The following is a 57,671-nucleotide window of genomic DNA, read 5'->3' as shown; positions in this document are numbered from 1 at the left end:
AATCACCCGGTGATGAACCTCGTGACCGGACGTGTCGAGATCACGGCGCAGAACCATGGGTTCGGCCTCGTGTTCCCTTCGCTCGGCCCGCTTGTGCCCGAGCTTTCGGGCGGTGCGTCCGACCATGTAGGCGATCTGCGCTTCTGGTCGCGCCGCCGTATCGCGCCCGTCGTCGAGAACGAGCGCTTCGGGCGCATCCGCCTGACGCACGTCAACCTCAACGACGGTACCTGCGAAGGCATCGCGATGCTCGATCATCCCTGCTTCAGCGTCCAATACCATCCCGAGGCGTCGCCCGGGCCGACCGATGCGCACTACCTGTTCACGGCCTTCATGCGCCTTATGGACGGCGACGAGGCCTATCTCGGTATCGACAGCGCCGCCGATCGCCTCGGCGAATGGTCGTTTACTCAGGATACGGAGGCTTTCCATGCCTAAACGCACCGACATCTCCAAAATCCTCGTCATCGGATCGGGTCCGATCGTCATAGGCCAGGCCTGCGAATTCGATTATTCGGGAACGCAGGCATGCAAGGTGCTCAAGGACGAGGGCTACGAGGTCGTCCTCGTGAATTCGAATCCCGCCACCATCATGACCGATCCTGCGCTCGTGGACCGCACCTATGTCGAGCCCATCACGCCGGATTTCATCGAGAGGATCATCGAGGCGGAGCGCCCCGACGCGCTCCTGGCCACGATAGGGGGCCAGACGGCGTTGAACGCCGCGGTGTCGCTCGCGAGATCCGGCGTGCTCGAGCGCTTCGGCGTCGAACTCATCGGCTGCGACCTTCCCGCCATCGAAACCGGCGAGGATCGCAAGCTCTTCGCCGAGGCCATGGCCGATATCGGCGTCGAAATCGCTCGAAGCGGCTATGCCTATGCGCTCGACGATGCGCTCGCCCTTGCCGAATCGATCGGATATCCCGTGGTGCTCCGTCCCTCGTTCACGCTCGGCGGCGCGGGCGGCGGCATCGCCCACGATGCGAACGAGCTGCGCGACATCGTCTCGCAGGGCCTCGAGCTTTCGCCCACAGGCGAGGTGCTCGTCGAAGAGAGCATCGAGGGGTGGAAGGAATACGAGATGGAGGTCATGCGCGATACGGCCGGCAACGGCATTATCGTGTGCTCTATCGAGAACCTCGATCCTATGGGCGTGCACACGGGCGACTCGATCACCGTCGCTCCCGCCCAGACGCTGTCCGACATCGAGTACCAGCGCATGCGCGCCGCATCGCTTGCCATCCTCGAGCGCGTCGGCGTCGAGACCGGCGGCTCGAACGTGCAGTTCGCCGTCAATCCGACGGACGGACGCCTCATCGTGATCGAGATGAACCCGCGTGTGTCCCGTTCAAGCGCGCTCGCATCGAAGGCGACGGGCTTTCCTATCGCGAAGGCAGCGGCGCGGCTGGCGGTCGGATACACGCTCGACGAGATCATGAACGACATCACGAAGGCGACGCCCGCCTGCTTCGAGCCGTCGATCGACTACTGCGTCGTGAAGGCGCCCCGTTTCGCCTTCGAGAAGTTCAAGGGTACCGACACCACGCTTTCCACCCGCATGAAGGCGGTCGGCGAGATCATGGCGATCGGGCGCAGCTTCGAGGAGGCGTTCGGCAAGGCCATGCGCTCGCTTGAGAACGGCCGTGCGGGCATGGGCGTCGATGGTGCGGATGCCTTCGACGAGAGCCGCTTCGCCGAATTCGTCGGCCGTCCGACCGAAGACCGCATCTTCTACGTCGCCGAGGCGCTTCGTCGCGGATGGACGGTGGCGGACGTGCACGACGCCTGCGGGATCGACCCCTGGTTTCTCTCGCGCATCCGTGACGTGATGAAGGCCGCACGCGTCGTCGACGGGCGTCGTCTCGAGGAGTTCGATGCCCGCACGATGCGCGCCGTCAAGCGCCTGGGGCTTTCCGATGCGCAGATCGCGCAGCTGACCGGGTCGGAGGAACGGATCGTGCGGGCGTTTCGCAAAGGCTTGGGCGTCACGCCGACGTTCAAGACCGTGGATACCTGCGCGGCCGAGTTCGAAGGACGCACCGAATACCACTACAAGACCTACGAAGAGCCCTATCTGAGCCCTGGCGCCTGCGTCGCGCGTCAGGACGATCCCGAGATCGCGCCGTGCGACCGCCCGCGTGCGATGATTCTCGGCGCCGGTCCGAACCGCATCGGCCAGGGCATCGAGTTCGACTACTGCTGCGTGCATGCGGCCTATGCGCTGCACGACGCGGGTTTCGAGACCGTCATGGTCAACTGCAACCCCGAAACGGTCTCGACCGACTACGACACGTCCGACCGCCTGTATTTCGAGCCTCTCACCTACGAGGATGTCATGGATATCGTAGACGTCGAGCAACCCGCGGGCGTCGTCGTGACGCTCGGAGGCCAGACCCCGCTCAAGCTCGCGCGCATGCTTGCCGAGTCGGGCGTGCGCATCATGGGCACGCAGCCCGAGGCGATCGACCTGGCCGAGGATCGCGAACGTTTCGCGGCCGTGCTCGAGCGCATCGGCGCGGCCTACCCGGACGCCGGCATGGCGTCGAGCCTCGACGAGGCTCGCACGGTGGCGCGGCGCATCGGGTTTCCATTGCTCGTACGTCCGAGCTACGTGCTCGGCGGTCGAGGCATGGTCATCTCCTACGATGCCGCGTCCTTATCCGACTACATGGACCAAGCCGTGCGCATTTCGCCAGAGCATCCGGTCTATCTGGACAGATTCCTTGAAGATGCCTGCGAATGCGACGTCGACGCGCTGTGCGACGGACAGGAGGTCTACATCGGCGGCGTCCTCGAGCATATCGAGGAAGCAGGCATCCATTCGGGAGATTCCGCATCGTGCATTCCGCCGTTCTCCTTCTCGGATCGCGTGGTGGGCCAACTGCGCGACCTCACGCGCACGCTTGCGCTCGAGCTGGGCGTGCGCGGCCTCATCAACGTGCAGTACGCCGTGAAGGGCGATACGATCCATGTCATCGAGGCCAATCCGCGCGCAAGCCGCACGGTGCCGTTCGTATCGAAGGCGACGGGCGTGCCTCTTGCGAAGTGCGCCGCGCTCGTCATGGCGGGGTGGAAGATCGCCGATCTGGGGCTTCCGCCCGACGATCGACGCCTGAAGCACTTCTGCGTCAAGGAGGCCGTCATGCCGTGGGGACGCTTCCCCGGTGCCGACATCGTGCTCGGACCTGAGATGAAATCCACCGGCGAGGTCATGGGCATCGCCGACACGTACCCTGAGGCATTCGCGAAAACGCAGATCGCCATCGCGTACGGCCTTCCGCGTTCCGGAACCGCGTTCATTTCCGTATGCGACCGCGACAAACGGCATATCCTGCCGATCGCGCGGGCCATCCAGCGACTCGGCTTCAGGATAGCGGCGACCGAAGGGACGGCCCGAGCGTTGCGGGGCGGCAACGTCGCCTGCGAGACGGTGCGCAAGATCTCCGAGGCGCATCCGAACATCGGCGACGCCTTGGCGGCAGGCGAGGTGTCCTTCATGGTGAACACGCCCTTCGGCCGCACGACGCGCTCCGACGGCTATGCGCTGCGCACCGAGGCGGTCAAGCACGGGGTCACATGCGTCACGGCCCTCTCCGGCGCGAGCGCGTTCGTCGCGGCGCTCGAGGCCGCGGCCGACGCTCCCGACGGGTTTTCCATCCGTGCGCTGCAAGACCTGGAGGTCTATGATGTCACGGTGAGGCGCTGAGCGAAGAAGGGAGCGGATCTGTGGATTACGAAGGAAGACGCGTGCTCGTCGCCGTGAGCGCGGGCATCGCCGCCTATAAGGCGTGCGAAGCCGTCTCGGCGCTCGTGGGACGCGGCTGCTCGGTGCGCGTCATCATGACGCCTGAAGCGACGAAGTTCGTGGGGCCGCTCACGTTCGAAGCCCTGACCGGCAAGAAGGTCTATTCCGATACGTTCGATTACAGCGACGACGCATCGATCAAGCATATCGTCTTCGCACAAGAGGCCGAGGCGGCGATCGTGGTACCTGCGACAGCCGACGTCATCGCGAAGATGGCATGCGGCATCGCCGACGACATGGTCTCATCCACGCTGCTCGCGACGACGTGTCCGATCATCGTCTGTCCCGCCATGCACGCGGATATGTACCGCAATCCGTCGGTCGAGAAGAATCTGGGCACGCTTGCCGCACGCGGCGTGCGGCTTGTCGGTCCGGGAGAGGGGCGTCTCGCATCGGGCGATATCGGCCGCGGACCGCTCGCTCCTGTCGACGACATGGTCGCTGCGGTCCTGGCGGTTCTGGACGCGCCTCGGCGCTAGCCGTCCGTCGCCCTATCGCTTCGCGGGAAACGGGCAGACGTCCGCCACGAAGCATTCCGCGCATCGAGGATTCCGCGCCTGGCAGAACTCGCGGCCGAAGTGGACCCACTGATGGTTGATGAAGAGCCAGTCGGGTTTCGGATAGATGCGCAGGAGCTTCAATTCGACCTTCTCGGGCGTGTCGTCGTTGCGGGTGGCGAATCCGAGCCGATGCGCGATGCGGAAGACGTGCGTGTCCACGGCGATGCCTTGGGCATCGCGAAACGCCTGCGCCATGACGACGTTCGCGGTCTTGCGGCCGACGCCCGGAAGGCGTGTCAGCTCATCCATCGTGCGCGGCACGACGCCGCCGAAGTCGCAGACCACGGTCTGCGCGCACCCGATGACCTTCTTGGCCTTGGTGCGGAAGAACCCGAGCGGATGGATGATCTCTTCGACGCGGGCGAGCGGGGCGTTCGCCAATGCGTAGGCATCGGGGAATTCGGCGAACAGGATCGGCGTCACCTTGTTGACGGCGGCGTCGGTGCATTGCGCCGAGAGGACGACGGCGATGGTAAGCGTGAACGGATCTATGTGGTCGAGCGAGCATGCGCCCTCGCCGTAGCGCTCGAACATGCGCCGTTCGATCTCGGCGGCGCGCGCCCGCTTATCCGTCAGGTTCTCTCGTGCCATGCGTTCCCCCTCAGGCGTCGGATCGGATATGCCGACGCGGTTCTTTCTACGTATTCTCGAAGAAGGACGGGCGCTGTCAACGTCCGCGCCGCCGATTCTTCCGTAAAATCTCAGCGGCGCATCCTCAGGCGCGCCATCATTCAGACCGAAAGCGAACGTATGCTGATCCATTCCCTTGCGAAAGCCCTCTTCGACGCCGACGCGCTCGCCGCCGTCGCGGCAAAGCTCGATGCGGGGCAGGACGCCGCCCTCGGCGTCGCTGCATCCGCGCGTCCTTTCATCGTGGCCGCGCGCTATGCGATGAAGCCGCAGAGCATGCTCGTCATCGTGCCGGGCGAAGAAGGCGCATCCGCATTCGCCTCGAGCCTTTCCGCCTACATCGGGGATGCCGCGGTCGCGCGCTTCCCATTGCGTGAGGATTATCCGTTCGCGCCCAAGAAGGCGAATGCCAAGACGGTCGCCCTGCGCACGCGGGCGGCATGGGCCCTTGCATCGGGCGAGCCCGTCGTCGTGGTGGCGAGCGCCGCGTCCATGGTGCGCCGCCTTCCGCCGAGCGACGCGGGCGTCTTCGCGCCGATCGAGCTTGCGCCGGGCCGCGAGCCCGTCGATCCTTCGACCGGGGAGGCGCTCGATTTCGCTGCCTTCGCCGATGCGCTCGTCGCCCGCGGGTTCGAGAATGCCGGAGAGCTCGACGGGCCGGGCACGTTCTGCGTGCGCGGCGGCACCGTGGACGTCTTCCCGGGCACCGGGGTGTTTCCCGTGCGCGTCGATTTCTTCGGAGACGAGATGGACGGGATACGCCGCGTCGTGCCGGGCACCGGCCAATCCATCTCGTCGCTCGCGTCGTTTTCCATCTTCCCCGTGCGCGAATACCGCCTGTCCTCGCGCGCCGTCAAACGGGCGTCGGATGCCGTCGCCTCTCGGGCCGCCACCGATCCCGTGTGGCGAGACCTCTACGACAAGCTGGGAGAAGGCGTCGATTTCGAAGGGGCCGACGCGTTGCTTCCTCATCTGTACGCGCGCACCGACACGCTCGGCGCCTACGTGCGTCCCGATGCGCTCGTGGTCCTCAGCGAGCCGCGCAGCCTGATCGATGACGCGGCCCATGCCGCAGACGATGCCGCCCGGCGCGCCCAAGGAAGCCATATCCCTGCGACCGGGCTGTACGCCGAGGCGTCCGACCTCGATTTCGGCGCCGCGCCTCGCTTCACCCTGGCGTCCATCATGCGCGTCGGCGGCATGCTCGACGAGGAGCTCCCGGTCAAGCGCACCGATGTCGCCGGCGACGGCGACAAGCTGATCGCCAAGCTGCGCTCGCTCATCGACCAGCGATACACCGTGGCCTTCTGCGTGCCGCAGTATCGGGCCCGCCAGGACATGAAGCTTCTGTTCGTCGATGCGGGGCTGCCCATCGTCGAGGCGCTCGATGCGGCAGGAGGGGATCGGCACCCTCTGAAACGCGGCGTGGTGAACGTCGTGGACGTGGACGTGCCGCTCGGCATGGTCATTCCCAAGTCCAAGCTCGCCATCGTGTCGATCCACGACCTCCAAGGCCGCGCATCCGCCGTCGCGCGGCGCCGTCGCGTGGATGCGACCGAGATCACGTTTCCGTTCAAGCCGGGCGATTACGTCGTCCACGCCGCCCATGGCGTCGCGTTCTTCCGCGGTCTGGTGCGTCAGGACGTCGGCGGCACGATGCGCGACTACCTGCAGCTCGAATACGCGGAGAACGACAAGCTCTTCGTTCCCGTCGAACAGCTCGACCGCATCACGCGCTATGTGGGCCCCGAGGGCAGCAGCCCGCGTCTGACGCGCCTGAACACGTCGGACTGGTCGCGTGCGATGTCCAAGGCGCGCGCATCCACCAAGCAGCTCGCGTTCGACCTGGTGGACGTCTATACGCGCCGCTCGTCCGTGCCGGGCTTCCGCTATTCCCCCGACAATCCCTGGCAGAAGGAGATGGAAGACGCGTTTCCCTACGCCGAGACGCCCGATCAGCTTTCCGCCATCGCAGAGGTCAAGGCCGACATGCAGTCTTCGCGGCCTATGGATCGTCTGGTCTGCGGCGACGTGGGATTCGGCAAGACCGAGGTCGCTCTGCGCGCGGCGTTCAAAGCCGTCCAGGACGACAAGCAGGTCATGGTGCTCTGTCCGACCACCATCCTCGCGCAGCAGCACTACGCCACGTTCAAGGACCGCTTCGAGCCGTTCCACGTGAGCGTCGAGGTGCTCTCGCGCTTCAGAACGCCTGCCGAGCAGAAGGAAACGCTTGCCGGATTCGCCGACGGGACCGTCGACGTGCTCGTGGGCACGCATCGCCTGCTGTCGCGCGACGTGAATCCACGTGATCTGGGACTCGTCATCATCGACGAAGAGCAGCGCTTCGGTGTGGGACATAAGGAGCAGCTCAAGAACCTGCGCGAGCATATCGATGTGCTGACGCTTTCCGCCACGCCCATTCCGCGCACGCTGCAGATGAGCCTGTCGGGCGTGCGCGATACGAGCCTGATCCTCACGCCGCCTGACGAGCGCCGGCCGGTCGAGGTGCACGTGGGGGAGTGGGACCCCGACATCGTGTCCGACGCCATCAGGCGCGAGATGCAGCGCGGGGGCCAGGTGTACTACGTGTCGAACCGCGTGAGGACGATCGAGGACGCGCTCGATCACGTGCGGGACGCGGCTCCCGAGGCGCGCATCGGCGCGGCCCACGGCAAGATGGGCAAGGAAGAGCTCGAAGCCGTCATGGAGGATTTCGCGGCGGGGGCCATAGACGTGCTCGTTGCGACGACGATCATCGAAAGCGGCATCGACAACCCGCATACCAACACGCTTGTCATCGAAGATTCGCAGCGTTTGGGACTAGCGCAGATGTACCAGCTCAAAGGACGTGTCGGGCGCAGCTCGCTGCAGGCCTACGCCTATTTCATGTTCCCGAGCGAGGTTCCGTTGACCGAAGAGGCCACCGCGCGCCTGCAAGCCATCGACGAGCATCGCGAGCTCGGGAGCGGCATGCAGGTCGCCATGCGCGACCTCGAGATCCGGGGAGCCGGCAGCCTTCTGGGCGCGGAGCAGAGCGGGTCGGTGAGCGCCGTCGGCTTCGATCTGTTCGCCCAGATGCTCGCGACCGCGTTCAACGACGCCCGAGAGGGCAGGCCGTTGGACGATAGGGCGCCGCAAGCGCTTTCCGATATCACGCTCAACGTGCCCGGCAGCGCGTTCATCTCGGAAGACTATGTGCCCGACACCGACGAGCGCGTGCTTTTGTACCGACGCGCGGCGTTCGCCGACACGCCGGGCGCCGTGGACGACCTTGCGGCCGCCATCGTGGAGGCTCACGGCGAGATGCCTGAGGAGTGCCTCGCCCTGATCACGCGCGCCCGCATCCGCGCCTGGTGCGGCGAGCACGGCGTGCGCCTCGTGAACGTGGTAGCAGGCAGACTCAACGTGGAACCCATCGCGCTTTCGCCCGAAACGATGAAGGATCTCAGGCGCCACGGCGGCCGTTTCGTCACGGCGGCCAAGCGTCTGGTCGTGCCCGTCAAGTATTTCAATGCCGAGGGAGACGCCCAGCTCCTTGCAGCGATCGCCGCGTTCCTCGAGCAGACGACGTAAGGAGGAGAATCATGGATATCGGCATCCTTTCCAGCTGCAGCGTCTTCAAGGGCGTGGACCTCGCATCCATCGACGCGGTCCTGCATTCCGCCGCCGCCCGCGAGAAGACGTATGCGAAGGGCTCGTACGTCTATCGTCAGGGCGACATCGTCAAATCCATGGGCATCGTGCTCGAAGGGCGCGTGCGCATCGAAAGCACCGACGTATGGGGCAATACGAACCTGATCGGAAGCGGCAAGCCCGGATCGGTGTTTGCCGAGACCTACGCCGCCGTGCGCGACACGCCGCTCATGGTCGATGTCGTCGCGGACGATGATTGCCGCATCGTGTTCTTGGACGTCGCGCGCATTCTGGCGGGGGACGGCGTCGATGATGCGACGGGGATGCAGGTGACGCGCAATCTCGTGCTCACCTTCGCTCAGAAGAACCTCGGGCTTTCGCGGCGCATCATGCATTCGACTCCCAAGACCATCCGCGCGCGCCTCGTCTCGTATCTTTCGTACGAAGCCACGAAGCACGGATCGAACGAATTCGACATTCCGTACGACCGCCAACGTTTGGCCGACTACCTCTCGGTCGACCGCAGCGCCCTTTCAAGCGAGATCGGAAAGATGCAGCGCGAGGGGCTTCTCGATGCGCGACGCAGCCATTTCATCCTGAAATCGCCGCTCGAATAGGTTCAGGCGCCGTTCGATCGCGGAATCATGCCGTTCGCGGCGATTCGACCGAAAACCTGCCGTTCGCCCGCGCCTTGCGACACACGGGTCCGCGCATCACGGGACCCCCACAACCTATAGGTACATTTCCACCATATCCACTATGGATGGAATGATGACCGGCATGTGCTTTTCTCTGCCGCTCGCGTCGCATCTCGCGGACGCAGACGTCGGCGACAGGTATATTGCAGGTGATGCGGTTGCATTTCGCACCGAAAGGGGGAGCGTCGAAAACCGTCGGCGCGAAGCGGTGTATCGCCGCGCGGATGGTCCCGCTCATCCGCCCATGCGTTGTCACGCGTCCTCTTTCGTTGCTACCATTCCGAATTGCGCGCCTCGCCGGCGCGCCGGGGACCGATCGTCGCCTCGCGGCGGCACGACATTCGAAAGAAGGCATTCGTGGAACTGATCTCGGCGCTTATCCTCATGCCCTGCTTCGCCGCGTTGGTCATGCTCTTCATCAGGCAGGACAAGGCGCGTGCGGTCCTGTCGGCGTCGTTCGCCGCGATCATCGCCGCGCTTTCCGTCGCGTTCGCGGCCGTCTACCTGCCTCAGGGGTCCGTGTCGGTCGAGCTTCCCGCGTCGTACGCGTCCGCGCTCGGCGGCATAGGGTTCGTGCTCGATCTTGTGGTCGGAGCGTTCATCCTGGCCTATGCGGTGCGCTACAAGCGAACGCTTGCGGCCGCGCTCGTGCTCGTGCAGATCGTCGGTGCCATCGCCATCGAGGCGGCGCTTTCCGACGGCGTCGAGTTCTCGACGGCGATGCATATCGACGCGCTCGCCGTCGTCATGGTGCTCATCATCGGTGTGATCGGCTCGGGCATCTGCGTGTATTCCCTAGGCTACATGAAGGATTTCCAAGACATCCATGCCGATCAGAAGGACCGCCGCCCGTGGTTCTTCGCGGTCATTTTCGCGTTCCTCTCGGCCATGTACAACGTCGTGCTCGTCGATAACCTGTCGTGGATGTACACCGCCTGGGAGATCACCACGCTGTGCTCGTTCCTCCTGATCGGCTTCACGAAGACCGAAGAAGCGATAGATAATGCGTTTCGCCAGATCGTCATGAACATGCTCGGAGGCATCGCATTCCAGGCCGCCATCGCGTATCTGTGCATCGAAGGGCTTCCGCTCACCATGAGCGCCTTTCTCGCGCAGGGCGCGCAAGGATCGGCCCTCTTCGCCCTGCCCGTGGCGCTGCTCGCGTTCGCCGGCATGACGAAAGCCGCGCAGATGCCCTTCCATACCTGGTTGCTCGGCGCCATGGTCGCGCCCACGCCCACGAGCGCGCTTCTGCATTCCTCCACGATGGTCAAGGCCGGCGTCTTCCTGCTCATCAAGCTCGCGCCTCTCTTCCTCGTCTATCCGACCGCATCGGCCATGGTCATCGCCGTGGGCGGCTTCACGTTCCTGATGTCGTCGCTGCTCGCCATCTCGCAATCCAATGCCAAGCGCGTGCTCGCGTACTCGACCATCGGCAACCTCGGCCTGATCGCGGCCTGCGCCGGCGTCGGCACGCCCGAGGCGGTCTGGGCGGCCATCTTCCTGATCATCTTCCACGCCGCGGCGAAGAGCCTGCTGTTCCTCTGCGTCGGCTCTGCCGAGCACCAGATCGGCTCCCGCGACATCGAATCCATGGACGGCCTGTTCGACCGCATGCCGCGCCTTGCGCGCTACATGATGCTCGGCTGCATGGGCATGTTCATCGCCCCGTTCGGCATGCTCATCTCCAAATGGGCTTCGCTCGTGTCGTTCGCCTCGACCGGCCAGGTCCTTCTGCTCGGCATGCTTGCGTTCGGCTCTGCCGCCACGTTCATGTTCTGGGCCAAGTTCATCGGGAAGCTTTCCGGCGTCGCCGCGCATGCGGAAAACCAGGAGATGAAGATCCATCGGAGCGAATGGGCGACCATCGGCCTCATGGCCGTGCTCACCGTCGGGTGCGCCGTGTTCATGCCGCTGCTGTCCGCCGGCTTCGTCGAGCCGTATCTCGCTTCCACCTATGCGATGGCAGGCGACGTGATCGGCGCCGACAACATGCTCATCACGAGCGTCTCGTCGGCCTTCATCGTCGCCGTGATGTTCGGCGCGCTCGGACATGCCCGCAAGCGTATCGTTCCAATATATCTGGGCGGCGTCACGATCGACAAGTCGGCGCGCACGTTCCGCGATTCCATGTCCAAGCCTCGTCAGGCGACCGCGCGCAATTGGTATCTCGAAGACATCTTCGGCGAGCGCATCCTCGACAAGCCGGCCACCGTCATCTCCGCAATCGCGGTCGTGGTCGGGCTTGCGGCTTCGGCGGCGTTTTCCGTGGCTTCCTTCGAGACGGCCATCGCGCTTCCGATGTACGCCTCGGTCGGCACGGTCGGCGACGACCTGCTGCGAACCTTGATCGGCACTGTCGCCTTCGCCGTTCTCGGTCCTGTCGTCGGCTGCCTTCTCGCGGGAGCCGACCGCATCGTCACCGCGCGCATGCAGGGCCGCGTCGGCCCGCCGCTGCTGCAGCCTTATTACGACGTGCGCAAGCTGCTCGTGAAAGACGACGTCGCGGTCAATTCCGTGGAAGACGTCTATGTCACCTGCGCGCTCATTTTCGCATTGCTTTCCGGGGGCACGTTCTTCGGCGGCGGGAACTTCCTGATGTGCGCGTTTCTGATCACGCTGTCGGCGCTCTTCTTCATCCTGGCCGCGTATTCCACGCGCTCTCCCTATGCGGAAATCGGCGCCGATCGCGAAACGGTGCAGGTCATGGCTTATGAGCCGGTCATCCTTTTCATGGCGGTCTGCATGTTCCTCGCGATCGGCACCTTCGATGTCGCGGGCGTCGCGCTCTACAGCCGTCCGCTGATCGTCGTCTGCATTCCCGTATTCCTCGCGCTGATGTTCGTGCTCACCATCAAGCTGCGCAAATCGCCCTTCGACCTGTCCTATTCGCATCATGGGCACCAGGAGATCGTCAAGGGCATCACCACCGAGATGAGCGGACGCACGCTCGCGAAGGTCGAGGTCATGCACTGGTGCGAAAGCGTGCTCTTCCTCGGATGGGTCGGCATGTTCTTCGTGTGGGGCAATCCCGTCTCCTATGTCCTCGCCGTCGCGGTCGCGCTTGCCGCCTGGCTGCTCGAGATCTTCATAGACAACAATTTCGCACGCGTGAAATGGCAGGCCATGCTCAAATGGGCGTGGATCGTCGGCGGCGTGCTCGGCATCGGCAACATCGCCGCGCTGTGCGCCTTCATCGTCTTCTAGGGAGTCTGATATGAGCTACGTATCCAAATCGCCCTGGGTCATCCACTACGACGCGAGCAGCTGCAACGGCTGCGACATCGAAGTGCTCGCGTCCTTGACGCCGCTCTACGACGCCGAACGCTTCGGCGTCATCAACACCGGCAACCCCAAGCATGCCGACATCTTCCTGGTGACCGGCTCGGTCAACGAGCGCAACATCAAGGTCATCCAAGAGATCTACGACCAGATGGTCGACCCAAAGGTGGTCGTCGCGGTGGGCATCTGCGCCTGCTCGGGCGGTATCTTCCATGATTGCTACAACGTGATCGGCGGCGTCGATCAGGCCATTCCGGTCGACGTCTACGTCCCCGGCTGCGCGGCGAGCCCCGAGAACATCATCGACGGCGTCGTGCGCGGCGTGGCGGTGCTCGAGCAGAAGGCCGCCGAGCTCGCCTCGGCGAGGAAAGGAGCCTAGAAGATGGCATTCGATTCGACGTTCGTCGATATTCCCGTCGATCGGCTGCATGCGGTCGCGCAGGAGAAGCATGACGAAGGGTTCCGCTTCGTGCAGATGCTCTGCCGCATGGCCGATCCCGGCATCGACGTCATCTACACCTTCATGAAGGACGGCGCGGTCGAGAACTACGCCCTGCGCTCGGTCGATTCCGAGACGCAGGCGGTTCCTTCCATATCAGACCTGTTCATGGCCGCGTTCGCGAACGAAAACGAGGCGCACGACCTTTTCGGGTTGAACGTCGAAGGCATCGTGATCGATTTCGCCGGCGCATTCTACGACGTCGCCGTCGACAAGCCTATGACCGTGCTGTCGCCTGCGCAGAAGGCGGCGCGCGACAAAGCCGCGAAACTCGCCGCCGCGAAAGCGGCGCGGGCCGCGAAGGCCAAGGAGGAGCCGAAGACGCAGGCGGCATCGGACGCTTCGAAGGGCGTACCTGCGGCGCCTGCGCCCAAGAAGACCGTTGAAGAGCAGCGCGCAGCCATGGAGGCCCGCGTCGTCGGCATGGATCCCGAGAAGGCCGCCAAGGTGCGCGCGGCATTCGAGGCGCGCGTCGCGCGCGAGTCCGCGAAGGACGGTGAGTAACGATGGGAAAGGCGACGGTCATCCCGTTCGGTCCGCAGCATCCGGTGCTGCCCGAACCCCTCCATCTCGACCTTGTCGTCGAGGACGAACATGTCATCGAGGCGATTCCGCAGATCGGGTTCATCCATCGCGGGCTTGAGAAGCTCGTGGATTCCCACGACATCCATAAGTTCGTCTACGTGGCCGAACGCATCTGCGGCATCTGCAGCTTCGGCCATTCGCTCGGCTACGTGGAGACGGTCGAGAAGGCGATGGGGCTTGAGATCCCCAAGCGGGCAGAATACCTGCGCGTTATCATGCACGAGCTGTCTCGCATGCATTCCCACCTGCTCTGGATGGGCCTTGCCGCCGACGCGTTCGGCTTCGAGAGCCTCTTCATGCATACGTGGCGTCTGCGCGAGCGCGTGCTCGACATCTTCCAAGAGACCACCGGCGGCCGCGTGATCCTGTCCTACGTCAATGTCGGCGGTGTGAACAGCGACATCGACGGCACGGTTCTCTCGACCATCATCACGCGCCTCGAAGGCATCAAGGACGAATATCGCGAGGTTCTGAACACCTTCCTCAAAGATTCGTCGGTCAAGAGCCGTCTCGTGGGCATCGGGCATCTGTCGCGCGACGATGCGGCGGCCACCTCGATGGTCGGTCCGTTCGGTCGCGCTTCCAACATCGCCTACGATGCGCGCATGCTCGGAAGCGGGGCGTACGGCGACCTTGAGGACTTCCAGCCCATCCTGGACGATCAGGGCGACTGCTACGCGCGCGTCAAGGTGCGCGGCCTCGAGGTCCTGCAATCCATCGACATCATCGAAGAGCTCATCGCGAAGATTCCCCATGACGGCATCGGCGAGCGCACGAAGCTTCGCCCGGCCGACGGGGTCGAAGCGGTCAACCTGCTCGAGCAGCCGCGCGGCGAGTGCTTCTATTATGCGCGCGGCAACGGCTCCAAGAACCTTGACCGCATGCGCATGCGGACTCCCACCACGCAGAACCTCGCCGGCATGGTGAAGGCGCTCGAGGGCTCCGATTTGGCCGATGTCCCGAACATCATCCTCACGATCGACCCCTGCATCAGCTGCTCGGAAAGGTAGGGACGCATTATGCCGAACTTCAAGCTGGGGAAGATGACGATCCGGTCGCTGTTCAAGAAGCCCGAGACCATCATGTACCCCCTCGAATCCCCCGAACCTTACGCCGCGATGCGCGGGCACGTGGACGTCGAACCGCAGAAATGCGTGCTGTGCTCGATCTGCCAGCGCGTCTGCCCGACGGATTCGATCGTCGTGGACAAGAAGGGCGCATCGTGGACCATCAACTGGTTCAGCTGCGTCATCTGCGGAGAATGCGTGCGCGCCTGTCCGCACGACGCGCTTGACATGCATACCGCCCGCCTCGAGGCCGCGCAGCAGAAATTCCTGCATCCTGTGGCGGTCGAGGTCGAATCTCCCGAGGAGAAGGCCGAACGCGAACGCAAGAAGAAGGAGCGCGCCGCCGCCGCCCTCGCCGCGAAGGCCGCACGTGAGGCCGAGAAGGCCAAGGAGGCCGAAGGAGAGGGCGGAAAATAGGCCCGTCGTCGTCCGAGGTTTCGTTCGAGGAGCCGGCCGCGTGCCGGCTCCTCGCGTATGTAACCAGACGGTGTTAATCCGCGCATCGCACGGCTTCCCTTCATTTACCTGATAGAATCACAGGTTGCATGCGCCGCATGCCTTCTCGCCCGATACCTGTGAGGGAGCCTGATGCCTGCTCAGGAACAAAAGATTTCGAATCGCGTTCTTACGGTTCCGAACGTCATATCATGCATCCGTCTCTGCTTGATTCCGGTTTTCGTAGCCGTGCTCTTCTGCGGGCATGGCGTTGTCGCCACCTTCATCTACGCCTTCGCCGCTTCGAGCGATTTCCTTGACGGATACATCGCCCGCAGGACGAATGCGGTGTCCAGGCTCGGCAAGCTTCTCGATCCCTTCGTCGATCGCATGCTGCTCGTGACGGGCGTCATCTGCCTGCTTATCCTCGGACGGCTTCCTGTGTGGATCATCGTGCTCGTCGTGGTCCGCGATCTCGTTCTGGTTGCCGGCGACGCGCATCTCGTCTATCACTACGGCCGACATGTCGACGTCATCATGCTCGGCAAGGTCGCGACCACGCTTCTCTATATCGGCTTCGCAGGCCTGATGCTGAACATTCCGCAGGTCGCAGGCATCCATCTTGTGGATGCCTCCTGGCTTCCGGGATTGAACGGCCAGGTATCCTCGTGGGGTATCTGGTTCGTGTATGCGGGCCTTGCCGTATCGCTCATCTCGTCCGTGTACTACATCTGCGCCGGGGTCGGGATCATCCGCCATGCGGAGAAGGCCTCCGTCGGAACAGGGTCCGAGCGCATCGCCAATGCCGTGTTCGGCCCCAAGCCCGACGCGCAGGATCGCCCCGAAGGACCTTCGGCCGGGGGTTCGCTATGATCGCGCGTTCGTTCGGCAGCGGCCCATCGATGCGCCGTTGCGTGCTTAGCATCGTCGCCGCCCTCGTTCTTGCGATCGGCATCGCATCACCTGCCTGGGCCGATGTGCGCCCGTCGACCGACCTCGTCCTCGGCTCCACCGAAGCGAGCCGGGGGCTTTCCATCGACAATTCCCCCGACATCGATGCCGAGGCGGCCCTTGCCGTCACCTACGACGGGCGCGAGCTCTTCGCGCGCAACGCCGATTCCGAATACAAGATCGCATCCATCACCAAGATCATGACCGCGATCGTCGCGCTCGATAACGCATCGCTCACCGACACGATCACCGTGAGCGACAAGGCGGGCACGACGATCGGTTCGTCCGCCCAGCTGCGGCCCGGCGACACGATGTCGCTCAAGACGGCGCTTCAAGGCCTGCTCGTCCCCTCGGGAAACGACGCGGCCGTCGCCATCGCCGAAACCGTGGGCGCGCGTCTCGTGACCGATGCCCAGCCCGATCCTGAAGGGGCCTTCGTCGATGCGATGAACGCCAGGGCGGCGGAGATCGGCTGCACCGACACCCTGTTCACGAATCCTCATGGGCTCGATTCCGACGGCTACGAGAGCGATGCGCATTCGACCGCGCACGACGTCGCGAAGATGACCGCGTATGCCATGCAGAACGACACGTTCCGCTCGATCGTCGGCGGGGGAGACGTCACCGTCACCGTCACGCAGAAAGACGGGACCCAGCGCGCGATCACGCTCATCTCGACCGACGAGCTCCTCGGCGTCTACGACGGGATGGTCGGCGTGAAGACCGGCACGGGCGACGTCGCCCTCAACTGCTTCGCCGGCGCCTGCGAGCGCACGGAAGACAGCATCTACACCGTCGTGCTCGGCAGTTCGACCGAAGAAGGCCGATTCGACGCCACCGCATCGCTGCTCGACTGGGCCTTCGATAATATCCAGGACGTCGATCTGATCAATTCGCCGTATGCGCTCGATCGTTCGGGCGCAAACGTCCCCGTCGTCGCAGAGGTCGCCTGCACCGCCTGGCCCGATAAGACCGTACGCGCCACCGTCGCCGATCCCGATGCGCTCACGCGCATCTTCGCGGCGTCGGGCACCATCACCCAAGACGTGTCGTACGACGAGCCGTCGGGAGCCGTGAAGTCGGGCGACAAGGTCGGCGCGATAGACTTCTTCCAAGGCTCCGAGCGCATCGCATCCGTCGACCTCATCGCCGCCGAGGACGTCGCCGCCCCGAACATCTTCGAGGGCTTCGGCATCTGGTTCGCGCGACTGGTCGCAGACCTGCAGGGACAGCCGTCCGTCGCTGCGTCGGCATGCTATAACGTTCCGACCCCTATCATGGATAGATAACCCTTTCAGGCTGTAAGGAAAGGAAGTCTCATGGCCTCAACCTGCCCCGTATGCATGGCGCCTCTGCCCGAAGGGGCGAATGCGTGTCCGACCTGCGGATTCAAGCTTCTCGGCAAGACGCAGGCCTTCAAGCCCATCGCTTCCGATGCCCAGGCGTCGGCCTCTTCTCCCATCTTCGACGAAGCCAGGCTGCGCATCGTGCGCGGCCCTCAGGTCGGCAACGTCTTCCGTCTCGCGGCCGACGTCATCACCATCGGCCGCAGCCCGCAATGCGACATCTTCCTCAACGATATGACGGTATCCCGCTCCCATGCCGAGATCAGGCGTGTGAACGGCGTGTTCCATATCGTCGACCTCGATTCCTTCAACGGACTCTGGGTCAATAACCGAAACGTTCGCGAGACGCGCCTGTACGACGGCGACGTCATCCAGATCGGCACGTTCAGCCTGGCGTTCTCCCCGATGGATCCGACGCGCTAGCTCAAAGTGCTTGCAAGGGGGAACCGAATCATGGAACTGCTTTCCGGCAACGAAGCGATAGCCCGCGGCGCATGGGAGGCCGGCGCGCACATCGGCGTCGCGTATCCGGGCACGCCCTCTACGGAAACGATGGAGGTTTTCGCGCGGATGCCCGGCGTCTACGCCGAATGGGCCACGAACGAGAAGGTCGCCGTCGAGGTCGGCGTCGGCGCATCCGCCGCGGGCGCGCGCGTCTTGGTCACGATGAAGCACGTCGGCGTCAACGTCGCGGCCGATCCTCTGTTCACGGCGGCCTACACGGGCGTCGGCGGCGGCCTCGTCGTCCTGGCGGCCGACGATCCCGGCATGCATTCGTCCCAAGACGAGCAGGATTCGCGCTACTACGCTATGGCTGCGCACATTCCTCTGCTCGAGCCGGCGGATAGCGCCGAGGCGCGCGCCTTCACGCGCGATGCGTACGATCTGTCCGAACGGTTCGACGTGCCCTTCTTCATTCGTTCGACGGTGCGCATCTCCCATGCGAAGTGTCCGACCGACGTCGGTCCCCGCACAGACGTCGAGAAGAAACCGTATGCGAAGGACGAGTCGAAGTGGGTCATGATGCCCGCGTTCGCGCGGCCGCGCCGCGTGAATCTGATCGAACGGGACGAAGCGCTGCGGGCCTGGGCGGACGAATGCCCGTACAACGTCGTGGAGAAACGTGATGCTCGAATCGGCATCGTCTGTTCCGGCGCCACCTATCAGCACGTGCGCGAAGCATTGCCCGACGCGTCCGTTCTGAAGCTCGGGCTTTCCTGGCCGCTTCCTGAAAAGCTCCTGCATGAGTTCGCCGCCTCGGTCGACGACGTCTACGTCATCGAAGAGGCATCCGCCTATCTCTCCGATGCGGTCAAGGCCGCAGGCATCGTGCCGTCTGCGCCGAAGCGCCCGCTTCCGCGTGCCGGCGAGCTCACGCCGGGCGATATCCGCGTCGCATTCGGCGCCGAGGTGCCGGCGCACATCGATGCGCCCGAGGGGATACCCGGACGTCCTCCGGCGCTGTGCCCCGGCTGCCCCCATCGTCCGGTCTTCCGCGAGCTGCACCGCATGCGTGCCATCGTCACGGGCGACATCGGCTGCTACACGCTCGGGGCCCTCGCGCCGCTTTCCGCAATGGATACGAGCCTGTGCATGGGAGCATCGGTTTCCATGTCGCACGGGTTCGAGCTTGCGATGGAAGGCACGAAGCATCGTCCGGTCGTCGCCGTCATCGGCGATTCGACGTTCGCCCATTCGGGACTGACATCGCTTATCTCCACCGTGTACAACCAGGGGGCAGGCACCGTCTGCATCCTCGACAACCGTACGACCGCCATGACGGGGCGCCAGGGCAATCCGGTCAACGGCGTGACGCTTCAGAACCGTCCGAGCCGAGAGCTCGACCTCATGAAGCTCATGGAAGCCATCGGCATCGAAGACCTTCAGCTCGTCGATCCCCAGGATGTCAAAGCCGTCCACGAGGCGCTCGTCCGTGCGACAAAGGCCGCCGATGCGCTCTCGGTCATCGTTTTCAAATCGCCCTGCGTGCTGCTCGAGCGCGCGCAACGTGAGAAGTATGCCGTCAAGCCCGACTGCCGGGGATGCAAGATGTGCGTTCAGATCGGCTGCCCCTCCATCTCCTTCGACCTTTCGTCCAACGTGGCCTCGATAGATCCCGCGCTCTGCGTCGGATGCTCGCAATGCGCCCAAGTCTGCCCGTTTTCCGTGATCGTGAAAGAGAGCGAGGCCCGATGAGCGATTCAGCGAAAACCATCCTGCTCTGCGGCGTCGGCGGACAGGGCACCATTCTCGCCGCCGATCTGCTGGCGCGCGCCGCCATTGCGTCGGGAGACGACGTGAAGCTCTCGGAAATCCACGGCATGGCCCAGCGCGGCGGCGCCGTGACGACCGTCGTGCGCGTCGGACGCGCGGTCGGGACCATGGTCGCCGACATCGGCGATGCCGATTTCCTCATCTCGTTCGAGACCACCGAAGCCCTGCGCAACATCGCGTATCTCAAGCAGGACGGAATCGCCATCGTGAGCGACGAGACCATCAAGCCCCTGACGGCGCTCACGGGACGCGTCCCCATGCCGCGCGGCGCCCGCAAGACGCTTTCGGGTTTCGGCGCTCTCGTCACGCCTGCCGAACTCCTCGCCCGCCAGGCCGGCAGCGTCAAGAGCGTCAACGTCGTGCTTCTCGGCGTGCTTTCCACCTTCCTCGACTACGATGAGGCTGTCTGGCTCGATGTCATACGCGGCCGCGTGCCCGAGCGGTTCGTCGACATGAATCTCAAGGCGTTCTCGCTCGGAAGGTCGTTCGCGCGCGACCGCGCCGGGCAGATGGGCTGACATGCCCGTATCGCGCGGCGACACGCATCCCTCGGGCATCGTCGGGAGCGATGCTCTGGGAGGCGCCTTGACGATCGACGGCGCAAGCCGTCGGGAAAAAGGGCGGTTCGCGCCGTCCCCTTCGGGGCGCATGCACATCGGCAACCTCTACAGCTTCCTCGTCGCATGGCTCGTCGCGAAATCGACCGGCGCCTCGCTCGTGCTGCGCATCGAGGATCTCGATGAGGCGCGCTGCAAGCAGTCATGGGCCGATGCGATTATGCGCGATTTCGAATGGCTCGGGCTCACCTGGGATGAAGGTCCTATCTATCAGCATGATCGCCTGGATGCGTATCGCGAGGCGTTCGAGAGGCTGCGCCGTGCAGGACGCACCTACCCCTGCTTCTGCACCCGCGCCGCGTGGCATGCGGCAAGCGCTCCTCATGCAGGCGAGGGATTCGTCTATCCGGGCACCTGCCGGCTTCTCTCCGACGATGCGCGGGTTAAACGGGCATCCGAGGCGCATCGTCCGTTCGCCCAGCGTTTCTACGTCGGGGAGGGTGCGTTCTCATACGACGACGCATTCCAGGGCCTTCAGACCTTCGATATGCAGCGCGATGTGGGAGACGCCGTCGTGATGCGCTCAGACCAGGCGTTCGCGTATCAGCTCGCCGTGGTCGTCGACGACGCAGGCGAGGGAATTACCCAGGTCGTACGTGGAAGCGACCTCATAAGGTCCGTGCCTGTGCAGGCGGCGCTCCAGGATGCGCTCGCCTATGCGCGACCGACGTACTTCCATGCGCCGCTTCTCGTCGATGCGACGGGACGCCGTCTTTCCAAGCGCTCAGGCGACGTAGGCATGGACGCCTTGAAGGAGCGCTTCAAGTCTCCCGAGCGCCTCTGGGGAGCCATTGCCGCTGCAACAGGCCTGTTGGACGGGCGATCGCTTGATTCGCCCGCGCCCGTTTTCGCCGTTTCGCTCGAAGAGCTCGCCTGCGTCTGGAATGAAAAATCCTGCTGCCGCCCGTCGGTGGCGATAGGCTCGGGGCTTCTCGGCCTCTGACGTTTCATTCGGGTTCTCGCGCGAAGCAGATTCTTGTCCATAATAAGTTAACCTTATATTACAATTTCACGCTGGATTATAAGGAAGCAGGGAATACCGAGGAGAATCCAGCATGATCGATTGCGTCTCTCGACGGGCGGCCGCGATATTCATGGCCCTTGCGCTCGCGGCGACCATGTGCGCCGCGCCATTAGGCGGACTCGCGCGTGCGGACGACGATCCGCATGGAATGCCGGCCGCGAAGGGAAGCGCTTCCGGCGCGCCGCACGCATGGTTCGATGCATTCTCATCCGAGCTCGCGGCAAGCGCCTCCGAGCCGTCTTCGACGGATTCCGTGCGCGTCATCCTCGAGTTCGCGCCATCGCAAGACGGTCTTGACGCTCAGGCCGTGCGCGATGCGGGGCTCGAAGAAGTCTCTAAGGCGCTCGGGCGAACGGTCGAGGCCGAAGAGACCTACGACGCGGTGTTCATCGGATGCGCCGTCACGCTGACCTACGAAGAGGCCTTCGAGCTCGCATACGTCCCGTCGCTCGCGAACGCCTTCGTCGAGCATGAATACGCGGCTCCCGAGCCTGCTCCCGCAGAGGATGCCGTTTCCATGCAGAGCCTGCGCTCGGCCGCCGATCCCGAAGGGAACCTGACGTCGAACGGCCAGGGAAAAGGCCTTGTCGTCGCCGTCATCGACTCGGGCGCCCAGATCGATCACGAGGCGCTGCGCTTGACCGACGATTCCACGGGCCGCTTGACCGAAGCCGATATCGACCGCCTGAAATCCGAGAAGGGCCTCGGCGGAGCATACGGCAACGCGAAGGTTCCGTATGTGTACGACTATGCGGGACGCGATGCCGACGTCTTCAATCCGGGCAATAACCATGGGATGCACGTCGCAGGCATCGTTGCGGCGAACTCGGGGAAGGTCCAGGGCGTCGCCCCCGAGGCGCAGCTCGTCATCATGAAGATATTCGGCGACAACGACTCCGGCGGATCGGCGGGATACGTCAAGGCCATCGACGATGCGCTCAAGCTCGACGTCGATGCGATCAATATGAGCATCGGGCTTCCGGCAGCCGGGCAGAGCGGCAACGAACGCGGGCTCGACCGGGCTCTCGAAGCGGCGCAGGCCCAAGGCGTATCGGTCGCCGTTTCGGCGGGAAACGAATCGCGCATGGGATTGGGCGCGGTCGACGTGCCGAGCACCGATCCCGACTACGGCGTCGTGGCCTCGCCCTCCATCGCAGGCAGGGCCATCGCGGTCGCGTCGTCGGATAACGACTCCATGGTCATACGCAATGCATTGCGCCTCACGTCCGGCGACGGCGAAGCCAAGGGCGTCTACGCCTGCATGCCCAAGGGGAAGCCGGTCGCCTTCGACACCGACTACGGAATCCTCGACTGCAATTTCGGATCGACCGCCGATTTCAAGGGAAAGACGTTCGGGCCGAATCAGTATGCCTTGGTCAAGCGCGGAGGAACCGAGAACGGGGTTCGTCTGACGTTCCAGGCCAAGGCAGAGAACGCCCTTGCTGCCGGAGCGGCGGGCGTCATCGTCTACGACGCTGAGAGCACGGAGCTGTTCGCGCCTGGAGTAGAGACCACGGCGATCAGCATCATCGCGGTGCCGCAGAACGTCGGACTCGCCCTTGCGGCCGATCCTGCGGCGACATGGCGCGTCAGCGAAGGATATGTGAGCGCATCGCTCGATACGGCGGGAAAGCCGAGTTCGTTCTCGGCATGGGGCGTAAGCCCGGAGTTCGACCTCAAGCCCGAGATCATGGCGACGGGCGGACACGTGTTCTCGCTCGACAACAACGGCGGCTACACGGACCTCCAGGGAACGAGCATGGCGTCTCCGCAGGTCGCAGGGTCGGTCGCGCTGCTGCGGGCGCATCTGTCGCACATGGGGGTCGATAAGGCGAATCTCTCGCTCACGGCCAAAAACGTGCTCATGTCGACGGCGGTTCCGACGAAAAACGCCGAGGATGTCTATTACAGCCCGCGCAAGCAAGGAGCGGGGCAGATGGATCTTTCCGCCGCCCTTGCGGCCAAGGCGTATCTTGTCGATCCACGCACGGGCGAATCCAAGATCATGCTCGGCAATCTATCGAAGGGCGAGGCGACCTTCGACATCGAGGGCCGCTCTCTCGACGGGCAGGCCCGCGAATACGACCTTGCGGTCTATGTCGGCACCGACAACGTGGACGAGGGGCGCTTCACCTTCGAACCCAACCGCCTTTCCAGCGCGGCGGCAGGCACGCTTTCGATCGGCGAGGGAGGCACGGGCAAGGCCTCTGTCTCATTCGACGTGACCGCATCGGAGGCCGATCTGTCCGCGCAGATGCCCAACGGGTACTTCCTCGAGGGGTATGTCATAGCGACGAGCAGGGAAGATTCCTCAAAGCTCGTGATTCCATTCGTAGGGTTCCGAGGCAGCTGGGAGAAGGTGCCTCTGTTCGAGGACTTCGTCGACACCTTCACGGGCTCGAAGCATCCGCTCTACGACCGCCTGGAGACCGCTCCTTCCGATCCCACGAATAAGGATGTCGATCTGTTCACCCATTTCAAGACCGGCGTCAACGTCGAGCAGCAGGGCGGCTTCGGGCGCGTCAAGCGCGTCGTCGTCGGCGAGCTCACACCCGAAGGGGCGACGCATCGAAGCTTCTCGAGCACGATCGCGTTCTCTCCGAACGGAGACCGCCAGGGCGACTACCTCGAGTTATCTGCGGTGCTTCTTCGCAACTATCGCGACTTGGAGGTCGGCGTGTATGCCGATGCCGCTCTGACCGAGAAGGTGTATACGGGCAATCCGTACGAAAGGGAAGGCCGGAAGAACTTCGGAGGCATGCAAGGCTATGCCTCCATCGGCAAATACCTTAAGAGCAATCTTCTGTACTGGACCGGTGTAGACGATGCGCGCATGAACGTCGAAGACGGGACCTACTACGTCGCCCTCAAAGCGCGTCCGCTCGCAGGCGATGAATACCAGACGCTCGTGAAGCCCGTCATCGTGGACACGAAGCCCCCGATTCTGACCAAGGCGTCGGGAGGTGCGCCCGACGAGGCTCTCGTCGATGCGACGGACGACGGAAGCGGCATCAGAGATCTTGTCGCCACGGTCAAGGGCTCGGGGGCGAAGGTTCCCGTGAGCCTGCGGAATGGGTCGTACGTTCTCGATGTTCCCGCCGGCGTCGAGCCGTCCGACATCGACGTGACCGCAACCGATTGCGCCTACAATGCCACGACGCGAACCGTCTCGGAGCTTGTCGGCGCCGACGATCTCTGCTCGATCACCTACGAGATCAACGATACGACGGGCAAGGATCCGGCCATCCAGGTGGACGTGACCCTCACGAACGCGGCGGGGGAGGCGGAGCTCGATCCTGCGCATCTCGTTCCCGGACGCTACACGCTGAGCGCGAAGCTCCATGGGTATTGGAAGGACGATGTCGAACTCGATCCGACCGAAATCGAGGTCGAAGTCGGGCCCGGCAAGAAGACCGAGCATGTTGTCTTCAACCTCAGGAAGTCCACGACGGTCACCTACGTGATCGTCGATTACGCCCTGAACGAAGCGGCGCATGCGAAGGCGGGCATCGGTCCGTACGACAAGATCACCGACAAGAACGTCCACCTTATCGACGAGCTCGGCGCTCCTGAGAACCCCATCCTGAACGTCGGCAACCTCAAGGGACTCGAAGACCTTCCCGCGCTTACGTCGCTTCACCTGAAAGACGGCATGCTCTACAGCACCTCGCTTCTGCCGAAGCTCTCGCATCTCGAGAAGCTTGGACTCGTCAACAAGAAGCTGGATTCGGCATCGTTCGCGAAGAGCCTTCGGAACCTCAAAGAGCTCGACCTGACCGATAACGACATCGCCCGGATATCCGCCGACGATTTCGCGAGCAAGGCGGACGGGAAGGCGTCCGTCGCCGATCTTGTGCTCGACGGCAACCGCATCGAAGACGTAAGCGTCCTTGCTTCATCGGGCATAGGCCGCATCAGCGCCTTGCATCAGCGGATCGCGAAGACGACCGACCAGGCGAGCATCGCAATTCCCTTGACCAGCCTTGACGGCTCCCAAGCACGCATCGTTGCAACCGACGATCTTGCGGTCGAGGGAAACGTCGTCACGATCACGCATCCGCAGAAGAACACGACGTACGAAACCTCCTTCGATTCGGCCGACGGCGTGCTGTCGGGCACGCTGCGCATAACGTTCGAAGGGGAAAACGTCGGTCCTCAGCCTCCCGATCAGCCAGGCGTCGCATTCGAGGATGCGACCGTCGCACGTGCGGTCGCAGAGGCGCTTCATCTTCCGGAAGGTTCCTCGATTCCTGAGTCCCGGCTTCAGGAGGTCACGGCCCTCGGATCCAAGGACGAGCCTTTGGCGGGCATTGCGACGCTTTCGGACCTCGCGAAGCTTCCGAATCTCTGCTCGATCTCCGTGGCCGAGCTTCCTGAACGCCTCGATCTCGCGCCCTTGGGCGAGGCACCCTTGCTGAACAACGTAGGCATAGAGCGGACGCCTGGATTCGATCCCGCGCGCCTTCCTGCGATGCCGGGGCTCAAGACGCTTCAGCTCACGCATGACGGCATCGCGGACATCTCGTCGCTTGCGCGCTTCACGAAGCTCGATACGCTCGACCTGACGGATAACGCCATCGAATCCATCGAGGCGCTCGCGTCCATGCCCGAGCTGTCGAAGGCCTTCCTAGGCGGCAACCGTATCGCGGATATATCGCCGCTTTCCGAAAACGATACGCTCACGAGCTGTTATCTGACCGGCAATCGGGTGAAGGACTTCTCGCCCCTCGGGCGCGCCATCGCGGCAAGCGGGAGCTACACCATCAACGCGCTCATGCAGCAGTCGGAGGCCTACGTCGAGGGAGATTCCTTCGAAAGTCCCCTGAAAGACAAGGATGGTAAGCCCCTGGCGCTTTCTTCGAGCGCGCTTGTACGCAATGAAGACGGCACCTACTCGTGGCCGGGATCCCAGGACGGCGACGAGCTCGCCATTCCGTTCGCCACGGACGATTTCAGGTTCAACGGGACGTTGACGCTGCATCGGGGCGCTGCTCCGACGCCGCCCGATCCCGAGCCGGATCCAGGCCCGAGGCCTGAACCTGGACCTGATCCCGACCCGGAGCCGTCCCCCGATCCCACGCCTGATCCGACGCCTTCGCCCGGCGAAGGCGTGCAGCCTGAAGGCCAGGGACAGGATGCTTCCGACGACGCGCGGCAGGCGGATGCAACGCAGGAGCCGGGTTTCGGATCCGGCGGTTTCGCGCGCGAGAACGCAGGAGCCCTGCAATCCGAATCTTCGCAGAGGATTCCGTCGACAGGTGACGGCACTCAGGCATTGACGACCGCAGGCGCGGCAATGTTCCTGTCCTCGGGCGTCCTTCTTGCCGCGGCGGCGCGCCGTGCGCGCGGGCGGCGGAGCAGGTTCTAGAACCAGCCGATCGAAAAGACGCTCGGCATCAGCAACGTTACGATGTAGCCGAGGCCGAGCGTCACGTTCAGGTTCAGGATCTGGGGCATGGCAGCATCCCGCGTTCGTGCGATGAGGGGATTCACTCCGATCGCGCGAAACGTCGGATAGGCGATGAGCAGCGTTGCGGGAATGGTGATGAGTCCGGCCGCGAGCGCGTCTGCGAAATCGTATCCAGATGCTCGGGCGTGAGCGAATGAAAGGACGATGAGGCAGGAGACCCAAAGCGCAAGAAGCGCATGGTATGCCTTGACCGCACGCTGCCGACCGAGCACGACCGGAAGCGTGCGTCGATGGGCGTCGATATCCTTCTCGATATCGCAGGTATTGTTCGTCATCATGATGAGCCCGATGCCTATGATGCAAGGCAGCGCATAGAGCAGCACGCTCGAATCAAGCGTGCCGGACAGGACATAGGCGCAGGCGAGCGTGATGAGCCCACCCATGACGAAGCCGCTGACCGCCTCGCCTACGGGATAGTAGGAGAGAGGCGTCTTTCCCGCCGAATACGCGGCGACGAAGAAGGCGCCGACGAGCGCGATGGCGAAAGGCACGGCGCCGGCGATGGCGATTATGTATATGCCGAGCGCGAATGCCGTGACAAGCAGGCCGACCGCGAAGGCGAGGCCGCTTTTCGGGTCGATGTTGCAATGGACGAAGATCGCGTCGGATGCGTCGTCGGAGGAGTTCTCCACCGTATCGGCGCCCTTGATGTAGTCATAATAGTCGTTGAACGTATTGACGGACGCTTGCATGAGCACGCAGATCGCGAGCAGAACGTTGACGGTGATAACGTCTATGTGCGCGGTCGGGCCGGCGCAGAGGGCCACGGCGAGCAAAACGGGAATGATCGCGGCAGGCCAGGTATGAGGCGCCGCTTCCTGCCACATGAGCTTCGGCGTGAACGGCTCGAAACGTGCGTCGCTCTGTCTCATCGGTTCCTTCTTTCTTCGGCCTGAGCTTCAAGGGCCGCCTTCGAGCTTCCGGCGAACGACCGCATGCGTTTTCGGGCGACGTCTCCTATGGCATCGCCGAGCGACTGCATGGTCTTCTGGAGCGCATCGCGGGTCGATGCGTCTATTCCGGATCCGTCCTTGATGGCTGCGGCCGCATTCGCGCGGAAATCCGCGACGATATCGCCCCATGAATCAGCATCATTCGAGGTCAAAAGGCCGAAAATGGTATTGATGAACAACGCGCGCTGCTCGATCGTGCATTTCGAGAGCCATGAGTCCAGCGTTTCGTTGATGACGAGCGAACCCTGGTTCAGACCTTCCTGATAGATGAAGTCGGTGCCTTTGACGCACCAGCTCAGCGGGTTATGCTGGAACACGCCGGTCGCGTTCGATTCGACGACACGGTACGCGCGCCCTTCCTCCATGATCATGCCGAAGATAGACGAGGCCGGAACGGTCTTCTGCATGCGCGCGCGGAATCCTTCGGTGCCGAAGCGAGGGGAGGGAGGGCTCAGGAAGCTCGGCCCGTCGTGGTCGAATGCGGCGACGACACGGTCGTAGACCCAGTCGTTGCAGCAGGCGAGCGCGTATTCGGCAAGGTTTCCACCCTTTGAATGGCCGCCGATGTACAGCTGCGCATCAGGCGAGATTTCGCAGGCGACCGCATTGAGGAAGTGCGTGGCGGAAAGCTGGGAGGGAATGACGTCCTGGAAGCACAGGTTGAAATCCTCCTTCCACCCGGTCAGCGTGCCGTCGGTGCCGCGATAGGCAACGTATGCGCAGTTCGAGAATTCGAAGAGGCATGCGCAGAACTGCTTTTCGATGACGGGCGAATCTTCCTTCTTGAAGAAGCGCACGGTCGCATCGGCGTAGCGATGGCTGCGCATGACGGCCTCGACGAATGCAGGCATGAGACCGTCTTCCTTGAGCCAGGCGAGGCGGATGATGCGTTCCTGGGGAATGAACCGCATAAGATCGATGAGCGGAATGCGCTCGGCGGCCGACGCGTCGCCGTAAGGATATTCGTCGAATTCGAGGTACGACAGCGTCGAGAGCACGAGGCTGTCGACGGGGGAGAAGGGAACGGCATCGAAGCCTTCCTGATGCGTCTTCAGGAAATCAACGATCGTGTCCTTCGCCATGCGGATCACCCCTTCGTCTGCGGCATACTGAGCTATCTTATAACTTCGCACGGAAAAGAGCAAGTGACTCGTCATTTATCGGAAACTCGGGAGAAATAGCACGCATGATAGCCTCGTGGACGCCGCTCGCGTTCGCTTTCTTCGTCGCAATCATCGTCGCGGGCTGGATTCCCAATCGCGAATCCGATGCTTTCACGTCGCTGCGGGCGCTTTTCGCCACAGCGCTTATAAGTTTCTTCCCCCTGTCCCCAGGAAGCGAACTCAATATGTGGCTCGTGCTTGTTTTCAGCATGGTTTGGGTCGTTTCGCTGGCCGGAATATCGATGCTCGTATCGTGTGAAGTTGATCGCGAATACGCCGAGTGCGGCAGCTTTTCCGTGGGAAGAAGCACCCTTTCTATATGCATCGGCGTATTGGCGGGTTTGATGATTGTCGCTTTTATCAAGTTTTCGATACCGCAGTTCTCGGAAGTCGTGGAACGAAACAGCAGCGGCACCATGCTTGTTTGCAGCCTAAGCATGATATGCGTCATGGTGCTGTTCGTTGCCACAAACGTTCTTGCCACCAAAGGAATGCTGCACGAGGTCGCACTGTTCGGTAGAGGGAAGCTTGCATTCCACGTTCCTGAAGAAACCATCGTGCACGCTGGAAAGCAAGATGCAGCCGACAACAGCGAAAAGAGGTTCCAAACCGCCGAACGGATGCAGCTACATCAAGGTTCCATACGATCTACCGAGGAATCGATACAGCAGCCTCCGGTCGTCACGTGCTGCAAGAATATTGCCTTTGAATACGGCCTTACGCCACGCGAACTCGAAGTACTCATTATCTTGGCGCAGGGCAACACGCTCGTACGTGTGCAGGAGGAACTGGTGATTTCCGAAGGTACAGCAATTACTCACAGACGCAACATCTACCGAAAACTCGACATACATAGCAAACAAGAGCTCATTGATTTTGTGAGAATAGGCGGCCCTAGCTGCTAGCAACGATACTTGCCTCCGGAAGAGACGATCGCATGTGTCAGAATTGCCGGTCCTCATAAACGCAAGGAAGACCGTCCGGTTGCACCTCTACAGATTCTACGAGAAGAAATGGGCGCAAGACCTAGCGAAGACACACGCAGGAGCGACGCCCGCAGCGGCATCGACTCGATACGATCTTGTTCGGAGTGCGCAGCCTCTTTCTGCGACCCCAGGCAAAGCCGGCAGAAGGCCCATGCAAAGCACTGCTACGAAAAGCTGTGTAAAATCCTGTCGAGAGGAGGGGCGAACTTCAATGCGCTGACGCGTCGCGACATAGCCGTCTGTATGAGAAACGTAAACAACTATCTGTGCAGAGGGATGGACTTGATGAACTCCGGTCGAACCCGCGAACCGGGTGTTCCCGCCAAGCCTGCTCGGCGCATACATAGTCTACTTTACATAAGATATATTATCAATATTTTATATCGAATGTCCTGAAAAGAATGACACGAACGATCCCTCATGAAACGTCGCCGGCTTCGATTCTACGCTTCGATCGTCGTGTCTTCTTGTTTGAAACATGAGTGCACGAATGCGCATGTGCCAAGCGTACGCAATACCACATATGTCGAACCATATGTGCCGACTCGTCGCTTCACGACAATGTGCATGGATGCTCATTGTCAGGGCCTTCTTTGTACGGCACTTTTCAAGGAATCGTCTCGTAGCTGTCAGTGAGAATCTTCGCCCCATTGGGCATGCCGTGCGAGCATGCTCGATCATACGGTTTTTCGGCTATGAACGCATTTTTCCATGCATATTCGTAGGATTTAACGGATGCTTCTTGAGCAGCGCCTAATTCTAGTCGGTTGACCTGGTGTTTTATAAATGATCGATTCTAAGCTGTTTTAAGGCCCGCTTTTGTCTCTCCCTGACTCCTCATATGGCAAAAATGCGGTTTTCGGTTCCATAGATAGCTGGAAATGCCACTGCCATGCGTTCTCGTGTTTCTCGGTCGACCAGCAACTGCTAAGACCTTTGCATCATGGAATCGAGATTTCGAGCACGCGCGAATGCAGAACGACGAATACGCACTGTTCTGAATGCAATATCTCAACATCAAGATGTTCGTACAACATAGCAGCTGCAGCTGCCACGACATGTAAAGCAAGACAAACCCTCATGACTGAAAAGACGAAGAACCTGCTTTCGAACACAAGATCGAACGTGATAGAATACGAACAAATATTCGTATAGAGGGAAGAGGCCTGGTGAAGCTTCCCACGAACATACCAGGTGAAACACCTTGGAGAGGCAAAGCCATCTTGCTCGTGGATCTGGATGCGTTCTTCGCATCGGTCGAACAGCTCGACCATCCTGATTGGCGTGGGAAACCCGTTATCGTCGGCGGCGATGCGGACAAGCACGGCGTCGTTTCCACAGCCAGCTATGAGGCGCGTGTCTTCGGCGTTCATAGCGCCATGCCATCGTCTCGGGCGCGCACGCTTTGCCCGCAGGCTATCTGGACATCCGGTCATTTCGATCGCTATCGAGAGGTCTCGCGTGCGGTCATGGACATTCTGCGTGACGAAAGCCCCTATCTTCAACAGGTCAGCATCGACGAGGCGTTCTTGGATGTCACGCCGACGCGCGTGAATACCGAGCATCCTGTCGCCATCGCTCGACGGATTCAAGAGCGTGTTGCCGATCTGGGCGTCACGTGCTCCATCGGGGTCGGCTCCAGCAAGACCATCGCGAAGATCGCGTCGGATTTCGATAAACCGAGCGGGATGACCATCATTTATCCAGGTCAAGAGATTGAATTTCTCTCCCCTCTTCCCATTCGCACGATGTCCGGCGTAGGTGAGCGCGCCGAAGAGGCTTTGAAGGCCCATGGCATCGACACGTTGGGCGACTTGGCGCATGCGCCCGATCGTCTTCTCGAGTCGATCTACGGCAAGAACGCTTCGATGATGCGCGATCGCTGCTTCGGACTCGACGCATCGTCCGTCTCGTCCAGCAACGAGGTCAAATCCGTATCGAGCGAAACCACTTTCGCCGTCGACCTTATATCCTACGACGACATACATAATGCGTGCGCGACCATGGCTGCAAAGGTCGGACGCCGTCTGCGCGCCAAGGAACTCAAAGGCCGCACGGTGTCGCTGAAACTGAGGTTCGCCGATCGATCCATTCGCAACGCCCAGGTCAAACTGCAGGTTCCGACGGACAATGAGCACGAAATCATGGTTCATGCCGCATCTCTGATCAAACGCGTGTGGAGCGCGCCTTCACGTGTGCGGCTCGTCGGCATCGGCGTATCGGATTTCAGGGAAGATGCTGCTCCTGTGCAGGAAGCGCTTTTCGATGCGGATTTAACCGATGCCGTTCAGGATAGCGACAACGACCGCGCCATGTCCTCGGCAGATCGCGGCGATGCGATCCTGCAACGGCATGCGCGCGAACTTGCGAGCGCGACGGATATCGTCAGAAACCGGTTCGGAGAGGCGGCGGTGTACTTCGGCCGAGATCTTCATGTGAAAGAGAACACGACCGGCACGGCCGCCAAGAATCCCGAAGATTACGCATGATCGATTGCCAGGCGCGCCCGTTTGGCCTCTTAGTTGAACTTGAAGATCCTGCGTGCGACGGCATATCCGGCAAGCCCTACGCGGCGTCCTGCTTCGCCGGGAAGGTTCAGGGCCGCGTTGATGAGCGAATGCCTGATCTTCGGTGCGAGCTGCGGACGACGGATGGCAAGATACTTCCAGAGCGATTCGAGGGCCGCATCGTTCTCAGGCGTGCGGTGCATGCGCAGGAATACCGAGCTGATGGCCATCATCATGGAAAGGTAGGTGCGCATATACCGGCGCAGTTTCTCGGAAGGCACGTCCGCATCCAGATCGACCGCATCGATCATCGCGCGAGTCACACGCACCTGCTGGTCGCGGCGTGAGTACATGACATCCTGGTTGACGCTCTGATCCTCGCGGCCGATGAAGTACCGGTACAGATCGGCATCCAGATAGTACATCGTCTTCACATGAGGCAGGGGCACGTAGACGAAGATGTTATCGACATAGAACGTGTGCTTCGGCAGTTTCAGCCCGCAATCGCGCAGAAGCTGCGCGCGATAGATGACCGAATGCATGAGCAGGTATTGGGACTGGCGGAAACCCTTGGTGTCCTCCCACCCGAATTGCCTTTCCGTCGGGAACACGTTGCGATAACGCATCGTGGTATGCGTGCCCTCGTGAACCTTCTCGTATACGTAGTTCGCTATGACGAGATCGGTCGGCTCGGATACGCCGATCTGCGAACGCACGTAATCGAGCACCTTTTCGAGCGAATCGCGATCGAGCCAGTCATCCGAATCCACGACCTTGAAATACAGTCCTGTCGCGTTCGCGAGGCCGGTGTTGACCGCTTCGCCATGCCCTCCGTTCGGCTGATGAACCGCTTTGATGACCGATGGATGGCGTTTTTGCCACTCGTCGGCGCGCACCGCGGTGTCGTCTTTGGTCGAACCGTCGTCGACGATGATGATTTCGATGTCATTGCGCTCGTCGACGCAAGCCATGATCGACTCGATGCAGGTATCCATGTAGGCGGCCGAGTTATAGCACGGAATGGCGAATGAAATGGCTTTCACGATGCTCCTGTCGAATACGTTGGTATGCAGCCGCGATCGTCGCGCAGAGCGTTTCTGGTGCGGCGCGCGCAACGGCGACCGATACGAGTCGGTGCGGCTTGCGCGCATGCGGTATCCATTATTGCCATTCCGGCCTTTCGATGCAATTTCGCGATGTCAACAGATGCCGCATTCCATCTATATTTCGCCCGCACGACATCCGGTGCTTGCGCAGCACGGCGCATCTCTGCAAGAATCGTCGTATCAGCGCGTGAAGCCGAAACGTCTTCGGTTTTGCGACGAAGATCTTCGCCTCGAAAGGATCCTGCATGTCAACGTTTATGAGCGATGTATATTCCCAGGCCAAAAAGCAGAAGACTACGATCGTGCTTCCTGAAGGAGAAGACGAGCGCACGCTCGTCGCGGCCGAACGCATCCTTACCGAGGGGCTCGCCGACCTGATCATCATCGGGAATCCGCAGGCCATCGCATCGTCGGGATACGATTTGAGCGGCGCGACCGTCATCGACAACACGACCGACCCGCTGCGCGCCGAGCTTGCCGAAACGCTCTTCGAAATCCGAAAAGCGAAGGGCATGACGATCGAGCAGGCCGATGCGCTGATGGACGATGTGACGTATTTCGGCACGATGCTGCTTAAGACCGGCCGCGCCCAAGGGCTTGTGAGCGGTGCATGCCATCCGACCAAAGACGTTCTTTCCCCCGCCCTGCGCGTCATCAAGACGAAACCCGGCACCAAGGTCGTGAGCTCGTTTTTCATCATGGAGATTCCGAACGAAGCCTACGGCGACGACGGCCTGATGCTGTTCAGCGACTGTGCGGTCTGCATCCAGCCGAATGCCGAGGAGCTTTCCGAAATCGCCGTCGCATCCGCCCGATCCTTCAAGGATCTTACAGGGGCCGAACCGCGCGTCGCCATGCTCTCGCATGCCACCAAAGGCAGCGTCATCGACGACGATGCGGCGAAGGTCGTCGAAGCGGCCCGCCTTGCTCGCGAGAAGGCGCCGGAATTCCTGATCGACGGCGAGCTTCAAGCCGATGCCGCAATCGTGCAGAGCGTCGGCGCTTCAAAGGCGCCGGACTCCAGCGTCGCTGGCTGCGCGAACGTCCTCGTCTTCCCCGACCTCGATGCCGCCAATATCGGTTACAAGCTGGTCCAGCGTCTTGCGGGCGCCAATGCCTTCGGCCCTATCACGCAGGGGCTCAATGCGCCGATGAATGATTTGTCCCGCGGCTGCTCGGCCGAAGACATCGTTGCCGTCGTCGCCATCACTGCCGTTCAGGCTCAAGGGATCGCATAGGTTCTTACGGAAGCCTCGAAACGATGTCGTAGGTATCCTGGGCGATCATGAATTCTTCGTTCGTCGGGATGACGATGATCTTGACCGGAGACTCGTCGCGGGAGATGAAACGTTCTTTGCCGTTGTGCCTGAGACGGTTCTTCTCCTGATCGAGCACGATACCTAAAGGCTGGAGGCCTGCGAAGATGAGGCGACGGATGCGCTCGGCATTCTCGCCGACGCCTGCTGTGAGGACGATGGCATCGACACCGGCCATCTCAACGATGTACTGCCCCAGGTATTTCCTGATCGAATGCGCATACATGTCGTAGGCGAGCACGGCGCGCTCGTTGCCGGACATGGCCGCGTCGGTCACGTCGCGCACATCGTTGCTGATGCCCGACACGCCCAGAAGCCCTGACTTCTTGTTCATGATGTCGTTGACTTCGGCGGCGCTCAGGTTCTCGTTCTCGATGAGAAACGGGATGATGGCAGGATCGATGGAGCCGCAGCGCGTTCCCATCATGAGGCCGTCGAGGGGCGTGAACCCCATCGAGGTATCGACCGCTATGCCGTGGTCGACTGCCGAGATGGAGCAGCCGTTGCCGAGATGGCAGGTGACGATCTTCAGGTCTTCTATGGGACGTCCGAGCAGCGCGGCGCACCGATGCGCGATATAGCGGTGCGAGGTGCCGTGGGCCCCGTACTTGCGGATGCGATGCACGCGGCAGAGCTCGTAGGGCAGCGGGTACATGTATGCCGATGGCGGAAGCGTCTGGAAGAACGCCGTATCGAACACCGCCGTCTGCGGCATGCCGGGAGCAAGCTTCTGACAGACTTCGATGCACGCGAGCGCCGGCGGATTGTGCAGGGGCGCCAAAGGCGACAGACGTGCGATCTTATCGATGACGTCCTGGTCGATGAGGACCGATTCATCGAAGAAGTCACCGCCATGCACGATGCGATGGCCGATGGCATCGATTTGATCGATCGACGTGATCGTCGATCGATCGGAATGCGTGAGCGCATCGAAGACGACGCGCAGCGCCTCTTCGTGATCGGCCATGAACTGATGGAAGATACGCTCGTCCTTGTCGGCGCCGTGTTTGATGTAAGAATTCTTGCTGCCGACGCGCTCGCAGAGGCCTTTTGCCAGCATCGTCTGCGTGTCGGTTTCGATGAGCTGGTACTTCAGGGACGAAGAACCGGCATTCAATACGAGGATCTTCACTGTCTACCCTATTTTCTTCGGTGACCCGTCATTCATGGCTTCGCCGCCAAGCACGTGGACGTGCAGATGATGAACCGATTGCATGGCGTCTTCGCCCGCGTTCGAGACGATGCGGAAACCGCTCGCATCGATGCCCTTGAGTTTCGCGACCTTCCGCGCGGCGGCGAAGACTTTGCCCAGGATTTCCTCGGGCACGTCGTCATTCAGGCTGTCGTAATGCTCTTTCGGGATGATCAGGGTGTGGACCGGCATCATCGGCGAGATATCGTCGAACGCGTAAACGTCATCGTCTTCATATACCTTGTTCGAAGGAATATCTCCCGCAGCTATCTTGCAAAACAGGCAGTCGTCCATGCTGCGTCCCCTTTGCTTCACGAATGCGACCGAATACGCGCAGTGTACTTGAAAATGACGGATGCCTACGAAAGCGTGGTGTCAGTGGTAGCGTCGTCGGCGCTAGCGTCCAACTGCCCCATGAGCACCTCGACCTTCTGTTGGGCTTCATCGAGGCGGGACTTCAGCGAAGCCAGCAGACCGACGCCCCGTTCATACTGCTTCAGGCTGTCTTCGAGCTCGAGACCGTTGCCTTCGAGGCTCGCGACGACTTGGTCGAGTTCGGCCATAGCCTCGCGAAACGAAAGCTCGTCGATGTTCTTTCGGGTATCTTCCATGATCCATTCCTTTCTTGAGCCGAACGCGCGGGGTGCGCGCATCGTGAAATGCGTATGCGCAGAACGCGATTGAAAAACGTCAAGACCCTCTTCGTTCTTGGGAGACCGATTCGACCGAGCAGTCCAGCACGCCGTCCGAGACGCGGACTTTGATCGCAGAACCCACGAGGCCGGCATCCGCATGCTTCACGACGTGTCCATCCTTATCGGTCGCCATGGCGTAACCCCGCGACAGAATGGAGAGCGGCGAGAGATCGTGCAGATGCCCGGCGCGCAACGCCAGGTCGTGCCGCGCCGCAGACGTCAGCGTTGCGCCGATGGCGCGCATGCGCTCGGTCGCGGATCCGAACGCGGCGGCTTCGTGGTCGAGGATCCGTTTTCCGGAGGCGTTCAAACGAGTCTGCATGCTTTCGAGCCGGGTCCGTCGTGCGTCGAAGGATACCGATCGTCTCAGGCGGCCCTCATAGGCGTCGAGCGACGTTCTGTTGCGCGCAAGCGATTCGGGCAGGGCTCGATGCAGGCGATCGGATGCCATATCGAGCCGCATGAGGTCCTCCGCGATCAAAGCGGCCGAGTCGCGGAAGACGGGGCGTCCTGCGACGGCGTCCAAACGGATGCGCGTGCGCTCGAGACGATGGCCCAGGGGACCGGACAGGCGTTCGGCGTAGGATGCGAACAACGCGTTCATCTGTTCCGGGGACGGCGAGACCGCCTCGGCCGCCGCCGTAGGCGTGGAAGCGCGGTGGTCGGATACCATGTCGGCGATCGTCGTGTCGGGTTCGTGCCCGATGCCCGTGACCACGGGAACGGGCGACGCGGCCACCGCGCGTGCGAGCGCCTCGTCGTTGAACGGCATGAGGTCCTCGAAGCTACCGCCTCCGCGCACGAGCAGGATGACATCGCATCCTTCCAGCGCACAGGCCGCAAGCGCGCGCACCATGCCTTCGGCTGCCGTCTTGCCTTCGACAGGCACGCCTGCGACCGACACCGTTGCAAGGGGGAACCTGCGTCTCAGCGTGCGCAGGACGTCGCGCACCGCATCGCCTCGCGGCGAGGTGACGACGCACACCTTTTCGGGAAATCGCGGAACGGGACGCTTGCGCGCGTCATCCATGAGGCCTTCGGAGCGAAGCGCACGTGCGAGCGCGTCGACCTTCTGACGGAGGTTTCCCTCCCCCGCGATTTTGAACGACGATGCTTTGAAGCTCATGCGTCCCTTGGGGGCGTAGATATCGAATTGACCGGCGACCTCGATCTTCATGCCGACGCGAAGCCCCGAGGTCCGCTCGTATATGGTATTCCACATCATGCAGGGCAGAGACGACTTCTGATCCTTGATGGTGAAGTACACGGCGCTGTAGCCGCGCTTGGCGTTCACTTCCGAGACTTCGCCCAGGATGACCAAGGGGAAGCCCGAAAGGTATCCGTTCATGCGGGCGATGGCTTCGGTGACCCCGAAAGGCTTGCGGCCCTCGCCTGCTAGCACGTCCTCTGCGTATCGATACGCCATGGCGCGCCTAGTTGTCGCGAACGGAAAGGAGCATGTACAGGAACTGAATGAGGGCCGTGAGCGCTGCGGCGACGTATGTGAGCGCGCACGCGCGCAGAACCTGCGAACATGCTGCAAGCTCGCCCTGGTTCATGCCGCAATCGCGCAGATACGCGAGTCCGCGCCGCGATGCGTCGAATTCGACGGGAAGCGTGATCAGATGGAACAGAAGCACGGCCGCGAACATGACGATGCCGAGTTTGATGAAGAACGCGCCGAGGGCGCTTGCGGCACCGAAGAAGATGCCCATGAAGAACACGATGATCCAGCCGTTGGACGCGAGTGATGCGATCGGAGCGAATGCGCTGCGTACGCTCATGAACCAATACCCCTCGGCGTATTGGCAGGCATGGCCGACCTCGTGCACGGCCGTCGCGACGGCCGTCAGGCTGGTCTGGCCGAAGGTCTCGGTGCCGAGCGTGACGGAGTTGTTGCGAGGATCGAAATGATCCTGGTTAGGCCCTCCCTGATAGACGGGAATGGCGCCGATGCCCTTGTCGTGCGCCATGCGGCGCGCCATGTCGACGCCTGTGACGCCCCAGGAGCTCTGGATTCTGCTTTTACCCTTGAGCTGGGACGACACATATGCCTGCGCTCCCCCGCCGATGATGAGCGTCAGGACCATGACCGCGATGTACAGGCCGAAAGAACCGCCGGAGAAAGGCATGCGTGCTCCTTAAAATCGTACTTACGTTCGTTTTTCATGCATTATACGGTACAGGGCCATCGCCGCGAAGCCTTACGTTACGCCGTAATGAATTCGTATCCAAAAAACGACGTTGCATGCGCGATCGCATGCGAAAGCCCTAAACAGCGGCCGAAAGCTCCGTCGGGTCCTTCGGCTTTCCGCTTCTAAGCCGACGCTTGGACACGCGCAGCTGACCGTCTTTGATCGTCAGCGTGAATTTTCCCGCCATGAGCTTGAGCACGTCTTTTCCCGCGATGGCGCGCCGCCATCCTTTCAGGAGGTCGCAGTCGTCCGTATGTCCGCGCGCGATGCGCGCGAGCTCGGCGTTCGAGGTGATCGCGGAAAAAGCGATGGAATTCTCCCGTGCGCGCTGATGGACGAGCGCCGCGAGGAGCGCGGTCTGCGCGTCGACGTTCTGCTCGCCGCGAGGCGCGCGTGCGAGCGACGGGCATTCGTCGTCGGGCGTTTCAAGGCCTTTTTTGCACGCGGAGAGCACGTCACGCGCCTCTTTCGTGGACAGCGCCGACGCAACGCCCCTGACCATGAACATATCGTCGATCGATCGAGGCTCACGACGGCAGATCTCCACGATCTGCACGTCGGAAAGCACGGCCTTGCGCGGGATGTTTCGTTCCATGGCTTTGCGTTCGCGCCATGCGGCGACATGCTTCGCGCAGGCGAGCTGGCGGCCGCTGAGCTGATTGACGTTCTTCAGGTGCCGCCAGCGGTTTTCCGGATCGACCCGATACCGCGAAGGATCGACGAGCTCCGCGAAGTCGTGCTCGAGCCAGCTCGCGCGTCCGAGCGCTTCGAGGCGTTCCGTGAGCTGACGATAGATGCGCGGCAAGTAGACGACGTCTTCGAGCGCGTAATTGATCTGCGAGGAAGACAAAGGGCGTCGCGCCCAGTCGGTGAAGGAATCGGCCTTCTTCAAGCGTACGCCGCATTCGTTCAGAACGAGCGTCCCATAACCGACCTGAACCGTCTGTCCGAGCAGGGCTGCGGCGACTTGGGTGTCGAAGATGGGATCGGGCATGACGTCGAGTTCGTGGAACAGGATGTCCAGGTCCTGGGTCGCCGCATGGAACACCTTGACCACGGACGTATCGACCATCAGATCGCGCAGCGGAGAGAGGTCGTGCACCTTGAGGGGATCGACCACGACCGACCGTTCGTCGGTTCCGAGCTGGATCAGGCAGAGCTTGGCCCAGTAGCAGCGCTCGCGCAGGAATTCGGTATCGATCGCCACGACGTCGCAGGTGCGCGCAAACGCGACGAATTCCTCCAGTTGCTTCGTATCGGTGATGTACAACGGCATGTCCTTCGGTGTCGGCGCCTCGATGTAGTACGATTGCTCAAACGGAAACGAGGCCTTATGAAAATCCTTATTATAAATAATCTCGCTTCGGGACAGTATGATACCGCCATCTACGACTTCATCCGCTCGGCCGCGCGCGACGGCGATGAAATCTGCCTGCGCAACACCGACGGAACCACGCCCATCTCGGCGCTCATCGAAGATGCCCGTACGTTCGATCGCGTCGTCGCTGCAGGCGGCGACGGGACCGTGGCCTGCGTCATGTACGCTCTGCGGTACTCGGGCATCCCGGTACTTCCCTTCCCTTCCGGAACGGCCAACCTGCTTTCGATGAACCTCCAGAATCCCGAAGAGCCCCATGCGCTCGCGGCATTGCTGCGCGACGGCCGCATCCTCGACTTCGACATGGGCGAGATATCGACCGAGAACGATAGCCGCGGATTCGCCATCATGGCCGGCTCGGGCTACGACGCGACGCTCATGGCGACGGCCGCGCCCGGCAAGCATGCGCTCGGCAGCATGGCGTATTTCCTGGCCGCGAGCGTGAATCTGCTTCCGCAGCGCTCCGACATCAAGCTCACGATCGATGGCGTGTCGTACGAGACCAAGGGCATCGGCATCGTGCTCGTCAACTTCTCGAAGATCACCGCGGAGCTTTCCATCACGCATGTCAATCAGCCGCGCGACGGTATGCTCGACGTCGTGGTGCTGAAGGCGAAATCGGCCTTCGACCTTCTGCCGTCCATCTTCGCCGCGCTGCTCGACGTCGACGGCAAGTTTCCCGATCGAGGAGATGCGCTCGATATCTACTCGGGCAGGGAAATCACTGTGGAAGCCGATCCCGCCTTCCTTATCGAGCACGACGGCGAGCCGACCGAGCTCTCGACGCCCTACACGGTGCGCGTGCTGCCTGCCGCGTCGCGGCTCGTCGTGTCCGACGACGCAGTCAAGCTCTTCGAATAGGACGGCGTCGAGCCTCGGCTAGGATGCATCATCCTCCTTCGGGCGTTCGATCCTGAAGTCCGCTACGCGCCTGTTGTACGACATCTGGATCAACTCAAGCACGAAAGCGAAGACCATCGCGAAATACACCATGAGCTTTTCGGCGTGCATGTCGAAGACCTCGAAGCCCGAGTTAATGCCCAGCCCGTCGAGTACGAGCAGGATGCCGATGACCGTGATGAATGTGAGCGCGAGAATCTTCATCTCCGGATGGGAGTTGATGAAATCCGAGATGAAATCGATGAAGACGATCATGAGAACGATAGCGAACAGCACCGCGATGACCATGATGATCAGGTGGTTCGCAAGCCCGACCGCGGTGATGACCGAGTCTATCGAGAACACGAGGTCCATGACGACGATGGTTCCGACCGCCTGAGGAAGCGAGATCAGACGCGCGTCCTTATGCTCTTCCGAATGTTCGGCTTTAAGCTCGGTCAAGGCGAGCATGTCGCGCACTTCGTCGATGCCCTTGTAGATCAGATACGCGCCGCCGCAGAAGAGCACGAGATCGCGCACCGAGACGCCGTGGGTATAGAAGCCGAGGTCGATCGTGAAGAGCGGCGTGGCAAGATGCACCAGAAACGATGCGAAGCAGAGAAAGGCCGCACGTCCGAAGAAAGCGCCGACAAGGCCCAGGATACGTCCGATATGCTGCTTGCCGTGAGGAAGGCGGTCGGTGGTGATGGCGATGAAGACGAGGTTGTCCACGCCGAGCACGATTTCGAGGAAGATGAGGGTGACGAGGCTGATCCACGCTTCGGGCGTGGCGAAGATCGAAAGATCCATGCGGCTCCTTTGCATAAGAGCCGAAGCGCAAATGGGGGCTCCGGCACAACTGACATGCGGCTGTGCCATGAGTCTCGTTATTTCAGACACGCCAGGCGCGAATGCGCCGAGGCTGTTGACGTGTCGCATCGCAGGCCGAAGCCGGATGCCAACTACTCCCCCAAGGCATGGCGCATCGTAGCATACAGGGACAGATAAAGCGCTTTGGTATAATGAACCGTCTCATAATTGTCACAGAGGAGCATACGATGGCTTCAACATGGAGATCGGGTTCGCACGATTCCGAGGCGCAGGAACCCGCACGGATCAACTACCTGGACGGTTCGGTTCTTCTGCGCGATATCCGCATCCCCAACAGCGTATACGTCGTCACGCTCGTCGTCTCCCTCGTCGCCGCCGTGATCGGCGGATCCTTCTTGCTGAAGACCTCCGATTCCATCCTGCATGCCGACGAGCGCAAGGCCGAGGCCATCCATGCGAACCTCACGCGCGACGTGAGCCTCGAGCTTCCTTCCGCATCCACGCTCGCGGATTCCGATATCGACGCCGCAAACGAGTATTTCGCCGATTCGGGCTATCAGACCATCGACCTTTCGAACGACGAGCAGGCGCGCATCGTAAAGATTCCGAGCGATGCCTCGACCGTCGACGCGAAGGTGGCCTTCGCAGCGGGCATCGACAAGATGAACGGCGAGACCGCATCGAAGTACCTGCCTGGCACCTGGATATACTCGTCTTCGTATTCCGGCTTCGACAAGCGCCTGCGTTACTGCGATTTCGCCTCGCCCGATGCGACGGCGGCCGTGCAGGCGGCGATGGACGCGCAGGGGTGGATCGATGGCGAGACCGTCACGGTGACCGACGAAGGCCAGGATTCGGTCGGCAACATCTATCAGGAAGGCACCTTCGAGACCGATCGCGGCGATTACTCCTGGCGCATCTCCGCCTGCCCTCTCAGCGCTGTCTACAGCATTTCCGGACTGCCTGCGAACGTGTCGTACGTAGGCATTCACATGATGCAGGCGTAAAGAAGCAAGAGGCGCTCTTTTCTGCCAGCGTATCGAGCGTTCTCCGGACGTAAGACGCCGTAAGACGCCTGCTGAAACGCAGCAAGGATCTCATCTTGGCGGCATTCGCGCATTGAAGCGCGTCTGTCGGAACATGAAGCAGATACGAGGAAGGCCCCGCATGAAAGCGGGGCCTTCCTTTGGTTTCTGGAGCGGACAACGGGGTTCGAACCCGCGACCCCCACCTTGGCAAGGTGGTGCTCTACCAGCTGAGCCATGTCCGCGAAGATGGAGGCGAGAACCGGATTCGAACCGGTGATGAGGGCTTTGCAGGCCCCTGCCTTACCACTTGGCCATCTCGCCATCCATGCGCGCGACCGAAAGCCGCGCAGGAGAGAATAATACCGAAGCCCCATTCGGGGTGCAAGCTTTTATTTGCTGCCGCTTCCGCAACCACATCGTTATGCGCAGGCGCACGCTGGAGATTGAAGCGAATCCTTATGCGATCCGATTCGCGAACGCATTCTATATTCGTGCATCGAATGCTTTTCATGTGCATTCATGCCAGCGTTTTGCATGCGCCGCGGATACCGTAGTCAAACATCGCTTGGGCGCACCGCTTCGTCCTTCATGCGGGCGAGCTTCTCATGCGTGAATGCTATAAGCTCCTGCTTGTTGCTCACGCCGGTTTTCCGATACACGTTTCGCATATGGGTCTTTGCCGTGTTCTGGGCTATGACCAGCGTGCTTTGGATATAGGGCGAATCGCGCCCCTCGGCAAGCAAGGTCATGACTTCTTGTTCTCGCGGAGAAAGCCCGCATGCATCGGAAATCGCGGCACATGCATCCGCAAGGACGAACGAGCGTTCGGCCATCTGATGGCTTTCGATGAGCCGTCGGGCATCGTGCGAGGTGAACACGAAACTTCCGACGACGACCGACAGAATGCCGCAGATGAGCGCAAGTGCCGTCACGAACGATGTTCGGTCACCCGCGCCGAGGAGAGGTCCCAGGACTGAGACGGTCGCGTATCCGGCAAGCGCAGCCATCGCCTCTATCATGCACGATCGAGCCAAGACCTCCTCGGCCGGCCGCTTGGTCCGTGCAACGATTTCAGCATTCACGAACCACATGAACAGATCGCACGCGACAATCCCGCCGAGCATAAGCGAGCATCCGAACTCGAATACGCTCGTCGCAGCAAGCGCAAGGAGGCATCCGATGCTGATGATGGGATTTCCGAGCTGATGGATGCGTCGGAAGGCCGTCGAAGGCGAGAACCGTGCCGTCATAGCGACGATGCAGGCGCTCATAGCCAAGGGACCTGCGATCAAGGCGATATGAAAGCCTGGCGAGGCATCAAGAGATGCCAGTGCGGAAAGCGATCCGAGTGCGAAAGAGAACGATGCAACGAATGCGAGGATCTTGAAGAGAAGACGTCGTTCCATCGAAGAGGGCTCGCCATGCCTGCGCACCTGCTGACGTCCGACATGCGTCATGTTGAGTATCACGCTGCCCAGAAGCAGAAGGACGCTCGAAAGCGCCGCCGACACGATCGGTGGCATGACGATCGACAGGATGCACAGCAGCATCGCGAACAAAGATCCCATAGAGACGTTCAACATCGCACGTTCGGCACGGGCATGCGCCCAGACTTCGTTGCCGCGCAATACGAGAAGCATATAGCAACATCCTGACAGCACGCAGGAAATAGGAAGCACGACAAGAAGGGCGAGGCCTTCCAGAGGAACGAATATCAGTACGGTCATAAGGGATCCGAGCGCTCCGATGAGAAACGGAGGGACGGAACGAATAGGACCTGCGACGCGCACGTTCGTCTTGGATGCGTACGAAAACACCGCTCCTGCGCCGATACCGGCGAGCAAGAATCCTATCGAAAGAACCATCTGGTCGAATCCTGCGATTCGTCCGACGCCCCCGCCGAAGAGCATCGTCATAAGCCAGGCATACGTGCATCCGAATCCGAAATTCTCCCAAGTTCGATGACGGATAAGGCGGTCTCTTCCGATGACCGTCTCTCCCGAGAGCATGTCTCGACGCCCCATGAGCCCCCTCGCTTCCTATCGGCATCATTGTACGAAAGGCCGAAATCGCACGTCAAAGCTTTTCACCCTTTAAGGTCTATATATGCATCCATACAATATTCATACCTCAACGGTGAAGTGTATGAGCAGGTCAATGACTACCGTGCAGGTTGTAGGGATCTGTGGGAGCACGTGCTCCTCGAGTCGAGCCTAGGAGGGCATCATGAAATCGGGCATGGATCGTCGTTCATTTTTAACCGGCGCCGCAGCGACGGGGGCGCTAGCCGCTTTCGGCCTTGCAGGATGCACGGAGAAGGCCACGGAAGCATCCAAAGGTTCGATGTCCGGAAGCGGCGTTGGAACCGAAACGGATGCTTCGAGCTATTTGAATCCAGGAAGCTATACCGTTGGGGAAACCGCGAATTATGACGTTGTCGTCGTGGGCGGCGGAGGCGCGGGCATGTCAGCGGCGACGCGCGCGGCCGAACTCGGCCTTAAAACCGTGCTGCTCGAACAGCATCCCGCCACAGGGGGCACCTCTCTGTTCACCGAAGGTCTCTTCGCGCTTGATTCCCATATACAGAAAGAGAACGGGAAAAACCCTGCAGATCTCGGATACGATATCTACACGATGGCGATGGACTACCATCACTGGTATGCGAATGGAAACCTGTTTCGCAAATACTGCAACGATTCGGGCGAAGACATTGCATGGATGGAAGAGCAGGGCATCGTTTTCACCGGCACATCGACGATGTGCGGCAACGAATACAACACCTGGCATCTTTACGAATACACCGAAGGACAGCCTTCCGGCTACAACTACGTTATGCAGTGGGCTGCTGCGGTCGAAGCTGCGGGCGCTACGATCGTAACCGGCAGCGAAGCCGTCGATATCATAGTCGACGACGGTGCGGCCAAAGCAATCGTCGCAAAAGAAGGAGATACGTACAAGCAGTACAACGCATCGAAGGGCATCATTCTCGCTACGGGCGGGTATTCCGATAATCCTGACATGATTCGTGAATTCGGCAAAAACCCCGATCGTATCCAGCCGATGGGTGCCGGCGGACGCATGGGATTCGGCATCAATGCAGCTCGGAAGGCCGGCGGCGTGCTTGCACCCTCCCCCGGATGCATCGTTCCCTATGGCGGGTGCATTCCCGGCATCGATTATGGCACGCATCTGTACTGCGCATCGGCGTTTCAGCCGTACTTCTGGGTCAACCAAGATGCCAAACGTTTCGTCAACGAATACTACGCTGAGCGCAACTTCAGCTTCTCCGGCGACGCCCAGGCCATGCAGGACCGCGTCATTTCCATAGTCACGCAGGCGCAGATGGATACCATGTATGAACACGGAGGCACCTTCGGATGCGGCGAGTACATACATGCGGGCGAGCCTCTTACCATGCTGTGGGATCAACTCAAAGAACAGCAGGATGCGGGCAATGAGGCCGTTCACGGCCCAATCGACACGATCGACGAGCTGGCGAAGGAACTCGGGCTCGATGCGGATGCTCTGAAATCCGAGATAAACGCCTATAACGGGTATTGCAAGGAGAAGAAAGACCTTGAGTTCAACAAGGATCCGCAATACCTTTTCGCTCTCGATGAAGGTCCTTACTACGCTTTCGAACTCAAAGTCGGTATTTTCTCAACCGTCGGGGGCATGAAGATCAACAACGATTGCCAAGTGCTCGATGAGAAGAATATGCCCATTGCAAACCTTTATGCCACGGGATGCGATGCTGGCGGACTGTACGGGGATGCGTACGACGTGTCGATCTGCGAAGGATCCTGCCAGGGATTCGCGGTCTTCACCGGCAAGACGGCGGCGGAAGCCTGTGCCGGCAAGGGTGAGTTCGCAACCGCCTAGCGCTGCAATCGACCGACGCACGCGAGGCTCGTATCCCTTGCCGCCGCTTATATATAACGAAAGTTTCCTATGTGCGAAAAAGGCCCCGCGTTTCGGCGGGGCCTTCGAAGTTCTGGAGCGGACAACGGGGCTCGAACCCGCGACCCCCACCTTGGCAAGGTGGTGCTCTACCAACTGAGCCATGTCCGCGAATGGTGGGCGTTACAAGATTTGAACTTGTGACCTCTTCCGTGTCAGGGAAGCGCTCTCCCCCTGAGCTAAACGCCCACGTTTCTGTGCCGGCGAACCAGCGAGGACATATACTATGCGAACCCCTAGGTGAATGCAAGCGTGATTTTGAGATTCCTTCGCTTCGATTGATTTCATGTGAACCGCGAGGCCAAGGCGTGCGTTGCCTATAATGTATGCGCTTTCGGGCGCGGCATCCGCCGGTACCGGCGTTGCCGAGATCTCCGATTCGAATTTCTCTGGGAAGCGAGGCCTTCGTGATCGCATGCTATAAGACGTCGCCTGAAGGCACGTTTCCTCTCGAAGCGCCCGAGCCTGGATGCTGGGTGAGCATCGTCGCTCCTACGCTCGAAGAGCGCGCATGGCTGCGCGACGAGCTCGGTGTGCTGCCCGAGTTCGTGCAGTCGGTCCTCGACGACGAGGAGAGCTCGCACGTCGATTTCGATGACGACGCGCATCAGACGCTCATCATCATCGACTGCCCCTTCATCGAAGACGCGCACGAGGCGGAAGACGCCTCCATCGTTCAATACGATACCCACCCTCTGTCCATCCTGTTCCTGCAAAAACGCGATATCCTCGTCACGGTCAGCCTCAAGCCGAACGACACCATTCGGGCGCTCGAGACGGGACGCATCAAACAGGTCAATACCAAGCATTCGACGCGCCTGATCCTGAAGATCATGCTCAACATCATGCAGCGCTACCTGGGCTATCTGCGCAACATCGACCGCCAGTTCAACAGCACCGAACGCGTGCTGCGCGAAACCATGCGCAACGCCGAGCTCATCAAGATGCTCGCATTGGAGAAATCGCTCGTCTATTTCTCGACCTCGCTTAAAGGCGCGGAATCGACGTTGGCGAAGATCAGCAGCGGACGCTATATCCGTCTGTACGAAGACGATCGCGACCTGCTCGACGATGTGCTGATCGAGATGCGTCAGGCTATCGAGATGTGCACCATCTATACGAGCATCCTGAACGGCACGATGGATACGTTCTCAAGCGTTATCAACAACAATCTGAACTTCACGATGCGCACGCTCACCACGATCACGCTGTTGCTCGCCGTGCCGACGATCATCTTCAGCTTCTACGGCATGAACGTGCCGGATCTGCCCATCGTCGGGTCGTGGTACCTGCCTATCGGGCTTTCCGTTCTCGTCTGCGTGCTGCTCGGCATCTTCTTCAAGAAGAGCCGCTTTTTCAAATAGGGACCGACGGGGCGCAGGCCCTTGCGCCGTGGGAAGGTCGAACGAACCTGCGGCCTTCCCCGGCAGTATGATAGCTCCGCTCTGCATCGCAGGCAGCTCCTCAGACCGTCGCTTCGCCCCTGCAGCCGCGAGGCGCTTTTGCCCTACCAGGCTCCCGTGAGGTCGAGATCGATATCGACGTTGCCTTCTATGCCGTCGACGCGCCCCGTCTCCGTGTACTGCCAAAGCGCGAAATCGAAGGATGCCGACGGAACGACGCCGTAGCCGGCGAACCAGCGGCCGTAGCCCGAAAGCGCATTCAAGTCGTAGCGTGCCATGTCGGTTTCGTTCCCGTAGATCATCGGCGTATAGCCCGCAGCGGCGATTTCGTCGCAGAACGCCCGCGCGATCGCCGTCATCTCCTCGTTCGACAGAGACGACGTGCGTTGGGAGCCTGCGACGACTTCGGAATCGAACGCGACGGGGTATTCGAGAGCCGCGCCATCGAGCTCGGACAGGACGAAGGCGGCTTCTTCCCTCGCTTCCTCTTCGTTGGTCGCTTGGGAGAAGAAGTAGACGCCGGCATCGAGGCCTGCGCCTTGGGCGCCTTCAAGGTTGGTGGAAAATGCACGGTCGCGTGCGATATCGCCCGTTGCGGCATCGCGATACCCGACACGGAGCATAGCGAAGGACACGCCGTCGGACGCGACCGAGGGCCAATCGACATCGCCCTGATAAGAGGATACGTCGATGCCGAGACGCGATTTCACGACCCCATCCACCTCGTAGGTGTAACGGCCGCCGTTCGCGTAGAGATGCGTCCAATCGTATGTTCCTGCATGTCGCGACGAGCGCATATCGGTATACGCCGCCTTGTCCGCATCATGATGAGGGCCGGAAGCGCCGAAAGAGCCGTCGAACGATGCCGTGCAAGTCGTCACGCCTCGCACGATTATGACGAGCACGACGACGAGTGCGACGAGCATCGCGTACCGCAGGGCGGGAATGCGTGCGAAGACGTTCGATGCCGCCGCATGGTTCGCGTGGCGGCTCTGAACGCGCGAGCCGTGCGCGGCAGTTCGAGCATGGCCCGATGCCGACTTGATCGACAAGGAAGCACGGGATGCCTGTCGCGATGCAGATGCCGCGCGTCCGTGCCTGCTCGCAGCGCCTTCGTGAGCGCCCCGCCTCAGCGGCGCACGGGAAGAGGCGCTGCGCCGCAGCCGGCCCGATCTTCGAAAGCGTCGTATGAAGTCAAAGAGGCTCATGCATTCCTCGGAATCGTTCGGTCGTTCGCATCTATCATCTTATAAAAAAAGAGTCCCGTGCGGGACTCTTTCGATTTCCTGGTGTCGGAGGCGGGATTTGAACCCGCAAGCCCGAAAATTAGGCACTAGCACCTCAAGCTAGCGTGTCTGCCGTTCCACCACTCCGACTTGCAAAAGCAACGTGGGTAATATTAGCAAAGCGACCCGTGATTTCAAGGGTCAATTTCAAAAACTACCGGACGATCGTGCCCTGCGGATAGATGATCATCAAGACGAGCAGCGACAGCATGAACACGATGGCAAGCGCGATCGTGATGCGGTCGAGGTTCTTCTCGATGATGTTCGTTCCGGTCTGCGTGGAGTACAGCGAGCTGGCGATCATATCGGAAAGGCCGGTGCCTTTCCCGGAATGCAGCATGACGAAAACGATCAGCCCGACGCCGGAAATCGCCCATATGATGAGCATGACGATGAGAAGTGCGTTCACTTCGCGGTCTCCTTACCGAAAAATAGATGAAATCACAAGTTAAGGATTATAGCGGTATCGAGGCAGTATGCGCAAGAAGCCGCGTCAAATACAGAATTGCCTGCCGATATCCCCCGATGCCTTCGCCGGAAACGGTCAGCGCGGCGTACGGCCGTATGTAAGAGACCTGACGGAAGCCTTCGCGCGATGCGACGTCGGAAATATGTACCTCCACGAAGGGGATGGACACGGCCTTGAGGGCGTCGAGGATCGCGATGCTCGTATGCGTATAGGCCGCGGGATTGATGACGATCCCATCGATAGCGCCCCGCGCCTCTTGGATGGCATCGACGATGGCGCCTTCATGATTGCTCTGAAAGCACGTCACCTCGACACCCGCCTCTGCGGCTGCCGCGGCCACCGAATCGAGAAGGTCTTGGTAGGTCTGCGTGCCGTAGATGCCGGGTTCACGCATGCCCAGGAGGTTGATGTTCGGCCCGTTTATGACGAGCAGGCGCGGAACGTGATCCATGAATCCTCCCCTATCGCAGATTCCGGCACGCGGCGATGACGTTTTTCGCGACGGTTTCGACGTCGCCTTTGTTTTCGACGACCGTATCGCCCCATGCGCGATAGAGATGCTCGCGCTCCTGCGCGAGCATCGCGACGCCCTTCGACTGCGACAAGGGGCGCCCATCGGTCGGAAGCTCGTCAAGGTCGCGCATCAGGCGCACGATGCATGAATTCTGATGCAAGGGCTCGTAGTTCTCCGGCCGCGTGACGACGCCTCCGCCGCAGGCGATGACTGCACCGCTCATGCGCCCGATGCGTACGAGCGCCTCATGCTCGCGCGCGCGGAACCCTTCTTCTCCTTCTTCGGCGAAGATCTGAGGGATCGACTTGCCCGCCTCGCGAACGACCTCGGCATCCATGTCGACGAACGGACGTCCGAGCATCTGGGCGACGATGCCGCCGATCGCGGCCTTCCCCGATCCCGGCATACCGATGAGCACAATCGAGCGCATGTCGAAGGAAAGCTCCTGCACGATGCGTTCGATCTCCGCATCGTCGAGAGCGATGCCGCGGAAAAGCTCCGAGGCCGCCTTGGCTTGCGCGACGAGCATTCCCAAGCCGCCCGCATGCGGAATGCCCAGACGTTCGGCCTGCATCAGGATGCCGGTGTTCGCCGGGTTGTATACGACATCGAGCACCGCGATCAGGCCGTCCTTGGCGCCTGGACCGCTCTCGCCGCATGCGGCGAAGGGTTCGAGATCGCAGACCGAAGCCGGGCAGGCGGGATACATGCCGACCGGCGTCGTCTGGACGACCAGATCGGCCGCATAGGCGTCAGCGAGCGCGTCGTATCCCCACACGCAGACCTCGCACGTTCCTCCATGCCTTTCCGGCTCGCCTTTGCCGTCGGCCTTGCGGTCGAACACGATGATGTGCGCGGCACCCTTGTCACGCAGCACGGCCAGGACGGCACGCGTCGCGCCTCCGTTGCCGAATACGGCCGCCGTCCGCCCGTCGATGTCGGCGCCGAGGGAATCGATCAGGTAGGCGAACCCGTCGTAATCGGTGTTATGCCCGAAGAGCGTGCCATCCGGGCGCTTCACGACGGTATTGACGCATCCGATGGCGCGCGCGGCTTCGGATGCGTCGTCGACGAGGGAAAGCGCAGCGACCTTATAGGGAATGGTCACGTTCACGCCGTCGAAGGCGCGACGGGCGAAAAAGGGCTCGAGCTCGTCTTCCGCGATATCGATGAGATCATAGGGCGTCGATCCTAAAAGCTCGTGGATGCGCGGGGAATAGCTGTGACCGAGCGGGTGGCCCACCAAGCCGAATTTCCTGTCGTTCATCGTCCGACCTCCGTTCCGTGCGTCTGATAGCTTCCAAGGTAGCGTGAGGATTCGCAGTATGCCGGCAGCTGGGCCGCGATGGCATCGAATGTCGAATCGCCCGGCACCGATTCGATTTCGAGCATGAAGCCGAACTCGAAGGCGCTGCCGGGAATGGGACGGCTCTCGAGTTTCACGAGATTGACGCCGAGAGCTGCGAAAAGGCCGAGCAGACGGAACAGCGATCCCGGCTCGTGCGAGACCACGACGACGAACGACGATCGATCGGCCCGGCGCGTGACGATGCACTCGCGCGCGATGCAGGCGAATCGCGTGTAGTTGTCTTTCGAATCCTGAATGCGGCGCGCGACGACATCGAGTCCGTACGTATCCGCGCAGAGCTCCGATGCGATGGCCGCGATGTCCCCCCTGCCGGATTCGGCGACGCGACGCGCGGCGACGGCCGTGTTCTCGCAGATAGTGGGGCGAACGTTCGGGCCGAGCGATTCGAGGTATCGTTCGCATTGACGAAGCGCCTGCTCATGTGAGAAAACCTCAGAAAGCTCCGAGACGTCGTGCCCGGGATTCATGAGAAGGGCCTGATCGATGCGCTGCATAGCGGACGACACGATGAACAGGCCGTGCTGCGCGATGAGGTCCCATGTCCTGTTCACCGTGCCTGTGGTCGAATTCTCGAGCGGAAGCACGCCGAAATCCGCACGATCCGATTCAACGGAGGCGCAAACGTCTTCCCAACTGGAAAGAAACTCCGGATGCACATCGTCGAGCATGGCGCGCGCGGCTGCATGCGACCACGATCCCGCCACGCCTTGAATGGCCGTATGCGCCGAGGAAGGAAGCTCCTCGCGTTTCACGGCGCCGTCCGCAAGGCGCTCGCCTTGGGATTCGTCCAGAACGACATGCTGCCGCATGCGGGAAAGCGCCATGACGACGCCGTACAGCGAGGAGACATACGGGCGGAAGCGCTCGGGCGCCAAATGCGTCACCTGGGCGATCTTGGCAGCCTCTCGCGTCGCGTCGAGCACCGGACGGCCTGATGCGCTCTTCGTCTCGGCGACGTCCTCGGCGATGTCCATGCGCTCGGCGAAGAGCGCGACCATCGATTCGTCGATTTCGTCGATGCGCGCCCTCAGCGCATCGAGCCCGGGCATGCCGGATCCGTTCGTGCCGCTCATCGCATCCTTCTTTCCATGACGAGATCGAGCAGGGCGCAGGCGCAGGCAGCCTCCACGATGGGAACGGCGCGCGCCGCGACGCACGGATCGTGCCGGCCGTGCACGGTAAGATCGGCGTCTTCGCCCGTCCGCAGGTTCACGCTCTGCTGGACGGCAGCGATGGACGATGTCGGCTTGAATGCCACGCGCATGATGACCGGCTCTCCCGTCGAAATGCCGCCGAGGATGCCGCCTGCATCATTCTTGATGATCCCGACCTGCCCGCCGACCATGCGATAGGGATCGTTATGCGCGCTTCCGCGCATGTCCGCCGCATGAAAGCCGCATCCGAACTCGACGCCCTTCACGGCCGGTATGGCGAACAGTATGCGCGCCAGCGCGCTTTCGATCCCCTCGAAAAGAGGCTCGCCCACGCCGATGGGAAGCCCGATGGCAGCGCACTCCACGACGCCGCCGACGCTGTCGCAAAGGCGTCGCGCCTCGAGGATCGCATCGATCATGCGCGCACCGGCGGCATCGTCGATGACGGGCAGCGGCTTTCCCGCCGGCTCATGGAGCGCTTCGGGCGAAAGCCCCTGCCTTGGGAACGCGGCGTCGTCGATTCCTGCTATGCGCGCGATATGCCCGCCCACATGGATGCTTTCGCCTTCGAGAACCTGGATGGCGATGCCGCCTGCGATGCAGAGCGGGGCCATCAGCCGAGCGGAAAAATGCCCGCCTCCCGAAACATCCTGACGGCCTCCGTATTTCACTTCGGCGACGTAATCGGCATGCCCCGGTCGCGGCACGAAACGAAGCTCATCGTAATCGGAGGAGCGCGTATTCGTGTTGCGTATGAGCGCGGCGATCGGAGCTCCGCACGTCATGCCGTCGACGATGCCGCTGACGAATTCGGGCGCGTCCGCTTCCTTGCGCGGCGTCGACCAGGGGGTGCGGCCTGGAGCGCGCCGGTCGAGAAACGCCTGCAAGCGCTCCTTGTCTATGCGGATCCCGGCCGGCAGCCCGTCGACGACGACGCCTACGGCCGCGGAATGGCTCTGGCCGAAGAGGGAAACCGTGATGTTCTTGCCTATGCACGATGACATGAGCGCTCCTTGGACGTGAGGGAGGATGGATGAATCGACGCGCAAGAGCCCTCGAGAAACGCCTCGATGCCGTTCATCGGCACTTCGCGTATGGCGGCCGTGCCGATGGCGTCGACGACGATGAAGCCGATGGCGTCACCCGTGCGCTTCTTGTCTGCGCGCATAGCCTCGGCAAGGGCGCGCGGCGAAAGCGGCGTTTCGATATCGAATCCGTATGCCTGCACGATCCGCTCGATGCGCTCGAGCGTATCGAGCGCGCAAAGACCGCTCCTCGCTGCAGCGCGCGTCACGACCGCCATGCCGGTTGCCACCGCGAATCCGTGATGGACCTGGAAGCCCGTGAGGCTTTCGATCGCGTGCCCGACCGTATGCCCGAAGTTCAAAAGCTTGCGCAGGCCTCTTTCCCGCTCGTCGGCCTCGACGATATCGCGCTTGAGGGCGACGCAGCGCGCGATGATGTCAGGCAGGCGCGCATCCCCCGGCATAAGAGGCGATGCGAGTTCTTCGAAGAGCGCGGCATCCCGAATGGCGCCGTATTTGATGATCTCGGCGCAGCCGTCCGTGAAGAACACGGGGTCGAGCGTCGAGAGAAGGCTTGTGTCGATCAGCACGGCATCGGGTTGGAAGAACGCGCCGACCAGGTTCTTGCCCGCAGGGATATCGACTCCGACCTTCCCTCCGACCGACGAGTCGACGCAGGCAAGAAGCGATGTCGGCATCTGGATGCAGCGGCAACCGCGCATGTAGGACGCCGCGACGAACCCCGCGATGTCGCCCGTGACGCCGCCGCCGAGCGCGATGACGACCGATGAACGAGTCAGGCCGGCTTCGGCGCAGGCATCGATGGCGCGCGCGAATGTCGAAAGGGTCTTGGACTTCTCCCCTGCGGGAAAGACGAAGGTCGAGACAGGATAGCCTGCCGTCTCCAGAGACGCTCGGGTTCGGGCGAGATAGCGCGGCGCGACGTTGCCGTCGCTCACGATAAGCGCCGCGTCTCCTCCCGACACCCTGCGCGCCAAGCCGCCGATATCGTCGAGCGATAATTCGTCGATGAATACCGTGTAGTCTTTCGAGGCATGGACGTCGACGGCCGTCATGAGGCGCCTCCCCCATCGCTGAAGCGTCCGTCGGCCCTTCTCTTGGCGCGCGTGCCATCGGCGAGCAGCGCCTCGAGCGTGTCGGCATCGCGGGCGTCGAGCGCGTCCTTGTATCGAGAGAGCTCCTTGATCACGCGTCCTATCTCAAGGCTCAGGTAATCGGCATTGTCGCAGAACAGCTCGGTCCACATGCCCGCGTTCAGCTCCGCGACGCGCGTGAGGTCGCGATAGCTTCCGGCCGAGAACCCTGAATGCGCTCGGGCCGTCGGGCTCTTGATGAACGCCGAACTCACCACATGCGCAAGCTGGGAGGTATAGGCGATGATCTCATCGTGGCGCTCGGGCGTGGCTATCGAATACCGCTTGAACCCGCAGGGAGAAAGAGAGGCGATGCAGGCGTCGACGACGCGGCGGTCGCAGTCTTCAGGAGGCACGATGACGAAAGATTGTCCTGCGAACAGATCGACGCGCGCATGGCGAAAGCCCGAGTATTGGATGCCGGCCATCGGATGGCCGCCGATGAAGTGGAAGCCGTAAGACGATGCGACGGCGAAGCACGGCGCGCATATCGCACGCTTGACGCCTCCGCAGTCCACCACGAGCGCATCGGTTGCGAACGCATCGGCATGGTCGCGCACCCAATCGACCGTGGCCTGAGGGTATAGCGCGATGACGACCAGATCGCACAGCTCGATGGTCGAATCGTCGAGAGGGGCGGCGACGCTGCCTTCCGCAATGGCGGCCTCGAGCGTCGAGCGCGTGCGATTGGCGGCATACACCGTCACGCCCGCTTCCGCATAGGCCTTCGCCAACGACCCGCCGATGAGGCCGAGCCCCACGATGCCGACCGCGCCCGGCGTGCCCGAACGCGTGATGAGGTCGAGATCGACCCGACGCTTCGCTGAAGACGGCATCGCCCTACTCCTCGCGAATCGCATCGCGTATGGCTGCGCATCGGCGCATCATGTCGGCGAACTGTTCAGGCAGCAGCGCTTGGGCGCCATCGGAGAGCGCGTGCTTCGGGTCATGATGGACTTCGACCTCGAGACCGTCGGAGCCGGCGGCCACGGCCGCGCACGCGACCGGCGTCACGAGGCTCGTGCGCCCGGTGGCGTGGCTCGGGTCCGAAACGATCGGAAGATGGGTGAGTTCGCGCAGCACGGGAATGGCGGAGACGTCGAAGACGTTGCGCGTGCGCGTGTCGTACGACCTGATGCCCCGTTCGCACAGGATGACGTTTCGATTGCCGCCCGCCATGATGTATTCCGCCGACATCAGAAGCTCGTCGATCGTAGCCGCCATGCCGCGCTTGAGCAGAACGGGCTTGTCTTGGGCGCCGAGGGCTTTGAGCAGCGTGAAGTTCTGCATATTGCGCGCGCCCACCTGCAGGATATCGATATCTTCGAAATACGGCAGGTCATGCGCATCCATGATCTCGCTCACCGTAGGAAGGCCGAAACGCTCTTTGACGGCCGAGAGAATGCCGAGTCCTTCCCTGCCCATGCCTTGGAAGGCATAGGGAGAGGTGCGGGGCTTGAACGCGCCTCCGCGGAAGATCGCGCCGCCATGGGCCTTTACGGCTTCGGCGATGATCATGCACTGCTCTTCGCTTTCGACGGAGCACGGACCCGCCATGACGGTGAACGTCCCGCCGCCGATCTTCACTCCGCCGACCTCGACGACGCTGTCTTCCGGATGGAACTTGCGATTCGCCTTCTTGAACGGTTCGGATACGCGTTTGATCTGTTCGATTTCATCGAGCGATTCGAGGAGGCGGATATCGATGGACGCGGTGTCGCCGACGAGGCCGATGATCGTCTGATAGGTGCCGACGCTCACATGGGTCTCAAGTCCGCGTTCTCTGAGGCGCTCGCATAGCTCGGCAACGCGAGCGTCCGACACGCCTTTCCTGATGACTGCGATCATGATGGTTCCTTTCAAGCGTCGCCACGAATACGTGGATGTTTAACGGGCGATTGTACGAGCATCGCCCGTCTTTAGACGCGAGAACGGCCATCCCTCGGCAGACGGCAGGGGAGCTATACGAGCAGCGAGCGTCCGTCCATCGCGGCCGGCCGGTCGAGCCCGATCGCCTCGAGCATCGTGGGAGCGATATCGCAGAGCGCGCCGTGCATGTCTTTCAGGCCGAGGCCTGCGCCGGTCCCATCGACCAGGATGAGCGGCACGGGCGCGGTGGTATGGGCCGTATGGGGCGATCCGTCCTCCGCGATCATCTTGTCCGCGTTGCCGTGGTCGGCGGTGATGAGCGCGAATCCGCCTTTGGCGCAGACGGCGTCGACGACCGAACCG

The 57,671-nt window shown here is 61.7% G+C and carries 46 protein-coding genes and 5 tRNA genes (2 of these 51 running past the window's edge); 24 read left to right on the top strand and 27 right to left on the bottom strand.

The features are described 5' to 3' along the window. The 3 genes in view from carA to HMPREF0762_RS00840 are tightly spaced (at most 20 nt apart) and all read left to right on the top strand, a layout consistent with a single transcriptional unit that may run on beyond the window. A protein-coding gene (gene carA, locus HMPREF0762_RS00850) for a glutamine-hydrolyzing carbamoyl-phosphate synthase small subunit (protein WP_040618746.1) crosses the window boundary here: on the top strand, positions 1-438 show its 3' end. Its footprint begins 951 nt before the window's first position; the window shows 438 of its 1,389 coding nt (coding positions 952-1,389); the start codon falls outside the window, past its left edge; its stop codon occupies positions 436-438. Then, positions 431-3,706, top strand: a complete 3,276-nt coding sequence (gene carB, locus HMPREF0762_RS00845) for a carbamoyl-phosphate synthase large subunit (RefSeq protein ID WP_006361436.1) — start codon at positions 431-433, stop codon at positions 3,704-3,706. Before carA ends, carB begins: the two co-directional genes overlap by 8 nt. Positions 3,707-3,726: 20 nt before the next feature. Beyond that, entirely contained in the window at positions 3,727-4,284 is a 558-nt protein-coding gene (locus HMPREF0762_RS00840; protein WP_050759667.1) for a flavoprotein, read from the top strand. A 12-nt stretch (positions 4,285-4,296) separates the two neighbouring features. Here HMPREF0762_RS00840 and nth read toward each other — a convergent pair whose 3' ends face one another. Next, positions 4,297-4,956: an endonuclease III gene (gene nth, locus HMPREF0762_RS00835; RefSeq protein ID WP_006361434.1), complete on the bottom strand. Its 660-nt coding sequence runs from the start codon at positions 4,954-4,956 to the stop codon at positions 4,297-4,299. A gap of 159 nt (positions 4,957-5,115) precedes the next feature. On the opposite strand from nth, the gene mfd reads away from it, so the two are divergent. From mfd to HMPREF0762_RS00760, 14 genes are all read left to right on the top strand, one after another. Then, positions 5,116-8,568, top strand: a complete 3,453-nt coding sequence (gene mfd, locus HMPREF0762_RS00830) for a transcription-repair coupling factor (protein WP_006361433.1) — start codon at positions 5,116-5,118, stop codon at positions 8,566-8,568. Positions 8,569-8,579: 11 nt separating this feature from the next. Then, entirely contained in the window at positions 8,580-9,245 is a 666-nt protein-coding gene (locus HMPREF0762_RS00825) for a Crp/Fnr family transcriptional regulator (protein ID WP_006361432.1), read from the top strand. Positions 9,246-9,683: 438 nt separating this feature from the next. Continuing rightward, positions 9,684-12,533, top strand: coding sequence for a proton-conducting transporter transmembrane domain-containing protein (locus HMPREF0762_RS00815; RefSeq protein WP_084779331.1), 2,850 nt, complete (start codon positions 9,684-9,686; stop codon positions 12,531-12,533). Positions 12,534-12,543: 10 nt separating this feature from the next. After that, positions 12,544-12,987: an NADH-quinone oxidoreductase subunit B family protein gene (locus tag HMPREF0762_RS00810; protein ID WP_006361429.1), complete on the top strand. Its 444-nt coding sequence runs from the start codon at positions 12,544-12,546 to the stop codon at positions 12,985-12,987. A 3-nt stretch (positions 12,988-12,990) separates the two neighbouring features. Beyond that, on the top strand, positions 12,991-13,611 hold the full coding sequence (locus tag HMPREF0762_RS00805; RefSeq protein WP_006361428.1) for an NADH-quinone oxidoreductase subunit C: 621 nt from the start codon (positions 12,991-12,993) through the stop codon (positions 13,609-13,611). Between the two features lie 2 nt (positions 13,612-13,613). Next, positions 13,614-14,702 (top strand): hydrogenase large subunit, encoded by a 1,089-nt coding sequence (locus HMPREF0762_RS00800; protein ID WP_006361427.1) that lies wholly within the window; start codon positions 13,614-13,616, stop codon positions 14,700-14,702. Positions 14,703-14,711: 9 nt separating this feature from the next. After that, a complete protein-coding gene (locus tag HMPREF0762_RS00795) occupies positions 14,712-15,176 on the top strand; it encodes a 4Fe-4S dicluster domain-containing protein (RefSeq protein WP_006361426.1) in 465 nt (154 codons plus the stop codon). A gap of 171 nt (positions 15,177-15,347) precedes the next feature. Continuing rightward, the gene (locus HMPREF0762_RS00790) at positions 15,348-16,067 is read left to right on the top strand and encodes a CDP-alcohol phosphatidyltransferase family protein (RefSeq protein WP_006361425.1); all 720 of its coding nucleotides are present in this window, start codon (positions 15,348-15,350) and stop codon (positions 16,065-16,067) included. A gap of 41 nt (positions 16,068-16,108) precedes the next feature. Then, complete coding sequence (locus HMPREF0762_RS00785) at positions 16,109-17,434, top strand: D-alanyl-D-alanine carboxypeptidase family protein (RefSeq protein WP_245935463.1); 1,326 nt, start codon at positions 16,109-16,111, stop codon at positions 17,432-17,434. 30 nt (positions 17,435-17,464) lie between these two features. Beyond that, positions 17,465-17,914: an FHA domain-containing protein gene (locus HMPREF0762_RS00780; RefSeq protein ID WP_009078491.1), complete on the top strand. Its 450-nt coding sequence runs from the start codon at positions 17,465-17,467 to the stop codon at positions 17,912-17,914. Positions 17,915-17,944: 30 nt separating this feature from the next. Beyond that, positions 17,945-19,687, top strand: a complete 1,743-nt coding sequence (locus HMPREF0762_RS00775) for a thiamine pyrophosphate-dependent enzyme (RefSeq protein WP_006361422.1) — start codon at positions 17,945-17,947, stop codon at positions 19,685-19,687. Further along, positions 19,684-20,283, top strand: coding sequence for an indolepyruvate oxidoreductase subunit beta (locus HMPREF0762_RS00770; RefSeq protein ID WP_006361421.1), 600 nt, complete (start codon positions 19,684-19,686; stop codon positions 20,281-20,283). Before HMPREF0762_RS00775 ends, HMPREF0762_RS00770 begins: the two co-directional genes overlap by 4 nt. A gap of 1 nt (position 20,284) precedes the next feature. Continuing rightward, positions 20,285-21,325: a tRNA glutamyl-Q(34) synthetase GluQRS gene (gene gluQRS, locus HMPREF0762_RS00765; protein ID WP_006361420.1), complete on the top strand. Its 1,041-nt coding sequence runs from the start codon at positions 20,285-20,287 to the stop codon at positions 21,323-21,325. Between the two features lie 112 nt (positions 21,326-21,437). Continuing rightward, complete coding sequence (locus tag HMPREF0762_RS00760) at positions 21,438-26,774, top strand: S8 family serine peptidase (protein WP_006361419.1); 5,337 nt, start codon at positions 21,438-21,440, stop codon at positions 26,772-26,774. Here the strand turns inward: HMPREF0762_RS00760 and HMPREF0762_RS00755 are convergent. Both HMPREF0762_RS00755 and HMPREF0762_RS00750 read right to left on the bottom strand, forming a co-directional pair. Next, a complete protein-coding gene (locus HMPREF0762_RS00755) occupies positions 26,771-27,748 on the bottom strand; it encodes a prenyltransferase (protein ID WP_006361418.1) in 978 nt (325 codons plus the stop codon). The two genes, HMPREF0762_RS00760 and HMPREF0762_RS00755, sit on opposite strands and share 4 nt — an antisense overlap. Continuing rightward, positions 27,745-28,911 carry an Mbeg1-like protein gene (locus tag HMPREF0762_RS00750; RefSeq protein ID WP_245935462.1) on the bottom strand — a complete coding sequence of 389 codons (1,167 nt, stop codon included), beginning with the start codon at positions 28,909-28,911 and terminating at the stop codon, positions 27,745-27,747. The genes HMPREF0762_RS00755 and HMPREF0762_RS00750 overlap by 4 nt, the downstream gene beginning before the upstream one ends. Positions 28,912-29,015: 104 nt before the next feature. Here HMPREF0762_RS00750 and HMPREF0762_RS00745 point away from each other — a divergent pair, with 104 nt between their 5' ends. After that, positions 29,016-29,897, top strand: a complete 882-nt coding sequence (locus HMPREF0762_RS00745) for a helix-turn-helix transcriptional regulator (RefSeq protein WP_006361416.1) — start codon at positions 29,016-29,018, stop codon at positions 29,895-29,897. Positions 29,898-31,147: 1,250 nt separating this feature from the next. Continuing rightward, positions 31,148-32,467: a DNA polymerase IV gene (gene dinB, locus HMPREF0762_RS00740; protein WP_050759666.1), complete on the top strand. Its 1,320-nt coding sequence runs from the start codon at positions 31,148-31,150 to the stop codon at positions 32,465-32,467. Positions 32,468-32,496: 29 nt separating this feature from the next. On the opposite strand, the gene HMPREF0762_RS00735 is transcribed toward dinB, so the two are convergent. After that, the gene (locus tag HMPREF0762_RS00735; RefSeq protein WP_040619127.1) at positions 32,497-33,528 is read right to left on the bottom strand and encodes a glycosyltransferase family 2 protein; all 1,032 of its coding nucleotides are present in this window, start codon (positions 33,526-33,528) and stop codon (positions 32,497-32,499) included. Between the two features lie 308 nt (positions 33,529-33,836). Between HMPREF0762_RS00735 and pta the strand changes: the two genes are divergently transcribed. Continuing rightward, positions 33,837-34,829, top strand: coding sequence for a phosphate acetyltransferase (gene pta, locus HMPREF0762_RS00730; RefSeq protein ID WP_006361409.1), 993 nt, complete (start codon positions 33,837-33,839; stop codon positions 34,827-34,829). Between the two features lie 4 nt (positions 34,830-34,833). On the opposite strand, the gene HMPREF0762_RS00725 is transcribed toward pta, so the two are convergent. The 6 genes from HMPREF0762_RS00725 to rnd form a co-directional block, all read right to left on the bottom strand. After that, positions 34,834-36,039: an acetate/propionate family kinase gene (locus HMPREF0762_RS00725; RefSeq protein ID WP_006361408.1), complete on the bottom strand. Its 1,206-nt coding sequence runs from the start codon at positions 36,037-36,039 to the stop codon at positions 34,834-34,836. Positions 36,040-36,042: 3 nt separating this feature from the next. After that, positions 36,043-36,393 carry a histidine triad nucleotide-binding protein gene (locus HMPREF0762_RS00720; RefSeq protein WP_006361407.1) on the bottom strand — a complete coding sequence of 117 codons (351 nt, stop codon included), beginning with the start codon at positions 36,391-36,393 and terminating at the stop codon, positions 36,043-36,045. A 65-nt stretch (positions 36,394-36,458) separates the two neighbouring features. Continuing rightward, positions 36,459-36,710, bottom strand: a complete 252-nt coding sequence (gene xseB / locus HMPREF0762_RS00715) for an exodeoxyribonuclease VII small subunit (protein ID WP_009078736.1) — start codon at positions 36,708-36,710, stop codon at positions 36,459-36,461. A 79-nt stretch (positions 36,711-36,789) separates the two neighbouring features. After that, positions 36,790-38,220, bottom strand: a complete 1,431-nt coding sequence (gene xseA / locus HMPREF0762_RS00710; RefSeq protein WP_006361405.1) for an exodeoxyribonuclease VII large subunit — start codon at positions 38,218-38,220, stop codon at positions 36,790-36,792. Between the two features lie 7 nt (positions 38,221-38,227). Then, entirely contained in the window at positions 38,228-38,926 is a 699-nt protein-coding gene (locus HMPREF0762_RS00705; RefSeq protein ID WP_006361404.1) for a zinc metallopeptidase, read from the bottom strand. 139 nt (positions 38,927-39,065) lie between these two features. Beyond that, positions 39,066-40,265, bottom strand: coding sequence for a ribonuclease D (gene rnd / locus HMPREF0762_RS00700; protein WP_006361402.1), 1,200 nt, complete (start codon positions 40,263-40,265; stop codon positions 39,066-39,068). Between the two features lie 57 nt (positions 40,266-40,322). Between rnd and HMPREF0762_RS00695 the strand changes: the two genes are divergently transcribed. Beyond that, entirely contained in the window at positions 40,323-41,228 is a 906-nt protein-coding gene (locus tag HMPREF0762_RS00695; RefSeq protein ID WP_006361401.1) for a diacylglycerol/lipid kinase family protein, read from the top strand. A gap of 18 nt (positions 41,229-41,246) precedes the next feature. On the opposite strand, the gene HMPREF0762_RS00690 is transcribed toward HMPREF0762_RS00695, so the two are convergent. After that, on the bottom strand, positions 41,247-42,056 hold the full coding sequence (locus tag HMPREF0762_RS00690; RefSeq protein ID WP_040618738.1) for a TerC family protein: 810 nt from the start codon (positions 42,054-42,056) through the stop codon (positions 41,247-41,249). Positions 42,057-42,304: 248 nt separating this feature from the next. On the opposite strand from HMPREF0762_RS00690, the gene HMPREF0762_RS00685 reads away from it, so the two are divergent. Then, positions 42,305-43,084 (top strand): hypothetical protein, encoded by a 780-nt coding sequence (locus HMPREF0762_RS00685; protein WP_040618737.1) that lies wholly within the window; start codon positions 42,305-42,307, stop codon positions 43,082-43,084. Between the two features lie 187 nt (positions 43,085-43,271). On the opposite strand, the gene HMPREF0762_RS00680 is transcribed toward HMPREF0762_RS00685, so the two are convergent. The 3 genes from HMPREF0762_RS00680 to HMPREF0762_RS00670 all read right to left on the bottom strand — a co-directional run bounded on the left by HMPREF0762_RS00680 (position 43,272) and on the right by HMPREF0762_RS00670 (position 45,129). Next, positions 43,272-43,347, bottom strand: a tRNA-Gly gene (locus HMPREF0762_RS00680). 5 nt (positions 43,348-43,352) lie between these two features. After that, positions 43,353-43,426, bottom strand: a tRNA-Cys gene (locus tag HMPREF0762_RS00675). A gap of 233 nt (positions 43,427-43,659) precedes the next feature. Next, the gene (locus tag HMPREF0762_RS00670) at positions 43,660-45,129 is read right to left on the bottom strand and encodes a response regulator transcription factor (protein WP_245935461.1); all 1,470 of its coding nucleotides are present in this window, start codon (positions 45,127-45,129) and stop codon (positions 43,660-43,662) included. 202 nt (positions 45,130-45,331) lie between these two features. Here HMPREF0762_RS00670 and HMPREF0762_RS00665 point away from each other — a divergent pair, with 202 nt between their 5' ends. Continuing rightward, entirely contained in the window at positions 45,332-46,987 is a 1,656-nt protein-coding gene (locus HMPREF0762_RS00665) for an FAD-dependent oxidoreductase (protein ID WP_006361397.1), read from the top strand. A gap of 113 nt (positions 46,988-47,100) precedes the next feature. On the opposite strand, the gene HMPREF0762_RS00660 is transcribed toward HMPREF0762_RS00665, so the two are convergent. Beyond that, positions 47,101-47,176: transfer RNA gene (locus HMPREF0762_RS00660), tRNA-Gly, on the bottom strand. Between the two features lie 3 nt (positions 47,177-47,179). Next, positions 47,180-47,254 (bottom strand) — tRNA-Val (locus HMPREF0762_RS00655). A gap of 218 nt (positions 47,255-47,472) precedes the next feature. On the opposite strand from HMPREF0762_RS00655, the gene HMPREF0762_RS00650 reads away from it, so the two are divergent. Then, positions 47,473-48,429, top strand: coding sequence for a magnesium transporter CorA family protein (locus HMPREF0762_RS00650; RefSeq protein ID WP_040618731.1), 957 nt, complete (start codon positions 47,473-47,475; stop codon positions 48,427-48,429). A 143-nt stretch (positions 48,430-48,572) separates the two neighbouring features. Here the strand turns inward: HMPREF0762_RS00650 and HMPREF0762_RS00645 are convergent, their stop codons facing one another. The 11 genes from HMPREF0762_RS00645 to gpmI all read right to left on the bottom strand — a co-directional run. Beyond that, positions 48,573-49,520, bottom strand: a complete 948-nt coding sequence (locus HMPREF0762_RS00645) for a glycoside hydrolase family 25 protein (RefSeq protein ID WP_245935460.1) — start codon at positions 49,518-49,520, stop codon at positions 48,573-48,575. A gap of 235 nt (positions 49,521-49,755) precedes the next feature. Next, a tRNA-Leu gene (locus HMPREF0762_RS00640) sits at positions 49,756-49,844 on the bottom strand. A gap of 64 nt (positions 49,845-49,908) precedes the next feature. Continuing rightward, complete coding sequence (gene secG / locus HMPREF0762_RS00635; protein ID WP_006361393.1) at positions 49,909-50,163, bottom strand: preprotein translocase subunit SecG; 255 nt, start codon at positions 50,161-50,163, stop codon at positions 49,909-49,911. A 46-nt stretch (positions 50,164-50,209) separates the two neighbouring features. After that, a complete protein-coding gene (gene aroQ, locus HMPREF0762_RS00630; RefSeq protein ID WP_006361391.1) occupies positions 50,210-50,674 on the bottom strand; it encodes a type II 3-dehydroquinate dehydratase in 465 nt (154 codons plus the stop codon). 10 nt (positions 50,675-50,684) lie between these two features. After that, positions 50,685-52,004, bottom strand: coding sequence for a shikimate kinase (locus HMPREF0762_RS00625; protein WP_006361390.1), 1,320 nt, complete (start codon positions 52,002-52,004; stop codon positions 50,685-50,687). Next, entirely contained in the window at positions 52,001-53,179 is a 1,179-nt protein-coding gene (locus HMPREF0762_RS00620) for a bifunctional chorismate mutase/prephenate dehydratase (RefSeq protein WP_006361389.1), read from the bottom strand. Before HMPREF0762_RS00620 ends, HMPREF0762_RS00625 begins: the two co-directional genes overlap by 4 nt. Further along, positions 53,176-54,264 carry a chorismate synthase gene (gene aroC / locus HMPREF0762_RS00615; protein WP_006361388.1) on the bottom strand — a complete coding sequence of 363 codons (1,089 nt, stop codon included), beginning with the start codon at positions 54,262-54,264 and terminating at the stop codon, positions 53,176-53,178. Before aroC ends, HMPREF0762_RS00620 begins: the two co-directional genes overlap by 4 nt. Then, on the bottom strand, positions 54,249-55,361 hold the full coding sequence (gene aroB / locus HMPREF0762_RS00610; protein WP_006361387.1) for a 3-dehydroquinate synthase: 1,113 nt from the start codon (positions 55,359-55,361) through the stop codon (positions 54,249-54,251). Before aroB ends, aroC begins: the two co-directional genes overlap by 16 nt. After that, positions 55,358-56,275: a prephenate dehydrogenase gene (locus HMPREF0762_RS00605; protein WP_174222050.1), complete on the bottom strand. Its 918-nt coding sequence runs from the start codon at positions 56,273-56,275 to the stop codon at positions 55,358-55,360. The genes aroB and HMPREF0762_RS00605 overlap by 4 nt, the downstream gene beginning before the upstream one ends. Positions 56,276-56,279: 4 nt before the next feature. After that, the gene (gene aroF / locus HMPREF0762_RS00600; protein ID WP_006361385.1) at positions 56,280-57,287 is read right to left on the bottom strand and encodes a 3-deoxy-7-phosphoheptulonate synthase; all 1,008 of its coding nucleotides are present in this window, start codon (positions 57,285-57,287) and stop codon (positions 56,280-56,282) included. Between the two features lie 113 nt (positions 57,288-57,400). After that, on the bottom strand, positions 57,401-57,671 hold the end of the coding sequence (gene gpmI, locus HMPREF0762_RS00595; RefSeq protein WP_006361384.1) for a 2,3-bisphosphoglycerate-independent phosphoglycerate mutase. It continues 1,277 nt past the right edge of the window; the window shows 271 of its 1,548 coding nt (coding positions 1,278-1,548); the start codon falls outside the window, past its right edge; its stop codon occupies positions 57,401-57,403.

The organism is Slackia exigua ATCC 700122, from assembly GCF_000162875.1.
In the GTDB taxonomy this organism is placed as follows: domain Bacteria; phylum Actinomycetota; class Coriobacteriia; order Coriobacteriales; family Eggerthellaceae; genus Slackia; species Slackia exigua.
The sequence above is the reverse complement of the archived record's forward strand: the minus strand, read 5'-3'. Positions and strand labels throughout refer to the sequence as shown.

What these genes read in the sequence shown, in the direction of transcription:
- HMPREF0762_RS00695 (WP_006361401.1), top strand. Translation starts at nt 40,323, where the DNA reads ATGAAAATCCTTATTATAAATAATCTCGCTTCGGGACAGTATGATACC.
- HMPREF0762_RS00795 (WP_006361426.1), top strand. Translation starts at nt 14,712, where the DNA reads ATGCCGAACTTCAAGCTGGGGAAGATGACGATCCGGTCGCTGTTCAAG.
- HMPREF0762_RS00810 (WP_006361429.1), top strand. Translation starts at nt 12,544, where the DNA reads ATGAGCTACGTATCCAAATCGCCCTGGGTCATCCACTACGACGCGAGC.
- rnd (WP_006361402.1), bottom strand. Translation starts at nt 40,265, where the DNA reads ATGCCGTTGTACATCACCGATACGAAGCAACTGGAGGAATTCGTCGCG.
- aroC (WP_006361388.1), bottom strand. Translation starts at nt 54,264, where the DNA reads ATGTCATCGTGCATAGGCAAGAACATCACGGTTTCCCTCTTCGGCCAG.
- HMPREF0762_RS00625 (WP_006361390.1), bottom strand. Translation starts at nt 52,004, where the DNA reads ATGAACGACAGGAAATTCGGCTTGGTGGGCCACCCGCTCGGTCACAGC.
- HMPREF0762_RS00750 (WP_245935462.1), bottom strand. Translation starts at nt 28,911, where the DNA reads ATGGCGAAGGACACGATCGTTGATTTCCTGAAGACGCATCAGGAAGGC.
- HMPREF0762_RS00685 (WP_040618737.1), top strand. Translation starts at nt 42,305, where the DNA reads ATGGCTTCAACATGGAGATCGGGTTCGCACGATTCCGAGGCGCAGGAA.
- HMPREF0762_RS00605 (WP_174222050.1), bottom strand. Translation starts at nt 56,275, where the DNA reads ATGCCGTCTTCAGCGAAGCGTCGGGTCGATCTCGACCTCATCACGCGT.
- HMPREF0762_RS00670 (WP_245935461.1), bottom strand. Translation starts at nt 45,129, where the DNA reads ATGGGGCGTCGAGACATGCTCTCGGGAGAGACGGTCATCGGAAGAGAC.
- HMPREF0762_RS00770 (WP_006361421.1), top strand. Translation starts at nt 19,684, where the DNA reads ATGAGCGATTCAGCGAAAACCATCCTGCTCTGCGGCGTCGGCGGACAG.
- HMPREF0762_RS00690 (WP_040618738.1), bottom strand. Translation starts at nt 42,056, where the DNA reads ATGGATCTTTCGATCTTCGCCACGCCCGAAGCGTGGATCAGCCTCGTC.
- HMPREF0762_RS00800 (WP_006361427.1), top strand. Translation starts at nt 13,614, where the DNA reads ATGGGAAAGGCGACGGTCATCCCGTTCGGTCCGCAGCATCCGGTGCTG.
- HMPREF0762_RS00790 (WP_006361425.1), top strand. Translation starts at nt 15,348, where the DNA reads ATGCCTGCTCAGGAACAAAAGATTTCGAATCGCGTTCTTACGGTTCCG.
- HMPREF0762_RS00705 (WP_006361404.1), bottom strand. Translation starts at nt 38,926, where the DNA reads ATGCCTTTCTCCGGCGGTTCTTTCGGCCTGTACATCGCGGTCATGGTC.
- HMPREF0762_RS00620 (WP_006361389.1), bottom strand. Translation starts at nt 53,179, where the DNA reads ATGAGCGGCACGAACGGATCCGGCATGCCCGGGCTCGATGCGCTGAGG.
- HMPREF0762_RS00760 (WP_006361419.1), top strand. Translation starts at nt 21,438, where the DNA reads ATGATCGATTGCGTCTCTCGACGGGCGGCCGCGATATTCATGGCCCTT.
- aroB (WP_006361387.1), bottom strand. Translation starts at nt 55,361, where the DNA reads ATGACGGCCGTCGACGTCCATGCCTCGAAAGACTACACGGTATTCATC.
- aroF (WP_006361385.1), bottom strand. Translation starts at nt 57,287, where the DNA reads ATGATCGCAGTCATCAGGAAAGGCGTGTCGGACGCTCGCGTTGCCGAG.
- nth (WP_006361434.1), bottom strand. Translation starts at nt 4,956, where the DNA reads ATGGCACGAGAGAACCTGACGGATAAGCGGGCGCGCGCCGCCGAGATC.
- gluQRS (WP_006361420.1), top strand. Translation starts at nt 20,285, where the DNA reads ATGCCCGTATCGCGCGGCGACACGCATCCCTCGGGCATCGTCGGGAGC.
- mfd (WP_006361433.1), top strand. Translation starts at nt 5,116, where the DNA reads ATGCTGATCCATTCCCTTGCGAAAGCCCTCTTCGACGCCGACGCGCTC.
- HMPREF0762_RS00780 (WP_009078491.1), top strand. Translation starts at nt 17,465, where the DNA reads ATGGCCTCAACCTGCCCCGTATGCATGGCGCCTCTGCCCGAAGGGGCG.
- carB (WP_006361436.1), top strand. Translation starts at nt 431, where the DNA reads ATGCCTAAACGCACCGACATCTCCAAAATCCTCGTCATCGGATCGGGT.
- HMPREF0762_RS00825 (WP_006361432.1), top strand. Translation starts at nt 8,580, where the DNA reads ATGGATATCGGCATCCTTTCCAGCTGCAGCGTCTTCAAGGGCGTGGAC.
- xseA (WP_006361405.1), bottom strand. Translation starts at nt 38,220, where the DNA reads ATGGCGTATCGATACGCAGAGGACGTGCTAGCAGGCGAGGGCCGCAAG.
- HMPREF0762_RS00720 (WP_006361407.1), bottom strand. Translation starts at nt 36,393, where the DNA reads ATGGACGACTGCCTGTTTTGCAAGATAGCTGCGGGAGATATTCCTTCG.
- aroQ (WP_006361391.1), bottom strand. Translation starts at nt 50,674, where the DNA reads ATGGATCACGTTCCGCGCCTGCTCGTCATAAACGGGCCGAACATCAAC.
- HMPREF0762_RS00805 (WP_006361428.1), top strand. Translation starts at nt 12,991, where the DNA reads ATGGCATTCGATTCGACGTTCGTCGATATTCCCGTCGATCGGCTGCAT.
- HMPREF0762_RS00755 (WP_006361418.1), bottom strand. Translation starts at nt 27,748, where the DNA reads ATGAGACAGAGCGACGCACGTTTCGAGCCGTTCACGCCGAAGCTCATG.
- HMPREF0762_RS00665 (WP_006361397.1), top strand. Translation starts at nt 45,332, where the DNA reads ATGAAATCGGGCATGGATCGTCGTTCATTTTTAACCGGCGCCGCAGCG.
- HMPREF0762_RS00775 (WP_006361422.1), top strand. Translation starts at nt 17,945, where the DNA reads ATGGAACTGCTTTCCGGCAACGAAGCGATAGCCCGCGGCGCATGGGAG.
- HMPREF0762_RS00745 (WP_006361416.1), top strand. Translation starts at nt 29,016, where the DNA reads ATGATAGCCTCGTGGACGCCGCTCGCGTTCGCTTTCTTCGTCGCAATC.
- xseB (WP_009078736.1), bottom strand. Translation starts at nt 36,710, where the DNA reads ATGGAAGATACCCGAAAGAACATCGACGAGCTTTCGTTTCGCGAGGCT.
- pta (WP_006361409.1), top strand. Translation starts at nt 33,837, where the DNA reads ATGTCAACGTTTATGAGCGATGTATATTCCCAGGCCAAAAAGCAGAAG.